Below are 56,094 nucleotides of genomic sequence, written 5' to 3'. Positions count from 1 at the left end.
CTTGCCGGCACGTGCGCCGAAGACGATGAGTTCGGGCAGGGCGTTGCCGCCGAGGCGGTTCGCACCGTGGACCGAGACACACGCCGTCTCGCCGGCCGCGTAGAGCCCGTCGATGCAGGTGAGACCGTTCTCGTCGGTCTCGATGCCGCCCATCTCGTAGTGCTGGCCGGGCTTGACCGGCATCGGCTCCTTCAGGCCGTCGACGCCCTCGAAGTCCTCCGCGAGGTGGAGGATGTTCTCCAGGCGGTCGACGATGCGCTCCTCGCCGAGGTGGCGCATGTCGAGCATGACGTACTCGTCCTCGAAGCCGCGGCCCTCGTTGACCTCGGTCAGCTCCGCGCGCGAGACCACGTCACGGGAGGCGAGCTCGCCGTCGTTGTTCGCGTAGCCGTGCTCGAACATGAACCGCTCCCCGTCGGCGTTGTAGAGGATACCACCCTCGCCGCGGACACCCTCGGAGATGAGAACGCCCGTGCTCGGCAGCGTCGTCGGATGGAACTGGACGAACTCCATGTCCTCCATCGGGACGCCCGCACGGTAGGCCATCGCGTAGCCGTCGCCGGTGCAGGCGACCGCGTTCGTCGTGTGGTCGAACGCCTGCCCCGGGCCGCCGGTCGCGAGGATGACCCCGTCGTTGGCCTTGAACCCGGAGATCTCGCCGGACTGCACGTCGTAGGCGACGATGCCGTGACAGGAGCGGTCCTCGGGCGTCTCCTCGTCGGTGACGGCGAGGTTCATCACGTACCACTCGTCGTACACCTGGATGCCCCGCTTGACGACCTGCTCGTACATCGTGTGCAGCAGGTGGTGTCCCGTCTCGGCACCGGCGTAGGTGGTGCGCGGGAACGAGAGCCCGCCGAACGGTCGCTGGGAGACGCGTCCGTCCTCCTCGCGGGAGAACGGCATCCCCCAGTGTTCGATCTGGAAGACCTCCTCGGGTGCGTCCTGCGCCAGCGTCTCGATTGCGGGGGCGTCGCCGAGGTAGTCCGACCCCTTCATCGTGTCGTAGGCGTGCAGCTCCCAGTCGTCGCCCTCGCGCAGTGCCGCGTTGATGCCACCCTCGGCAGCGCCCGTGTGGCTGCGAACTGGGTGGAGTTTCGTGACGATAGCCACGTCCGCTCCTTCTTCCTGGGCCGCGATGGCGGCGCGGAGTCCCGCGCCACCGCCACCGACCACGATGACGTCGTGTTCGTACATTGTTGATTACCAGAACTTGAGGTTGTTCTTGACCGCCTCGCGCTTGAGCTCCTGGATGTGCTCGGTGAGGGGGATGTCCTTCGGGCAGACCTCGGTGCAGGAGAACTGGGTCTGGCACCGCCAGACGCCGTGTTCCTGCTCGAGGATGCGGAGTCGATGCTCCTTCAGCTCCTCCTCGTCCTCCCGCTCGTCCATGTAGAACCGGTATGCCTTGTTGATGGCCGCCGGTCCGAGGTACTCGTTGTCGCCCGCGGCGATGTTACACGAGGACATGCAGGCCCCACACCAGATGCAGCGCGTGGACATCTTGATCTTCTCCCTGTTCTCACGGCTCTGTCGCTGTTCCTCCGTAGGTACGTCCTCCGACTGGAAATAGGGCTCGACCGCGTGCATCTGGTCGTAGAAGTGCTCCATGTCCACGACGAGGTCCTTGACCACGTCCTGGTGCGGGAGCGGCTCGATGCGGACCGGCTCTGCCATCTCGGAGAGCTGTGTCTTGCAACAGAGTCGCTGCCGACCGTTGACGAACATCGCGTCGGAGCCACAGACCGCCTGCCGGCACGAGTGCCGGAAGGTGAGCGACGAGTCGTAGTGGTCTCGCGCGTACATCAGCGCGTCGAGGACCGTCATCCCCTTCGTGTACGGGACGTAGAAGTCGTCGAAGCGGGGCTCCTGCTTGTCCTCCACCTCGGGGTCGTACCGGAACACCTTGAGGTGGACCGACTCCTCGGCCGCCCGCAGCTCCGCTTCGGCTTTCTTCTCCGACTCGCGGTACTCCCGCCTGGCGGCCTTGTCGGCCATCCGACGCTCTTGATGGGACTCGCCGGCCGGTTCCGCCTCGGTCTCTGCCTCGGTCTCGGTCTCTGGAACTTGCGTACTCATGCTAAGAACCCGTTCATGTACAGCGCGACTCGCGTGCCCTGTGCGACCAGCAGGAGGCCGGCCAGCCCGAGGATGGCCTTGACGGCCGTCTTGGGCGTGCCGGAGATTCCCTGGTTGACGAGGGCGTTGTAGACGCCGTTGACCCCGTGGAACGTCGCGGTCACGAGGAACAGCCACATCGTCGCGAAGTAGCCCACGTCCTGCATCCGCGTCTGCGTGCCCATGAGCGTGATCTCGAACGCGTGGTGGTAGAAGTGGAGCAGGAAGAAGTGGAACGCCAGCACGACGACCAGGAACGCGGCCGTCACCCGCTGGAGGAGCCACATGCGTCCGCCCCGCTCGAAGGAGGTAGGTGCGCCTGCCGACATCTCAGGCACCCCCGATTCCCGCCATGAACGTCGGCACGCTCGCGATGACGATAGCACCGGTCAGCACGAGCGACGCGTAGAACGTCTTGTCCTGCGATTCGAGCCCGATACCGAGGTCGACCAGCAGCAGGCGGATGCCGTTCAGGATGTGGAAGACGGCGACCGCGAGCAGCCCGACCTCGAGCAGTCGGACGACGAACGTGCTCTCGAGCAGCGTGAGCGTGTTGGTGTACACGTCGACCTGCTCGCCTGCGCTGTTGGTCACCATCTCTCCCTGCTGTGCCGGAATTGCCGTACTCAGGACGGCGATGTGGGTGAACAGGTAACCCACGAGGACCCATCCCGTGAACTTGTGGAAGATCCACGCCCACATGCCGGCCGAGAACTCCTTCCAGCGACCGAAGTCCTCGACGAGGCCACGATTGTAAGACTGGCTCATACTCTCTGTCCGAGGGTTGGACCGTGGGGGTATAGAAGTTACTTCTTTCGCGGCCCCTGCCGGAAGTTGCCCTGGACGGGCCGGCGCGCCAGTCGCGTCAGGACAGACCCGCGGGGGGTGACTGCTCCTGCTCGACCGCGTGCAGCGTCGTCTGGTCGAGCTCGACGAGGTGACAGAGCGGGTTCCCCGGGTAGACGACGGGGTTCTCCAGCACCCCGACGAGGACGCCCGTGAACGGTGCGTCGACGTGCGTCTGGTCGGTCTTGAACGGGCTGGTGATGGTGCAGATGCTGTCGCCCTCGTGGACGAGGGACCCGCAGTCGTAATGCATATCCACCATCCCGCCGACGTCGGCCCGGAGCCAGGTCTTCTCGTCGTTCTCCTCGATGACGGTGCGCCAGCCGGGCCAGCGGACCGCCTCGGTGTCGAGCATCCCGTACTCCGCGAGGACGCTCATCACCCCGTCGAGGGCCTCGTCGATGAACTCACGCTGGAAGCGGTGTGCCTCACCCATCTCGACGGTGATGGTCGGAACCCCGGCCTCCGTGGCCTCGGTGCGGAGCGAGCCGCTGGGGCCCTCGCTGGAGATGATGACGTTCGAGGCGAAGGCGTGGGCGACCCGGTTCGCGCCCTCGTGGCCGGTGTCGGCGCGCACGTGGAGCATGTTGGTCCGGCCGCGGGTCGAGGTGTGGAGGTCGATGCCGAAGTCACAGGGCTCCACGAAGTTCGTGAAGATGCGATGTGCCATCCGCTTCGCGCTCGTCGACTCCTCGTGCCCGGGAAACGACCGGTTCAGGTCGCGGTCGTAGATCGGGAGGTAGCGCTGCTGGGCGAGGAAGCCGGGAACGTTGAGCACGGGCATGCAGACGAGACAGCCCTTGAGGTCATCGAGCGGCCACTCGTGGGCGACCTCGCGGACGACCTCGATGCCGTTGAGCTCGTCGCCGTGGGCCGCCGCGGAGAGGAACCCGGTCGGGCCGGGCTGTTCGCCGTTGATGATGGTGACCGGGATTCGGACGGGGTCGCCGAGATACGTCTCGCTGATACCGTACCTGATGTTCGCGATCTCACCGGGGTCGACCCGCCCGCCGTTGTAGGTGAAGGGCTCGTTGTCCCCCGGGGGGACCGTGTCCGATGCCATACCTCACCTGCGACGCTCACGGCATAAGAGTGTGTGCGTCCGGGGCGGCACGGTGACGTAATATTCGGGTGTGTGGCCTCTACCTCGGAAACTGCAGACGAAGGGGCCTCCTGCGGCTCGAAAGTGGACGAACGACCACTCGATCTGCTCGTTGGCGGAGTATTATGTCAGTTCCCGCCCAAGGGGCGCGTATGCAGATCCGGGATGCAACCGCCGACGACTTCGAGGCGTTACGGGCCGTCGCAGCGGCGTCGCTCCACGACTCCTACCACCACATGCTCGACCCGAAGACGATCGACGAGGCCCTGGAGGAGTGGTACGCGGCCGACCTGCTCGCCCAGCAGCTGGCGGACGACGACGCCGTCCTCCTCGTCGCCGAGGACGACGCCGGCGTCGTCGCCTTCTCCCAGAGCGAGATCGTGGGGAGGACCCCGGCCGATGGGCGCATCCTGTGGCTCCACGTCCACCCCGACCACCGGGGGCACGGCTACGGCTCGCGGCTGCTGACCAGGACGAAGGAGGCCCTGGTCGACCACGGCGCACAGCAGATCTCCGGGGTGGTCCTCGACGGGAACCGGCACGGGAACGAGTTCTACAGGGGCCACGGCTTCGAACGTGCCGGCGACCGGACCGTCACCGTCGCCGACGAGACGCTGACGGAGAACGTGTTCGTCGCGGCCGACGAGGAACACGTCGAGTGGGAGTCGCTCGACGAGGTCACGCTCGGGGACGAGACCGCCCACGTGAACTACGCCGAGGCCCACCGCGGCACCGAGGGTCAGTTCTACGAGGCGTACGTCGACGCCGAGCGCGAACGGCGCTACGGACTGTTCTGTGGAGCCTGCAACTCCTTCGACACCGCCATGGGCCCGATGGAGGAGGTCGTCTGCAACAGCTGCGGGAACCGCCGGAAGGCGACCCGCTGGGACGCGGCGTACCTCTGACGGGCCAGAACCGTGCGCAACCGGCGCAGGGCGGCTGGGAACTGCCAACGTTTTTGATGTGGGGTCGAGTGAATTCGTTATGGGTACATCTTCTCCTGTGACCGTGGGGGTTCTCAGCCTCCACAGCAGCAAGGAATCGAAGGCGATCTGCAACGCGGTGGCGGAACTGGGCCACGACCCCGAGTGGCTCCGCACCGAGAACACCTCGGTCCGTGTCGGTCCCGAGGGGGCCACGCTCAAGCCCGACGTCGACGTCATCGCGAACCGGATGCTGCTCTCGAACACCGAACAGCCCTGTGAGGAGCTCGGGCTGGCGAACACGCTCGCGACGCTGCGGCCGATGCTGAACGAGCCGTCGGCGACGCTCCGGGCGACCCACAAGATCGCGAGCGCCGCGGCCCTCGCGGACAACGACATCCAGGTCCCCGATGCGCTGATGGCGCTCGACTCGGACGAGCTGAACGCCCACCGGGACGAGTTCGGGGAGGAGGCCGTCTACAAGACCGCCATCGGTACCCACGGCGGCGGTACCTGGAAGGTCGGGCAGGGGGACCCGGTCAACGCGAAGGTCGGGAACCGCTACGCGTTCCTGCAGAAGCTCATCGAGCGCGACGGGGAACGCCACCGCGACCTCCGCGTCTACGTCGTCGGCAACGAGGTCGTCGGTGCGATGTACCGCTACGCGCCGGACAACGACTGGCGGACGAACGTCGCCCTCGGCGGCGACGTGCAGGACGCGACGGACGACCTGCCCGCAGCGGTCGAGAACATCGCGAAGCGGGCCACCTCGGTCGTCGGACTCGACTACGCCGGCGTGGACATCGTCGAGGGTGACGACGGCTGGTTCGTCCTCGAGGTCAATCCCACGGCCGGCTTCAAGGGGCTCTACAAGGCGACCGAGCGGTCGCCCGCACCGTACATCGCGAAGCTCGCCATCGAGGCGGCCGGCGGCGAGGTCGACGACGAGCGCGTTCGCGAACTCTCCGCGACGCTGGACGACTCGATGCCGGCGTGTGCACCCATCAAGGCCAAGTCCTCGAGCGACGAGCCGGTCCTCGTCGGCTACACCGAGGAGGTCGTCGTCTCCGGGACTTCCGGCTCGAAGACGGTCATCGCGAAGTCCGACACGGGCGCGACGCGGACGAGCATCGACACCCGGCTGGCGGCCGACGTGGGTGCGGGCCCCATCAAGTCGGTGATGCGCGTGAAGTCCGGCAGCCTGAAGCAGGGCAAGTCCCGCCCCGTCGTCGACCTCGTGGTCGGCGTCGGCGGCCAGCAGCACACCGTCACCGCGAGCGTCGAGGACCGCTCGCACATGGACTACCCCATCCTCCTCGGCCGGGACATCCTCGAGAACTACCAGGTCGACGTGTCGAAGCGCGTCGACGCCGTGAGCGACGACGAGGACCGCGAGGAAGAGGAGGAGACGCTGGAGTAGCTACCCGTCGATCTCCTCGCTCGCCGGGAGCAAGCCGCGTTCTTCACCGTACGTCTCTGCGATACCGGTCAGGGTGACCGCGAGCGCGAGCGCCGCGGCGACGCCGAGCCCGGGACCGGCCGTGAGCGGGCCGACACCGGTCGCGAGAACGGCGGTGAGACAGAGGCCGGTCATGCCTATCGAGAGGTAGTACCGTCTCCAGGGCCGTGGTTCGGCATCGTCGTCGTCCGCGGTCTCGACGTCGAGGTAGACGGCCAGTCCGTCACAGCCGTCGCTGAGTCGGAGTGCTCCCTGCGATGAGTCGTACTCGACGAGTCCGAGGTCGTGGAGCTTCGGAAGGTGGGTCTGGTGGAGGGCGATGTACACCCGCTTCCGCTCGTCGGAGGTCACCTGCGCGACGGGTTTGTCGGTCTCGCGCGCGGCGATGTGGCGGGCGACCTCCCCCTTCGTTGTCCGCCCGTCGTCCTGCCGGAGCAGGTATCGCAACGTCTCGCGCCGTCGGTCGTTCGAGAGCGCTTCGAACAGCTCTCCCTTCGACGGTCCGCCCCCCTCTGGTGGTCGGTTCGTCTCGGTCGTGGTGGTCGTAGTCGTAGTTCCCATGGTTCCCCATTCCCTGACAGGTGGGAATGACACTTGACCAAGTGGTGGCCACCACACTTAATGGTGTGGCTTTATCAGGGATTCGCCCGCAACACCCGAGGCTGGCTTCTGTAAGGTCGTTAAACCGGCATAACCATTGGAGCTCGGCGAATGGTCAGAAACATTCGATGGCGGGGCGATAACTGGGCTCTCGCCGGACCCCGGCCCGGCTCAGACGACCGCGCCGACCAGCCAGAGCACCCCCATGCCGACCGCGATAGTCGCGAGCACGTTCTCGGTCCGCCACGCGACACCCGCGGCGACGACCGCCGCGATCACCTTCGGTGGCTCGGCCTCGACCGCGCCGCTGGGTTCGAGCGCGACGATGGCCGGCACCACCAGCGCGGCGAGCACCGCCGCCGGGACGAGCTCCAGGGTCCGTTCGACGCGGGCCGGAACGTCGTCGACCCGGCCGAACAGCAGGATGAACGAGAGGCGGAGCGCGAGCGTGACGAGGCCGACTGCGACGACGATGCCCCACAGGGTCGTCGCGTCGTAGCTCATGCCTCCCCCTCCGTCTCGCCGGGTCGTTCGTCCGCCGGCCAGTCGGTGAACGTGTCGACGAGCACGCCGACGGTCAGCCCGATGAGCGCCGCGGCCACGAGCCCGAGGTCGAGCGGGAGCGCGGCCGCCGGGATGGCCACGCCGCCAGCAACCACGCCGACGAGGCCGCTGAGGCGGTCCTTCAGCGACGGGACGAGCAGCGCGAGGAACGTCAGTGGCACGGCGAACTCCAGCGACAGCCCGGGTGGCACGCTCCCGCCGACGACGACGCCGACGGCCGTCGAGACGACCCAGACCGCCCACAGCGCGAGCGCCGCGCCGAGGTAGTACCAGCGCCGCCGCCCGATGCCCGGCTCGTCGCCACGGAACTCCGTGACTGCGACCGCGTAGGACTGGTCGGTCAGCGCGTACGCGGAGAGCCACTTCCACGGCGGCGAGAAGTCACGGAAGTACGGCGCGATGGACGCGCTGTACATCAGGTAGCGGAGGTTGACGACGGCGGCGGTCACCACGACGACGGCGACGGGAGCGCCGTCGCCCACGAGCTCGATGAGTGCGAGCTGGGACGCGCCGGCGAAGATGACGACCGACATCGCGACCGTCTGGAGCGCTCCGAAGCCGGCGTCGAGGGCGCTGATACCGGTGATGAGCCCGAACGGGACGACGCCGAGCATGAACGGACCGATCGCCCGAGCACCTTCGGCTGCATCGCTGCGGACGCTCACTCGCGGGTCACCTCGATACCACGACGGTCGCCTGTCATCGTCGGGGCGACGACACCGAGGCCAATAGGTCGTTGGTTCCCGGGTACCTTCGCCGTCTCTGTCCTTGCGGCCGGTCCGTCACGGAGACCCTACAGTCCCCGCCCGTCGACGACCTCGACGAGGACCCCGCTGCCGGAGTGGCTCGTCTCGTCGAACTCCTCGACGCGAACGCGGACCCGTTCGTCGACGAGCACGTCCGGGTCCTCGACGCCTGGCAGGCTGAGCCGCGAGTCGCCGATGCGGATGACCGCAGCACCGTCCTGCACGCCACTGACGAACGCGGTTACCTCCTCGCCCGGGTCGAACGCCGGGGTGCGGGTGCGGAAGCCGACGCCAGCGAGGACGGATGACAGGTAGCTCATACGCGCTCCACCTCCGCGGACTGGCGGTCGTGGACGTACTCGCGGCCGTAGCCGGTCCACGCGGCGAAGACGAACACCGCCACGAGGAACCAGCCGTGGAAGACGTAGGGCCAGACGGTCACCGGGTTGACGACCATCGACTCGGTGAACCACGGGACGCTCTCGGTCAGGCTCGTCATCGCGCCGTACCCCGCGAGGAGCCCGCCGCCCCACGGGAAGATGTACCCGAGTGCGGAGGTGTTCGCGTCGAGGATGTTCGCGCGGCGGTAGCCGTTCAGGTTGAATCGACCGCCGAGGCGTGCGATGTACGGTGCGATGGCTATCTCCGCCGCGGTGTTGATGGTGATCATCCCGTTGACCAGCGCCGTGCCGAGGACCATCGTCAGCTCCGTGCGGCGGACCGTCGTCGCGACGGAGCTGATGAGGAAGTCGAGGATGGCCTCGAAGCCGCCGCCGCGGATCATGATCTCCGCCGCCGCGACGATGAGTAGCGTCAGGACGATGAGCGGGAAGAACCCGACCGCGCCATTGTAGAGTGCGCCGCCGACGACGGCGGACTCTTCGGGGCCAGCCAGTCGGACGATGGGGAGCCACGTCAGCTCGGATGCGAGGCTCGTCTCGGCGGGCGCGACGAACACGATGATGTCGGACAGCGACGAGAGCCCGAGGGCGAGGTTCGCGACGATGGCGGTCAGCAGCCCCCAGGAGACCGCCTCGACGATGTGGCGTCCCTGTATGGCCGTCACGATGACGACGCCCATCGAGACCAGGTGGACGAGGCCGAGCGCGTTGGCCTGTTCGGCGAGGCTCGTCCCGGCGCCGGTGACCTCGATGCCGGACATCGACAGTCCGGCGAGGACGTACGCCGCGAACGCGAACACCGCCGCGACGAGCGCGTACTTCAGTCGGGAGGAGACGACACCCCCGATGTCGGCGTCCTGCGTGACCGCGCTCACGATGGTCGTGTCCGAGACCGGCGCGAGGTTGTCACCGAACACCGCCCCGGAGAGGATAGCGGCGAAGAGCAGCGTCGGGTTCGCGCCGAGCAGGATGCCCGCGGGGAACACGACCGTCGTGAACGTGATCGCCGTCCCGTAGCCGGTGCCGATACCGGTCGCGAGCAGGGCCGCGAGCACGAACGTCAGCGCCGGGAAGAGGTCGCCCGCGACGCCGGTGACGTCGGCGGCCCAGACGAGTCCGTTCACGAACTGGCCGGCCTGCAGGACGTTCGCGAACATGCCGGCCCAGAGCCAGGCGACGACCGCGGTCGCGGCCACGCGCTGGGTCATCCCGTCGAAGATCGTGTCCGCGTAGTCCTTCCACGAGCCCTTCACGAGGAACAGGCCCGCGATGAGGCCGACGAGCATGCCCACGACCAGGCCTTGCGTGTCGCCGACGCCGAGGACGCCGCTCTGGAAGATGGCCCAGGCGACGAAGACGGCGAGCGGGACCGTGCTCGCGGCACGCCCACCGTAGAACTTCAGGTCGGGTGGGTCCGATTCCTCGATAGCATCGAGCGATTCCGTCTCTTCCATGGGGAAGCCGGTGACTAGCCCACTGGATAAAACGGCACGAAATCATCCGATAGTTTCCGGGTGACTGGTGTGTGAACCGCTGACATCAGCCCAGTTCCGCCCAGATGAGCCGGTAGCAGGCCCAGAGAAACGTGGTTCGAGTGAAACGTGAGCGACTGGTTCGGTGTTCTGTGCTTCGGCGGATGTATCCCGGGGCTAATTTTACGGCACCCATCGGGAGAACTACACCTCGAGAGAAACTCCAGTGAACCGTTCACCGGTTTGTGCCGGGCCGCCGGCGATGGTCGGTCAGTCGACTGTCCGCCAGAGGTAGAGCGAGGCGTACGAGCGGTACGGGCGCCAGCGCTCGGCCGTCTCCACCATCTCGCCGCGGGTCAGGTCGTCGCCGTAGAGCGCGGACATCCCGTTCCGGATGCCGAGGTCCTCGACCGGAAACACGTCGGGCCGCGCGAGACTGAACATGAGCTGCATCTTGGCGGTCCAGACGCCGATGCCCTTGATGTCGGTGAGCTCGGCGACGACCTCCTCGTCGTCCATCCGGGCGAAGTGCTCACGCGTGTAGCCGTGCGCCTCGAACGCTTCGGCGACGTTCCGGACGTACCCGACCTTCTGGCCGGACAGCCCGGCGTCCCGGAGCGTGGCCTCGTCGGCGGCGAGGACGGCCGCCGGTTCGACATCGACCGCGTCGTACAGTCGCTCCCGGATGGCCGTCGCCGCCGAGGTCGACACCTGCTGGCTGACGATGGACCGGACCAGCCGCTCGAACGGGTCCTCGGCCGGCTCCAGTTCGAGCGCACCGTGCTCCTCGACGACGGGACCGAGTTCGCGGTCGGTCCGGAGCTGTTCGAACGCGTCTTCGCTCATCTACGTATCCGGAAGCAGGAGCCGGAGCCCGATAAGCGTACACCTCCCTCCCGAAACGACTAAGTACCCAGCGCGAGAATATGTAAGTAGACGGTAAACTAAACTATTTTGGTAATACTTATCCGGTAGCAGCTGCTATCCCCTAATCCCGGTAGGAAGCGTCTACTACCGGCTGATGCCCGCGGGGGGACAGTGCCGACGAGTGACTACCACGAGAAGCATCCGAAAACGGACGCATATTCATGACCGAGGCACACCAGCAGACCATCGACTGGGACGAGTTCTGGCGTACCGCCGACGAGGACGACCAGCAGAGCGCGACCCCGAGCGCGCACCACGTCAGGGAGGCACTCGCCGACCTCGTGGCAGAGACGGGCGGTATCGACTCCTTCGCCGACGTGGGCTGTGGCCCGGGCGTCGTCACCTTCGACGTCGCGGAGCGGAACCCCGAGGCCGACGTGGTCGGCTACGACGCCGCCGAGGCCGTCCTGGAGACGAACCGCGAGCGAGCGACGACCGATAGCATCGGCAACATCAGTTTCGAGCGCGCGGTCCTCCCGGCGTTCGAGCCCGATCGCCAGTTCGACCTCGTCCTCTGCTACGGCACCCTCGCCTACGTCACCGAGTCCGAGCAGGCCCTCCAGAACCTCTACGACGCGGTCGCCCCCGGTGGCCACCTCGTCCTCGGCTACGTCAACGAGTTCGGAGCGGCCCAGTTCCGCGCCCAGCACGCCGACCTGACGGAGAGCGACGACCCGCGACGCGACCCCGACGAGTACGGAGAACGCTTCGGCCTCGTGATGGACGAGCGGAGTACCCTGTCGTTCGACGCCATCCGCAACGCGCTCGGGACCTGGCCCCGCAGCATCTGGGAGGTCGCCGAGAAGCCCGAGAAGCGGTGGGCCTGGAGTCACGTCCCGCTGGTCTACGTGCCGAAACCGGCGTAGCAGCTCTGCGGCGAAGAACGAGCAACAACCCTGCTGAGCCGGCCCTCAATAGCAAGTCCAGAAGCGTGAGCTTTCGCAGAAATCAGACCGACCGTCCGCGCTCGCGTCAGCGAGCGCGGTTCACCGGCGACGAGCGGAGCGAGTCGCCGGCCTTTTTGGCCGAGCTTTTTCGAGGAGCGGTGCGCCTCCGGCGCACCCGACGACGAAAAAGGTCGTGGTTAGTAACCCTTGCCGAGCAGCTCGCGGGCGATGATGTTCTTCTGGATCTCGGTGGTGCCCTCGTAGATCTGGGTGATCTTCGCGTCGCGGTAGAACCGCTCGACGGGGAAGTCGTTCACGAAGCCGGCACCGCCGTGGATCTGGACGGCCTCGTTGGCGACGTCGACGGCGACGCGGGAGGCGTACTCCTTGGCCATGGAGGCGAGCTTCGTGATGTCCGCGCCCTGGTCGACGTTCCAGGCGGCCTTGTACGTCAGCATGCGGGCAGCCTCGGTGCGGGTGTGCATGTCCGAGAGCTTGTGCTGGATGGCCTGGAAGTCCGAGATGGGGCGGTCGAACTGCTCGCGTTCCTGGGCGTAGGAGAGCGCGGCCTCGTTCGCGCCCTTGGCGATACCGACACCCTGTGCGGCGACCGCGGTGCGCGTCTCGTCGAAGAACTGCATCTGCTGGAGGAAGCCCATGCCGCGCGTGCCGATGAGGTTCTCCTCGGGGACGCGCACGTCCTTGAGGATGAGCTCCGCGGTGTCGCTGGCGCGGATACCGAGCTTGCCCGTGATCTTCTCCGCCTCGAACCCGTCGCGGTCGGACTCGACGACGATCTGGCTGAAGCCGTTGTAGCGCCCCTCGGCGTCGGGGTCGGTCTCACAGAGGACGACGTAGTAGTCGCCGATGGAGCCGTTCGTGATCCACATCTTGTTCCCGTTGATGACCCACTCGTCGCCGTCCTTCTCGGCCTGCGTGGAGACCGAGGAGACGTCGGAGCCGGTATCGGGCTCGGAGATGGCCGCACCCATGATGGCGTCACCGGTCGGGATGGGCTCGAGGAACCGCTCCTTCTGGTCATCTGTCCCGAACTCCATGATAGCGTCCGCGCCGAAGCTCGTGGACGTCAGCGAGAGGCCGATGCCGGGGTCGACGGCGAACAGCTCCTCGGTGATGAGGGCGGACTCGAGGTTCCCGTAGTCCGCACCGCCGTACTCGAAGGGGATGTGCGCCCCGAGCAGTCCCGCGTCGGCGGCCTTCTCGATGATATCCCAGGGGTACTTCTCCTCGACGTCGTACTCCTGTGCGACCGGCTCGATCTCGTTCTCCGCGAAGCGTGCCACTTCTTCCTTGATCTGTTTCTGCTCGTCGGACAGCGCGAAATCCATAGTAAACCATTAACACATTGTTCGTTAAAAAGCTATGTACCCGATTATAAACGTACAAGGAGTTTCCGAATGCGCTAAGGGAAACCTTGAAACGGCTTCCAGTTGAGTTGTTCCGCATGGACCTGGAAGAAATCAACACCGTCGCAGTTCTCGGTGCGGGTAACATGGGACACGGCATCGCCGAAGTCGCATCACTCGCGGGCTACGACGTGAACATGCGGGACATCAAGGACGAGTTCGTCCAGGGGGGCTACGACAAGATCGAGTGGTCGCTCGGCAAGCTCGCAGACAGCGAGCAGATCAGCGAGGACGAGGCCGACGCCGCCCTCGACCGCGTCACGCCACTCGTCGACCTCGAGGAGACCGTCGCCGACGCCGACGTCGTCATCGAGGCCGTCCCCGAGAAGATGGACATCAAGGAGGACACCTGGACGGACGTGGAGGAGTACGCCCCCGAGCACACCGTGTTCACGACGAACACGTCCTCGCTCTCCATCACGGACCTCTCCGAGTTCACGGACCGGCCGGAGCGCTTCTGCGGGATGCACTTCTTCAACCCGCCGATCCGGATGGACCTCGTGGAGGTCATCTCCGGCGAGCACACAGACGACGCGACGCTCGACATCGTCGAGGACCTCGCCGACGACTTCGGCAAGACGCCGGTCCGCGTCCGCAAGGACGTCCCCGGCTTCATCGTCAACCGCGTCCTCGTCCCGCTGATGAACGAGGCCGCGTGGCTCGTCGACGAGGGCGTCGCCACCATCGAGGAGGTCGACGCGACGACGAAGTTCGACATCGGCCTGCCGATGGGGAGCTTCGAGCTGTCGGACTACGTCGGTATCGACGTGGGCTACCACGTCCTCGACTACATGCACGAGGTCGCCGGTGAGCGCTACGAGCCCGCGCCGATGATGGTCGAGAAGGTCGAGAACGAGGAGTTCGGCCAGAAGACCGGGCAGGGCTTCTACGACTACGAGGACGGCGACGGCGCCGACGTCTCGATGGACGACGACCTGTTCAACGAGACGGTCAAGGAGCGCCTGCTCGCCGCGCTCGCGAACGAGGTCGCGTTCCTCGTCGGCGACGACGTCGCCTCGCCCGAGGAGATCGACACCGCCGTCAAGCTCGGGGGCCGCTGGCCGAAGGGGCCGGCGAAGTTCGCCGACGAGTACGGCGTCGCGGAGCTCGCCGACGCACTGGACGAGGCGTACGAGGCGTCCGGCCACCCGCGCTACGAGGCGTTCGACTACCTCGCGACGGTCGCCGAGGAGGGCGGCTTCTACGACCAGGCCGAGGGTGACGCCGAGGGGACGCCCGACTTCGACACGCTCGAGATCAGCTACCCCGGCGACATGGTCGGGCAGATCGAGCTCTCGCGGCCCCAGCAGATGAACTCCATCAGCCTCGAACTCATCGAGGACCTGGACGCCGCCATCGACCTGTTCGAGGAGGACGACGACGTGCGCGCGGTCCTGCTCACCGGTGCGGGTTCGAAGGCGTTCTCCGCTGGCGCCGACTTCATGAGCATCGCCGGCGGCGGTGCCGACCCGTTCAACGCCGTCGAGCTCTCGAAGTACGGCCAGGAGACCTTCGGCCGTCTGGAGCAGGTCGAGATGCCCGTCGTCGCGGCAATCGACGGCTACTGTCTCGGCGGTGGCATGGAGCTCGCGACCTGTGCGGACATCCGCGTCGCGTCCTCGCGCTCCGAGTTCGGCCAGCCCGAGTTCAACCTCGGCCTCCTCCCGGGGTGGGGCGGCACGCAGCGTCTCCAGCGCATCGTCGGCATGGGCCGTGCGAAGGAGATTATCTTCACCGCCGAGCGCTTCCCCGCCGAGGAGATGGAAGAGTTCGGCTTCGTGAACGAGGTCTACGATCCCGACGAGTTCGAGGCCGCGGCCGTCGAGTACGCCGAGAAGCTCGCCGGTGGCCCGCCGCTCGCACAGCGCTTCACCAAGCGCGCGATGCTCAAGGGCTGGGACGACAGCGAGGCAGGCCTCGAGGTCGAGTCGCTCGGCTTCGGGCACGTCGTCGGCAGCGAGGACGTCCACGAGGGCATCAACGCGTTCTTCGGCGACGACGACCCCGAGTTCGAGGGGAAGTAACCACACCGACCGCGGCGGCCCCTTCCGGCTGAGACAGCGTTTTTTCGGTCCGGTTCCAAGCCGGCGGCGTGTACACGGGCAAGACCGAGCAGCCGTGCTGCCTCTGTGACGACCCCGAGACGGCGGTCCGGCTCGACCTGCCACCGCGTGCTGTCCCCGAGATGAAGCACTCCGGAGCCATCGCCTGGCAGGATATCGTCGGCGAGGTGTCCATCCACTTCTGTGCGAACGACTGGGAGCTCGTCCGCGAACTCGTCCTCGACATGGGCATGAGCCCGCTGTCGCGCTGCAACGTCGCCCGCGCCTCCTTCGACCTCCGGGAGGACTTCGAGGCGCTGCTGAACGACGTGCGCGACGAGCCGGACCACGGCCCGGTCGAGCGGCGGATGCTCGAGGAGAGCGAGGCGACGCTGTCGGCGGACGACGCGGAGGACCCGGCCCGCGTACAGGCCAGACTCGTTCAGTGGACGCTGGCGGAGGGCTGACGCCGATTCGGTCGTGGCTGCCCCGCGGGCCGGCGCGGAGGGGTAAACCTCAAATCCCCCGGCGCGCGAGTAAGGGATGTGACACTCCTCGACATCATCGACCGGGTTCGGTCGAGCGAGAAGACGCTGACGCTGTTCAATCTCCCGCCAGCGTCGTCGCTGGACACCGAACTCGCGTCCTTCTTCGAGGACATGAACGTCCGTGTCGACGTCGACGAGACGGTCGCCGACGCGCCGACGTTCGGTACGCTGACCGCGCCCGACGAGTTCTACGCCGCCGTCACCGGCGACGAGCTACGGTCGCTGCTCGACGGCCCGAATCCGGGCCCCGATGGCCTCGGAATCGACGACACCGACCACGAGCCGCTGCTGTTGCCGCTGAAAGAGACGACGTTCACGTCCTACGACAGCGGCCGGATGATGGACGTGACCCGCGAGATAGAGGACCGCGCGTTCCGCTACGGGACGGGCGAGCTACACGTCGGCTTCCAGGAGCTCTCGCGCTTTACCGACCAGACCGACGTGTACCGTCGGCTCGCGACGACCGACCTCGACATCCACATCTACGGGGCACCGGACGCGACCGTCGACGTCGACGGCCTGCAGGTCCACGCCAGCGACGACGAGGAGCTCCGGCTCACCTGGTTCGTCGCGTTCGACGGCGGTGACACGCCCGAGGAGAAGTGTGCCCTCCTCGCTCGCGAGGGCGAGGTCGAGGGGTTCTACGGCTGCTGGACGTACGACCCCGACGTCGTGGACCGGGTCGTCGAGTACCTGTCGGGACGGTACGACCGCGTCGCGCCGTAACCCGCTCGGCCGCGTTCGTCTCGGTACGATGTGACAGAGAAAACCCACCGCGGGTTGTTATCTGGCCCTCCTTATATCAGAAAGAAGAACTGTGGGCGCGGCATTTATGAACCATAGACACCATAGCCCGAACGTGGCAGAAAACGACGGTCAAGGGGCTGGCGACACATCGGGTGGCCTCGAGGTGCTCGTCGTCGACGACGAGTCGCGACTGGCGGACCTCTTCGCCGCGTGGCTCCAGACGGACTACAACGTCGAGGCGGCCTACGACGGCGAGTCGGCGCTGGAGCTGATGGAGGACACTGTCGAGATAGTGCTGCTCGACAGGCGGATGCCCGGTCTCTCCGGCGACGAGGTGCTGGACCGCATCCGCGAGCAGGGCTACGACTGTCGCGTCGTGATGGTCACCGCCGTCGACCCCGACTTCGACATCATCGAGATGGGCTTCGACGACTACCTCGTGAAGCCGGTCTCGAAGGACGAACTCCTCCAGGTAGTCGAGAGCGTCACCGGTCGCTCCGAGTACGAGACGGACATCCAGGAGTACTACGCACTCGTCTCGAAGAAGTCCCTGCTCGAGTCCGAGAAGTCCGAGCGGGAGCTCGAAGACAACGACGAGTACGCGGAACTCTGCGAGCGCGTCGACGAACTCCGCGAGCGCGTGGACCAGACCGTCTCCGGGATGCAGGACCACGACGACTTCGTCGGCGCGTTCCAGGACCTCCCCGGCGGTAGCTGATTACGGCGACTCCACGTCCGAGAACTCGAACCTGGCCCCACCAGACTCGCTCTCGACGACCCGTGTCGTCCAGCCGTGCGCACTCGCGACTTCTCTGACGACCCACAGCCCGATGCCGAGACCCTCGTCCGAGGTCGAGAAGTCCGAGTCGAACGCGTTCTCTCGTACCTCCGCCGGCATCCCTTCGCCGTCGTCCGCGACGTAGAACCCGACCATCGTCTGCGTCTCCGTCTCGACGTGTTCGACGCCGGTTCCGGCTTCCTCCGGGAACTGGAACCCACCGGTGTCGACGGTGTGCTCCGGCTCCTCGTACAACAGTCCGACCTCGACGGTGACGTCCTCGCCGCCGTGCTCGATGGCGTTGCGGAACAGGTTCTCGAACGCCCGCAGGAGCCGTGAGCGGTCGGCCTCGAACCGACCCGACCCCTCGATGTTAAGCGTCGCCGCGGGCGTCTCGACGTTCGCCCACGCCTCGCGGACCAGCGCGTCGAGCTCCATCGGCTCGGTCTCGGTGACGGTCTGGCCCTGTCTGGCGATCGCGAGCACGTCGCCGACGATGTCCTCCATCCGTTCGAGGCCGTCGGCGACGTGTTCGAGCGAGCCACGAACGTCCTCGGGCGCGCTCTCCATCGCCATCTCGAGGTAGCCCTGGGAGACGCCGAGCGGGTTCCGGAGGTCGTGGCTGACGATGCTCGCGAAGGCGTCGAGGCGCTCGTTCTGACGCTGGAGCTCGCGTTCGCGTTGCTTCCGTTCCGTGATGTCGCGCATGACGCCGACCGTCCCCCGGAACTCGTCGTCGTAGGGGAGCAGCGCCAGTTGGACCTCGCAGGGGTACCGCCGACCACCTTTCGTGTCGACGGTGACCTCCTGGGTCTCGCCCTCCATCCGGCCGTCGGCGATCATCCCCTGGATGACCCGCTCCCCCCGTTCGACGGTCTCGTCGTCGAGGATGATGGAGATGTGTTCGCCGAGCAGCCCCTCCCGGCTGTAGCCGGTCATCGAGAGCATCGCGTCGTTGACCGTCATGAAGTGGCCGTCGCTGTCGAGCGCGTACATGCCGTCGCCGACGGTCTCGACGAGACGCTCGTAGCGTTTGAGGACGCGCTCCTGCTGGTCGATGCGGCCGCGGATGGCGATGGTGTCGAGGACGTGCGAGGCGCTGCCGGCGATCTCCCAGAGCGCGCTGACCTCCATCTCGGAGAAGCCGCCGGGGTCGTCGGAGTAGACGCCGAGGACGCCGTACAGTTCGTCGTCGGAGTACAGCGGCGCGACGACGACGGCGTTGCAGCCACGTTCGGTCGCCGCGGACCGCCACGGGACGGCCGCGCGATGGGCCTCGATGTCGTTGACGACCTGGGGTTCGCGGGTCCGCAGCGCGCGCTCGATGACCGTCTGTTCACCGCCGCCGCCGCGCCCGACGGGGAAGGTCACGCTGACCGGCCAGTCGTCGGTCGCGCTCGCCGACACCCACGGGACGACCTGGCCCTCGCGCTTGTCGTACTCGCCGATCCACGCGAAGGTGTAGCGCCCGCCGAGTGTGAGCTGCTCGCAGACGGCCTGTTCGATGTCCATGGGCGACGAGGCGTCGACGAGCGCCCGTTTCACGTCGCGGACGAGGTCCTCCGGACGGCTCCCACCGGGCGGCGCGGCGTCGGTCGGGTTGCGGACGACGGAGTTGGCGACCCAGGCGGCGAACGCGTCGTCCGAGCCGGCGTCGCCGACGCCGTCGAGGAAGTCGACGACCTCCATGACGGCGGCACCGCTCCCACGGTCGGCCTCGTACTCGGTGAGCACGAGCAGCGGGATGTCGGGGTGTCGCTCGCGGGTCGCCTGGAGCACCGCCGGGGAGGCATCGATGGTCTCCATGTCGCTGACGATGCAGTCGAGGTCGCCGTCGGCGAGGTGTTCGATGACGCCGGTGAAGCCCGCGGCCGTGAGAACCTCGACGTTCGGGTAGGACCACTGCAGGGGAGCGGCGAGACTGGCGCGCAACTGCGCGTCGTTGCTGATGATGAGAACCCGTTTCGTGGCCGTCATTGTGTCAAGTCCTTTCGCGACCGGTCGACGCTCGCCACCGTCGGCCGGGCGCAGTTCGGTTACCCGTCTGTTTCGGTGTCGCGATAATGACGCTTGTGGTAGCCCACCCCGAAGCCGACTGGCACCGGGGGAACAGAACGGCTGACGCCGCCGGCTGGGTGTGTCGGTCGCGGCCTCCACCCTGTGGCGTCCACCGGCAGGCGACGTACGCCGCGTCGACCCGCTGCCCCGGTGTCGTCTGAGCCGGGTCAGGCCTGGCGGTAGATGAGGTTGCGCTGGATGGCGTTCGCGCCCTCGTAGATGACCGGGATGCGCACGTCGCGGTACACCCGGGCGATGCGCCGCTCGTCGAGCACGGAGCGGCCGCCGTGGAGCTGCATCCCCAGCTCGGCGTTCTCGGTCGCGGTCTCGGTCGCCTTCGTCTTGGCCATCGCGGCCCAGTAGCCGGGGTTCTGCCCGCTCTCGACCTTCTCGCAGGCCCGCCAGACGAGCGACCGTGCGGACTCGAACTCGAGCAGCATGTCCGCGAGGTCGTGCTGGACCGACTGGAAGTCGGAGATGGAGCGTCCGAACTGCTCGCGGTCGTGGACGAACGCCCACGCCTCCTCGATGGCGGCGGCGGCGAGGCCGAGCCCGTGGCCCGCGACGGCGACGCGGCCGTGGTTGAAGAAGTCGGCGAGCATCATGAAGCCGTTCCCCTCGTGGCCGACGAGGTTCTCCTCGGGGATGCGTGCGCCGTCGAACGTGATGTGGGCCTGCTTCGAGGCGCGAAAGCCCATCTTCTCGGGGATGTGCTCGGGCTCGTAGCCGTCGATGTCGGTCGGCACGATGAAGATGGAGTGGTTGCCGTAGCGGTTGTCCTCGTCGTCGTCGGTGCGTGCGTACACCGTTATCCAGTCGGCCTCGACGCCGTTGCCGATCCAGTACTTCTCGCCGTCGAGCACGTACTCGTCGCCGTCCTTCTCGGCGGTGGTCTCGATGCCGGCGAGGTCGCTCCCCGTCTCGGGCTCGGAGACCGCCAGTCCCGATATCTGCTCGCCCTCGGCGACGGGTCGGAGGAACGTCTCTTTCTGCTCCTCGTTGCCGTACTCGTAGGTCATCTCGCAGCCGAAGCTGGCGAGCTGGAGGGTGAGCGCGATGCCCGCGTCCGCCTTGTAGAACTCCTCCGTCATCGCCAGAATCTCGGGCAGCGAGAGCCCCCGACCGCCGTACTCCTCGGGGATGTCCTGGCCGACCAGCCCGGCCTCCTGTCCCGCCTCGAGTATCTCCCAGGGGTACTCGCCGGACTGGTAGTACTCCTGTGCGTTCGGCTCGATGTGCTCGGCGGCGAACGCCCGCGCCTCGGCCTTGATGTCGTGGGCCGCCTCCGGAACGAGACTGTCCTCTAAGAGTTCCATGCCTGCGGTTCGGTCCGGACGCCCAAATACGGTGTGGCGACGGCAGCCCGGTGTCCGGCCGACCCGGTAGCGGGTCGACCGGGGACTACCGGACCGCCCGCACGGTGTAGGTCTCGCCGCGGAAGCGGACCACGGCCCGCGACGACTCGCTACCGGGGAGCGCGACGACCGCCGGGTCGACACGGTGGTCACCGGTCAGCAGCCGGACTCGGTCCCGGTCCACGCCGTCGAGGAACGACAGCGAGTTCCGCAGTGCGGGGAACCTGAGGACCAGCTCGAGCGGTACGGAGGTGGCGTCGCCGGCCCCCGTCGCCTCGGCCGTCAGCACCCCTGGGTCCGACGGGTCGTACTCCCTCGTCCGGACCCTGAGCGTACCGTCGGGCTCCTCGGTGGTCGCCTCGACCGTGTCCGTCCGCGTCAGCTCGGGGTCGGTCCCGTCGGTCACGTGCACCGCGGCGGCCGGGTCGCTCCCGGCCTCGGCGAGCCGGAGCCGCACCGCGTAGTAGCCCGCCCGGAGTTCGTCGAGCGTCACGTCGTCGCCGTAGCGCCCGAAGCCGACCTCGACGGCCCTCGCTCCGCCGACGGGGACGAACTCCCGGTTCCCCGACAGCGTCACCGCGGACGATGCGACCGGGAGCCACGCCGTCCCGTTCGACCGGAACAGCTCGTGGCCGACGACGGTGACGGGCCGGTCGCCGTCGTTACGGAGGGTGAACGTGACCGCCTCCGCGGCGGCGGCCGTCTCGGCGGCGGGTTCGAGGTAGACCGCCGCGTCCTCGGCACGGGCGTCGTGGAACCAGCTCGTCTCGGACTCCAGCACGGGCAGCGCGACGTCGGTCAGCACCGAGGCCGGCGGGCCGCCACCCGCGCGGACCCGTCGCACGGCGAGGAAGAACCCGGCGCGGCCGTCGGCGGTCTCGAACCGGTACGTCGCCGGCGGGAGGCAGCCGTCCGTCGACGGGGGCGTCAGCAGCTCGAACACCTGTCCGACGGTGGCTCCGGGGTCGACCGTGACCGACCGCACGTAGCCGACCCCGTTCACGTCGGCACTCGCACGCCAGCAGCCGGTGTCGGGGTCGCCCGGGCGGACCGTCTCGAACGCCGGGTCGCTCGTCGGCACCAGGAACAGCCGGGGGCCGTCCGGAGCCGGTTCGAGCACCCCCTCCTCGGGCTCGTACGCGATGCCTATCGGGGCACCGAACGGGACCGCGCCGTCGAACTCGACCTCGCGCTCCGCGTCGCTCCGGTTCGTCAGGGCCACCCACAGCCGGACCGGACCGCCGTCGTCGCGGGGGAGGAGGCCAACGTCGTACGCGAACGGCTCGGCGTCGGCGCGGTCGAACACCGACAGCCGCCGTCGGACCCCGTCGACGGTGACGGCGTCGCTCGGGTCGGCCGGGGGGCCGTCGTCGTAGGCGTCGGCGTCGTTGGGGTCGTCGTGGTCCTCGGTGCGCGGTGCCACGTCGAACGCCGGCCGGTCGGTCCCACCACCGCGGTCGAGCGTGTTACACCCGGCGAGGGCGGACAGGGAACCGGTCAGGGCGGCGAGGGCTGCTCTGCGTCGCACGACCGTCGATGGTCAGCGGACCGACATCCCTCTTGCGGTGCCCGTCGGCCGGTCAGCCCGACTCGGTCCGGACGCGGTAGCCGGTGCCATCGAAGGCGAAGGCGACGCCGCCGTCCTCCCCCGTCGGGAGCCCAAGGGTCGCGGCACCGATGGCGAACCGCTCCCGGCGCACGTCGGGCGTCCGCAGCTCGACCCGGTCGACGTCGCCGTCGACGAGGTACGAGAGCGTGTCCCGGAGCGCCTGGAACTGGAGCACCTGCGGGAGTATCAGCGAGGTGTCCGGTCGCGTCGCCGTGCGTTCGACCGTCACGACGGCGTCCGACGGGCCGGAGTCGCCCGAGGCGAGCACGTCGAGGGTGTCGCCGCGCCTGGTCGTCGACTCGACCATGCCCGACGGTGCGAGTTCCGGGCCGTCCCCCACGAGTTCGACGAGCGTGGCGAACACGTCGAGCGAGCGGCGCTCGTTGCCGCGCCACACCTGCACCCGGGGGAAGACGACAGCGTACCGCCCGGGAGACAGCCCGCCGATGCTCGCGGGGTCGCCGTAGGCGAGCCGCGGCCGGCCGTCGATGTCGAACGTCGTCCGGTCCCGTTCGCCCGGCCTGACGACGGTGTCCTCGTCGCTGCTGCTCTCCCTGGCGAGCGGCGCGACCACCGCCCAGCCGTCCTCGTGCCGGGAGACGAGCGCCCACGCCCCGTCGTGGACGAGCGAGCCCGGCCCGTAGTTGTGCAGCGTCGTCCGGAGCCGGCCGTTGGCGAGGCCGACCTGCTCCGCGCTCGGTTCCAGGTAGCGTGGCGTGTCCGCGTCGGCCTCGTGGAACCAGTGGACGGTCCCGTCGATCGCGGTCAGTCCCGGCGTCGACGGGTCCGTGAACTGTGACCCACGCCAGTCGTCCGCCCGACTGGGGAACACCGAGAGCCCGAGCCGCCAGCCACCGTCGCCGACGACCGCGTACTGGCCGGTCGGGAGACACACGTCCGCACCGCGCATCACGACGACGCCGTAGCGTCCGCCGACAGTCGCGCCGGGCGGTATCGTCACCGACCGGGTCTCGTCCTCGGGCTCGACCACGTCCCGTGAACGGGTCTTCCAGCAGGCGTTCCAGAGCCGGAGGCCCTCCGTCGGGTCCCCCTGGGAGACGGGAACGACGTACAGCGGCAGGCCGCGGCCACGGAGGCGGTACGTGGAGACCGGCGGGGTCGCCCCGAACTCGAGGGTCCGGTCGGAGTCGGAGACGTTGCGGAGACCGACCCAGAGCAGCGCCGGGTGGGACTCGGTGGCCGTCCCGACGAACCCGGCATCGAGGGCGAGTCCGTCAGGAACGTCGGTCGCGCGGAGCGAGACCAGGCGGTGCTCGGGGCCGACCTCGCTGACGGTCGCCGGCGACCGCTCGACGCGTGGCTCCGCGAACGGCGAGTCGGTCGCTGTCGGCGTCGGTGTCTCGACCTCCAGCGGCCGTCGGGTCGTCCCTCCGCCGTCTGCGAGGCCGTTACAGCCGGCGATGGAGGCGGTCGCGAGCGTGGAGAGCAGGGCACGGCGGCGCATCGTTCGGCAGTTCGTGACGGAGGCCCAAAGGCGTTGAGTGCAGCGGTCGACGCAGGAACTTATTTGCCTCCCCCTGCCGAACGTGTCAATATCCAATGAGTCGTGACGGTGGTGCCGACGCGACGGTGTGTCCATCCTGTGGGACGCGTGCGGACGCCGGAGACCGGTTCTGCTCGGCCTGCGGCACGGCGCTCGCCACCGAGGAGCGTGGCGAGCAGTCCGGCCAGACCGCTGCGGCCGGTCCGGCAGATAGTTCGTCCGATGCCGACAGCAGCTCCGGCAGTGAGACAAGCGACGACCAGCACGACGAGTCCGAGGAGATAGTGCGGGCGACCGACCCTGCAGCACCCGAGGCGGCGTCGACCGGAACCGGACCCGCGGACGGGACCGAGCGCGACAGGTCGAACGGGGGCGGCGCTAGCAGCGAATCGGGCGGTACCCAGGACGCCGCCGACAGGGACCGGACGGACGCCGCCGACGCCGAGACGGCGACGCTGGAACCCTGGCAGAAGCGCTGTCCGGAGTGCAGTTCGGTGCTCGTCGCACAGGCGGTCCGCTGTACGGGCTGTGGCGCGACGCAGCCGGACGTGGCCACGGCGGACGACGGGGCAGGCAGTGACCAGGCGCAGCACGACGGGCAGCGTGACGACCGCGAGACCGGCTCGGACGGCCAGTCGCGTCCGCGCCGGCGGGACCCACCCGAGAGTCGGCCTCGGGACCGACGGCGACGCGACCGCCGGAGCGAACCGCAACAGCCCGGCCGCCGCGAGCCGAGCCGGGAGAGCAGCGGCCGGACGACCGACGCCGGCGGCGAGGTACAGTACGAACGTGACCGCCGCGCGGAGACGATCGCCTCGGAGCAGGAGCCGCGGCACGGCGCTGGCGGCGACTACCGCGAACGCTCGGCCCGCCGGCGGCAACCGCGAGAGCCACCCCGCGGACCGGCACCGGACCGCGACCGGAGCGAACGGCTGGCGGAGCGACAGGCCGCCCGGCGGGCCGACGCCGACACGCCGTACGAGCCGGCGGTGCCGAGCAGTCGGTGGTGGGCCGGCGTGCTGGTTCCCGCCGTGCTGACGTTCTTCGGTGCCGTCCTCGGGGTCGCGGCGGACCCGACCGCGGTCGCGTCCGGGACGGTACCGTGGGTCGGCGACGGTGGGGGGCTGCTCGAACTCGGCGTGGTGCTGACGCCGACGCTCGCGCCGTTCGCGCTCTACTTCGACCGACGGTACGTCGCCCACGAGACCGGCCGCAGGCCCTCGGCCGCCTACTACCTCGTCGCGGTGCCGTACCTGAACCTCGTCGTCACCGGCCTCTACCTCTGGTGGCGTCAGCAGTGGCTCGCCGACGCGTGATTCGATGAGAAGCCAACCCCGTCGGCGAGAAGAACTAAACACCGCAGTGACAAGATTGGGTGCATGGTGAGACGATGACCGCGGTCTCGACGATGGACGGCATCAAGTACGGCTTCAAGCTGATGGGCTACCAGCTGCTGGTCACGATCCTGAGTGGCGCCGTCGGGTTCGCCGGGTTCATGATACTCAGCATCGGCGGTGCCGCCTCGATGCGAAGCGGGTCGGCGGAGGCGAGCTTCCTCACCGTCCTCGTCGGCGGCGCCGTCTTCCTTGCCGCCGCCGCGATCTGGACCGCCGGGATGGCCGGGACGACGTACAAGGTCGTCGCCGACGCGGTCGAGGCCGGCACCGAGAGCGCGACCACCGGACTGGGCCGGACGACGACGTCGGGCAGCGGCGGGCGCGCGTCCGGCGCCGAGGCACGGACGGGCCGCAGCGGGGGACGTGCCCGCGACTCGTCCTCGTCGTCCGACCCGGCGCCCAGGAAGAAGGGGGGCGGCGGCGGTTCGACGGCGGACTGGTCGGCGCGGGACGGCCCGTCCGACGACGACAGCTCGGCGGAGACGTCGGTCGAGACCACGCGACGTGACGCGTCCAGCAGTCGCTCGCGTTCGTCCGGCGGCCGCGCCGGCGACCGCGGGTCGGAGCCGGAGTCCGGCAGTACCGCCAGTGGTAGCAGCCGGGACCGGTCGTCGCGACGGGACGAGAGCCGCCGCAGCGACGAGTAGGGGGACGGTCCCAGTCGCGGGTCCACCCCGCGGCTGGCCGGGAGAGCCACCTTTTTCGTCGCCGCGTACCCGTGCACCTCCATGTACCTCGCCGACCAGGCGTGGCCGGACCTCGGTTCGTACTTCGCCGAGGAGTCGCTCGCGGTCGTCCCCATCGGGTCGACGGAGCAGCACGGGCCACACCTCCCCGAGAGCACCGACCACGTGATCGCGGAACACCTCGCCCGCGAGGCGGCCGACCGCGCCGGCTACCTCTGCACACCGACGGTCAACGTGGGCGTGAGCATGCACCATCGGCAGTTCCACGGGACGATGTCGGTCGACCCGCCGGCGTTCCGCGACTACGTCGAGAGCATGACGCGGAGCCTCACCCACCACGGCATCGACCGCGTCGTCTACGTCAACGCGCACGGCGGCAACATGCAGCACCTCCGCGAGGTGGGCCGACGCCTTCGAGAGGACCGCGTCGCCTTCGCCGTCGAGTGGATGTGGGACGAGTCCATCCCCGACCTCGTCAACGAGCTGTTCGAGCACAACGGCCCCCACGGCGGCCCGAAGGAGACGGCGATGCTGCAGTACCTCGACGGCGACAACGTCCACGACGACCGCCTGGAGCAGGCACGCGACGGCGGCCGCGTGAACCTGGAAGATGGGGACCCGACGATTCACGGTGCCCGGAACTACTACGACGCCATCGACAACTCGCCCAACGGCGTCTTCGGCGACCAGACCGACGCGACCGCCGAGAAGGGCGAACAGCTGTTCGAGGCCGCGACCGAGCAGCTCGTCGCCCTGCTCGAGTGGCTCGACGGGAAACCGTTCGACGACCTCATGGCCGCGCCCCACGTCGACCCACAGCCCGGCAGCCGGCGGTAGCACGGCGGCTCCGTCCTCCTCGTCTGCCACCGACGGCCCGACAGCGCGGCCCGTGGGCGGGCAGGCCATGTTTCGAAACGAATATCAGTCGCTTGTCGTAACCCGTGGTATGGACGAACGCGTCAGGGAACAGGCCGAAGTACTCGTCGAGGACTGTGCCGAGATCGAAGCCGGTGACAACGTCACCGTCACGGGGCCGCCGGAGGCGGAGGACCTCGCCGTCGCCGTCGCCGAACTGCTCGGCGAGAAGGGGGCGCACCCACAGACACGCCTCCAGTCGAGTCGCGTGGATCGCGCGTACATGCGTGCTGCCGACCCCGAGGACTTCGACACGCCCTCGCACACGCTCGCCGCCGCAGAGGAGACGGACGCCTTCATCTCCATCCGGGGCTCGAAGAACATGTTCGAGACGAGCGACGTGCCGCCCGAGAAGAACCAGGCCCGTCGCCAGCACATGAAGCCCATCCAGGAGACGGTGATGGAGTCGAACTGGGTCGTCACGCAGTACCCCGCGCCCGGCGACGCCCAGAAGGCCGAGATGAGCACCGAGGCGTACGAGGAGTTCGTCTGGGGCGCCATCAACAAGGACTGGGACGAGCAGCGCGAGTTCCAGGCCCAGATGGTCGAGATTCTCGACCCCGCCGAGGAGGTCCGCATCGTGAGCGGCGACACGACCGACGTCACGATGTCCGTCGCCGGGAACATCACGGTCAACGACACGGCCGAGAACAACATGCCCGGCGGCGAGGTGTTCACCGCACCCATCCCGGATTCTGTCGAGGGCGAGGTGCTGTTCGACAAGCCGCTGATGGCCCAGGGGCGCGAGATAACGAACGTCTACCTGAAGTTCGAGGAGGGCGAGGTCGTCGAGCACAGCGCCGAGAAGAACGAGGAGGTGCTCTCGGCACTGCTCGACACCGACGACGGTGCCCGCCACCTCGGCGAGCTTGGCATCGGGATGAACCGCGACATCGACCGGTTCACGTACAACATGCTGTTCGACGAGAAGATGGGCGACACCATCCACCTCGCGCTCGGCCGTGCCTACGAGAAGAACGTCGGCGAAGAGAACGAGGGCAACGACTCGGTCGTCCACGAGGACATGATCGTCGACATGAGCGAGGACAGCTTCATCGAGGTCGACGGCGAGGTCGTCCAGCGCGACGGGACCTTCGTGTTCGAGGACGGGTTCGAATAGGGAGACGCGGAGCGCAGCGAAGCGTCTCCGATATGCGAGCGGGGCGCCGTGGGGAGTAGGGGGATCCACAGTCGGTCCACGGCCAGTAATGTACAGCGAGTAGAAGTGGTTTTTATTCCCATACGTTGGCGATGATATATGGGGTCGAACGCGATTCTGTCGTGGGAGAACGGTTCGCCGCGGACGATGGGACTCATGATCGTCCTGGCGCTTCTGAACGTCGTGCTCTGGGGGTCCCAGGGGTTCGGCCTGGTGGCACCGGCCTGGCTGCTCGGCATTCCGGTCTTCGGCTACCGACTGCTCGACGCGATGGACTGAGTGGCATCAGCGGGCCTCGCCGGTGGCCGACCACGATTCGACCACCGGACGGCAGCACGTCCGCCTCGAACTGGCGGTCCGAGCGCACGGTCGCCGGATTGTCCGAGATGCGCTACATGTGTTCACTCTGATAGCCCGTGTCGCCGGCCCCGACCTGTCTTCCAGTTCGCACGAGGACTTTTATGTTGCGCACCAGAGATATGGCACATGGCAACAGACGACGAATCCGGGGCGCTCCGCTCCGCGTACGAGGACCGAATCGGTACTGCCGACACCGGGGACGAGGCGTACGGCTACTGGGTGTTCGCGGTGGGGGTCGTGGTGGGCGTCGTCGGCATCGCACTGTTCATGTCGAGCGAGAGCGCGACGACGATGCGTGAGGCGAGCATCGTCCTCGCGTCGGCGGGCATCGCGCTGCTGGTCGCGGGGCCGGTCATCAGGCTCCCGCTCCAGCGGACCGCGACGTACACGACGTACCTCGGGCTGGTGATGTGTGCGGCCGCGATCGTCTGGTTCACCGTCGTCTTCCCGGTCGACTGGAGCACGACGACCGGAAACCGACCCGTGGCGCTGCTGTACGCGGCGGGGCTCGCCATCATCGGTATCGGTGGCGTGTTCGTGCCGCTGTTGAGCCCGACCGAGACACGAACGGGGGCTGCTGCGGCCGCGTCGGGCCAGCGCGTCTCCGAACTCGAATCGGAGCTGGAGTCGCTCCGCGAGGACCGGGACGAGCTGGCACAGCAGGTCGAGCGGGACACGGCAGCCAGCGAGCAGGCCGGGACAGATGCAGCGGCGGCCCAGACCGAGCTGGAGGCCGAGGTCGAGGCGCTGTCCGCGGAGCTCGACTCGCTCCGGACGAGCAGCGCGCAGTTCGAGCTGTACCCGGACAGGGCCGGCGAGTACCGCTGGCGGCTGCGACACCGGAACGGAAACGTCATCGCCTCCAGCGGTGAGGGGTACACCCGGAAGCACAACGCCCAGAATGGGCTCCAGAGCGTCCGTCGAAACGCGCTCGGGGCGACCGTCGTCCAGCCGCCGGCGGCCGCGGCCGAGGAGCCCGCGGAGACCGGCGAGGACGCACTCGACGACGTGCCGTTGCTCCCGGCGGTGACCGAGACCGAGTCGCAGGCGACCTTCGAGCTGTTCGAGGACAGGGGCGGCGACTGGCGCTGGCGGCTCAGACACGACAACGGCAACGTCATCGCCGACTCGGGCGAGGGCTACTCGAACCGAAGCGGCGTGACCCGCGCACTGAAGAGCGTCCGGGGCAACGTCGGGCCGGCCGACTACCTGCGGTTCGACCCGGTGTCGTTCGAGGTGTTCCGCGACAACGCCCGAGAGTGGCGCTGGCGGCTCGTCCACAAGAACGGGAACATCCTCGGCGACTCCGGTGAGGGGTACACGCGTCGGCGAGACGCCAAGCGTGCGGTCGACACCGTCCGGTCCGGTGTCGCGGACGGCAGCCTCGCCTTCGAGACGTTCGAGGACAGGGGCGGCGACTGGCGCTGGCGGCTCCGGGCCGGCAACGACGAACTCGTCGCCGACTCCGGCGAGGGCTACGCGTCAGAGTCCGGCGTCGAGGAGGCCGTCGAGCGCATCGGGCGGTACGCGCCCGACGCCGACGCGCTGGACGTCGGTCGAGCGGCATTCGAGGTGTACGAGGACAGGGGAGGGAAGTGGCGCTGGCGGCTCCGCCACCGGAACGGGAACATCATCGCCGACTGCGGCCAGGGCTACAGCGAGCGGACCGCGGTCTACGACGCCATCGAGGGCGTCAAGCGGAACGCGCCCGCCGCGGACGCACACGAGGCGAGCGACGACGACGAGGAGTGACTCAGCCCAGTCGGTAGCTGACCGCGATTCCTTCCCCCACCGGCAGCACGTTCGTCTCGAACTCGGGGTCCGAGCGCACGGTCGCCAGGTAGTCAGCGATGCCCTGCGTGTGTTCGTTCACCTCGCCGGGGTCGTCGCCCTCGACGATGGCGAGCAGCTTCTCGAACTCGATGATGCCGGCGGTCATCGCGTTGTCCGCGACGACGATACCGCCGGGGGCGACCTTCTCGCGGACGGCGTCGAACGCCTCGGCGTAGCGGTGTTTCTGGTGGTCGACGAGCACGCAGTCGAACGGGCCGTCGTACCGCTCGATGGCGTCGAGGGCGTCGCCGTGCTCGTAGTACGCGATGGCGTCGAGGCCGGCGCTGGTCATGAACTCGCGGGCCATCTCCAGTTCGTCCCTGTCGAACTCGGTGAGGACGAGGTCGCCGTCGGCCGGGAGAGCCTGTCCCCACCAGTAGGCGGAGTAGCCGAAGCCGGAGCCGAACTCGAAGACGCGCTCGGCGTCGACCATCCGCGCGAAGCTCCGTAGCAGCCCTCCGACCTCGGGCCCGACGTGTGGGAAGTCCTCTTCTTCGGCGTAGGCGTCCATCTCGGCGGCGAGGTCGTCCCCCTCGGGGGCTGTCGCGCGGACGAACCGTGCGGTCTCGTCTGGCAGGAGGTCCATGCGAGGCACTGGGACCGACGGCCACCTAAGCGTTTCCGGCGCGGTGGTTCAGGGGGCCCGTATCGCCGCCCGGTCGACCGCGAACCCGCCGACCGGCAGGGGCGTCTCGCCGTCGAGCGCCAGGTCGGCGAGCGCCTCCCCGACCGCACTGGCGAACTTGAAGCCGTGGCCCGAGAAGCCCGCCGCGACGACGACGTTCTCCTGCTCGGGCAGCGTGTCGACGACGAAGTCCATGTCCGGCGAGTTGGTGAACAGGCACGTCGACAGCCCCATCGTCGGCCCGTCGGCGGCGGGGAAGTGGTCCTGGAGGAGGCCGCGGAGCGCGTCCTCGTCCTCGGGTGTCGGTGCGGCCACGTCGTCGGGGTCGACGGTCTCGTGCAGGTGGTGGTAGAGGCCGACCTTCACACCGGGGCGGTCGTAGCGCGGGAAGCCGTAGTACTCGTCGCCGTCGTCGCTCTCCGTGACGAAGACGGGGAACCGCTCGGGGGCGAAGTCGTCCGGGCGTTCGGGCGGCTGGAACCAGCCGAGCACCTGCCGCTCCGGGACGACCGTCCCCCCGAGCTCGGGCAGCAGGTCGCCGGTCCACGCGCCGGCCGCGAGGACGAGCGCGTCCGCGGCGTACGCACCGCGGTCCGTCTCGACGGTGACGCCGTCCGCGTCGGCCGTCCAGTCCGTGACCGTCTCGCGGGCGTGGACGGTTCCGCCCTCGGCCATCGCCCGTTCCACGTGGGCGCTGACGGCGCGCTCGCAGTCGAGGAACCCGCCGTCGGGCTGGTAGAGCGCGTCGTAGTCGCCGGGGACGCCGTAGCCCGGGAACCGCTCGTTCAGCGCCGCGCCCGTCATCGTCTCGTGGTCGAGGCCGTGGTCCTCGCAGGCCAGCCGCGCGCCGTCGACGAGGTCGCCGTCCGGCGGCGCGGCACAGACCGACCCCGTGACGTGGAGCAGGTCCCGCCCGGTCGCGTCCTCGAGGTCGCGCCAGTTCTCGTAGGCGCGCTCGACCAGCGGCACGTAGTCGGGGTGCTCGTGGTACGCCGTCCGGATGATGCGCGTTGAGCCGTGCGAGGACCCGTTGCTGTGCGGGACGTCGAACCGCTCGATGCCAAGCACGTCGACGCCGCGGTCGGCGAGGTGGGCACACGCCGAACTGCCCATGCCACCGACGCCGACGATGATGACGTCGTACTCGTCCGTCATGCGGGGGCGGACGGCCCGGACCGAGAAATACGTCGGGCTACCGGAACCGACCGGCCGGGAACGCGACCTTGTCGGGGTTCGCCTGGAACCGCGCGAGTATCTCGTCGTACAGCGCGTTCTTCGTCCGCTGTATCCGCCGGGGACGGGTCAGGAAACGCAGCCGGAGCTCGACCCACGTCTCCTTCTGGACGACGTTCACGGACGGCCCGTCCTGCACCTCGAGGTCGACCGGCGTCGCCGCCAGCTGCTCCCGGTACGTCTCGACCTGTCCCCGCATCTCCTCGCCGAGTTGCTCCTCGGCCACCGCCCGCATGGTCTCCTTCGCGAAGTCGAGGTCCGTCTCGTACGACACCTGCATCGACACCTCGCTCCAGACGAACGGGAAGTCGTCCCGCGTGTAGTTGAACACCTCCGAGGTGAGGATGAGGCTGTTGGGCACCGTCACGGTCCGCCCCGACGGCTGATGCGAGGAGACCAGGTCGCCCTCGACCTCCCACAGCGTCGTCACGAGGAAGTCGACGTCGATGACGTCGCCCTTCGCGTCCTCGATACGGACCCGGTCGCCCACCTGGTACGGCCGCATCGAGAGGATGTACACCCAGCCGAGCAGCGACGTGAGGGGCTGTTGCAGCGCGACCGTCACCCCGAAGCCGACGATGCCGAGCGAGAACAGCACCCCGAGCCACTGGTCGGTCAGCACGCCGGCGACGGCGACGATCGCCGCGACGACCATGACGAAGCGGACGACGTTGCGCATGTCGTGCCGACGCCGCTTGTCGTGGACCAGCCGGCTCATCCCCGCCGAGAGCAGGAGGTAGACACCGTACGTCCCGCTCGCGATGGCGAGCGCGAGCAGTCCCTTCAGTACCCATGGCTTCGCGGACTGCTGCGATTCGGGGGGCACCCACGCCGTCTCGAGGACGCTCACCGCGAGGATAGCCGACAGCGCGACGACGAACGCGAGGTAGCCGAGACGTCGCTTCACACCATCGTCGGTCGGAAGCTGCCGTCAAAACCGTTGTGTTGTCGGTGGTCGGCCCGCGGCCGACTCCCGCGGGGAACCAGCCGGTCTTTTTGAGGATGGCACTCCAACCCCCGGCCATGCAGGAGGTACTCGACCGCGTGGAGAACCTCGTCCACCCGGAGACCCAGGTTCGAGAGCACGGCATCGACCTGACAGTCGGCGCCATCCACGAGGTGGCCGGCTCGGGACGCATCGACTTCGGCGGGGACGAACTCGATGAGGCCGCCCTCGAACCACACGACCTGACCCGTCGAAACCCCGACGACGAGTACCAGTGGTGGCACCTCGACGCGGGGACGTACGTGCTCCAGTACAACGAGCTGGTGACCGGCGACGAGCACGCGCGGCTGCTGCTCCAGCCACGGAACAAGCTGATGGCCCGCGGCGTCTCGCACCCGACGGTGACCGTCGGCAGCCACCTCCCGCTCGTGCCGCTGACGGTCGGCGGTGCCGGCATCGATATCAAGGAGAACGCCCGCGTCTCGACGGTCGTACCGGTCGAGGCGGGTCCCACGGTGGGCGACGGTGGAGACGACGACACCGTCGACGCGGACCTCGTGGAGTAAGTCGGCGACGGGGCTCAAGCGTTAAGCCCGTCGCGGGCGTAGTTCTCGGCGGTGTACTCCACCATGTCAGGTAAGAACATCCTGCTGCTGGCTGGCGACTTCGTCGAGGACTACGAGATCATGGTGCCGTTCCAGGCGCTCCAGGCCGTCGGCCACGAGGTGCACGCCGTCTGTCCGGAGCGGACGGCCGACGACACGGTCAAGACGGCGGTCCACGACTTCCGGGGCGACCAGACCTATCTGGAGACGCGGGGCCACGACTTCGCACTGAACGCGACGTTCGACGACATCGACCCCGCGGACTACGACGCGCTGGTCGTTCCCGGCGGGCGCGCCCCGGAGTACCTGCGCAACTACGACCAGGTCATCGACGCCGTCCAGCACTTCTTCGAGGCGGACAAGCCGGTCGCCTGCATCTGCCACGGCATGCAGATTCTCGCGGCCGCGGACGTCGTCGAGGGCTACGGCTGCACGGCGTATCCGGCGCTCGAGTACGACGTCGAGGAGGCGGGCGGCACGTGGCACGACGGCGTGACGACCGACCGGAACCTGGTCACGGCCCAGGCCTGGCCGGACCACCCCGAGTGGCTCTCGCAGTTCCTCGAGGTGCTCGGCACCGAGGTCAGCCACGGCGAACCCGTCCCGGCCGACGACTGACCGCTTCGGCTTTTATCGACTTCGGGCCGCCTCGACGACCGAACGGACCCGCGTCTCGTCGACGAGGTTCGTCGTCTCGCCACCGTCCTTCAGCGCCGTGCCGACGACGACGCCGTCGGCCAGTTCGAGCGTCTCGCCGACCGTCTCAGCCGTCACGCCGCTCCCGACGAACAGCGGGGTCCCCGGCACCGCGTCGTCGATGGTCTCGCGGGCGGTCTGGAGGACGCTCCGGTCGGTCGGGTCGCCGGTCCCGGAGCCCGACACCAGGATGCCGTCGGCGAGCCCGCGCTCGACGGCGTCGACCAGCTCCTCGCGCATCGGGCGGTCTGCCAGGGGCGCGGCGTGCTTGACGCCCACGTCGGCGAGCACGGCCACGTCGGCGTCCAGCCGGTCGCGCAACCGCATCGTCTCGTGTGCCGTGCCCTCGATGAGTCCCTGGTCGGTGACGGTCGCGCCGACGTGGGCGTTCACCCGGACGTAGTCGGCGCCGACGGCGGCCGCGACGGAGAGCGCCGCCTCGGCGTCGTTCCGGAGGACGTTGATGCCGACCGGCACCGAAACCTCGTCGACGAGTTCGGTGCCGAGCGACGCCATCTCGGCGACGACGTGCTTCGGCACGTCCTCGGGGTAGAACGGCGCGTCACCGAAGTTCTCGACCATGATGCCGTCGACACCGCCCGATTCGAGCGCGCGGGCGTCGGCCAGCATCCGCTCGCGGAGCGCCTGGCGGTCGCCGTCGAACCGTGGTGCGCCCGGCAGCGGTGGCAGGTGGACCATGCCGACGACCGGCGCGTCGGTCCCGAACGTCTCCTGTAGGTTCATGCGAGCGGATTGTCCGGCGAGTGCGATAAGCCCCGTCCTTCGCTGTTGGCGGGTCGCGGCGCCGCCGGCGTCAGTCATAGCGGCAAGGGGTGCGGCCACCGTGGGCTTGACCCCCGACGGCGCGCTACGGCCCTCGATGAGCGACCTCTTCGCGGACCTGACGATACGCGAGACGACAGTGCCGAACCGCGTGATGGTCTCCCCGATGTGCCAGTACTCCTGTGCGGGCGACGGCCTGGCGACGGACTGGCACCAGCAGCACCTCGGCAGCCGGGCGGTCGGCGGCGCGGGCATCGTCATGACCGAGGCGACCGCGGTCTCGCCCGCGGGCCGCATCTCCACCGACGACCTCGGCATCTGGAGCGACGCCCACGTCGACGCGCTCGCACCCATCGCCGCGTTCATCGCGGGGCAGGGCTCGGTGCCGGCCATCCAGCTCGCCCACGCCGGCCACAAGGGCTCGAAGACGCCGCCGTGGGACGGCTCGACCCCCGTCCAGCCCGACGGCGAGGGCTGGGTCGCCCCCTCGCCGTCGGCCGAGGCGTACCCCTACGACGACGACAAGACCGTCGCGACGATGACGACCGAGGCGGTCGAGGGCCTCGTCGAGGACTTCCGCGCCGCGGCCGAGCGCGCGCTCGACGCCGGCTTCGAAGTCGCGGAGGTCCACGCCGCTCACGGCTACCTGCTCCACGAGTTCCTGTCGCCGGTCACCAACCGTCGCGACGACCGCTACGGCGGCGACTTCGAGGCCCGGACGCGCATCGTCCGCGAGACCACGGCCGCCGTCCGCGAGGTCTGGCCCGACGGGAAGCCCGTGTTCGTCCGCGTCTCCGCGACGGACTGGCTCCCCGACCGCGAGTCGTGGACCGTCGACGACACCGCGCGGCTCGCGGGCGACCTCGCCGACGAGGGGGCCGACCTCGTCGACGTGTCCGCGGGCGGACTCCATCCCGACCAGCAGGTTCCGAACGCCGGCCCGGGCTACCAGGTGCCCTACGCCGAACGCGTGAACGGGGCGACGGAGGCGCTCGTCGGTGCGGTCGGCGGGATAACGACGCCCGAGCAGGCCGACGAACTCGTCCGGAACGGGCGCGCCGACCTCGCCATCGTCGGCCGCGAGCACCTGCGCGACCCGTACTTCACGCTGCACGCGGCCGAGGAGCTGGACAGGGAGGACGCGGTCGAGTGGCCCATCCAGTACCGGCGGGCAGTGTAGCGGAGCCGGTCACGGACAGCCGCGGCCACGACATCTCGGTACGTTGGGTATCCAGGCAAACCATCATTAGCGCCCCACGTGAACGGTGAACACGCATGCAGGAGCACGACCACAACCTCACGGACTACGACGCACTGCGCGAGACCTTCTCCTGGGACGACATCTACGGCGAGGCCGACTGGGACGCCCCCGACCAGCTGAACATCGCTCACGAGGTCTGTGACCGCCACGCCACGGACCGGTCGCGGGTCGCCCTCTACTACGTCGGCACCGACGGCGAGACCGAGACGCTCCCGTTCTGGGAGCTGCGGGACCGCTCGAACCGGTTCGCGAACGTCCTCGACGGGCTGGTCGACGAGGGCGACCGCGTGTTCTCGTACATGCCCCGGGTGCCGGAGCACTACGTCGCGCTGGTCGGCACGCTCAAGACCGGCGCAGTGTGGGGGTCGGTGAACGAGCGGTTCGGCCCCGACGGCATCGCCTACCGACTCGACGACTGCGACGCCAAGGTGGTCGTCACGACCGCCGAGAACCGCGACACCATCGACCGCGCGCTCGAAGACGCGCCCTCCGTCGAGCACGTCATCGTGCTCTCCGAGGACGGCCGCGGCATCCGTCGGGGCGACATCAGCTTCCGGGCCGCGGTCGAGGACGCCAGCCGGGAGTACGAGGTGGCCGAGACCGGCGGTGAGGACGACGCGCTGCTGTACTACACCAGCGGGACGACCGGGCTGGCCAAGGGCGTCCAGCACAAGCACCGCTGGGTCGCCGGGGTCGCGGCCACACAGCGCTACGCCGTCGACCTGCAGCCCGGCGACTGCTACTGGTCGACCGGCGACCTCGGCTGGCTCACCGGCCCCATCAACACGCTCGGCGCGTGGTTCTGGGGCGCGACCCTGTTCACCTACGAGGGCGAGTTCGACCCCGAGACGTGGGCGACGCTGCTCGACGAGTACCCCATCTCGGTGCTGTTCTCGGTCCCGACGGCCTACCGGATGCTCCGGGCGAACGAGGCGGTCCTCGACGGCGCGTCGCTTGACCTGCGCCACGCCCTCTCCATCGGCGAACCCCTCTCCGGCGGGGTCGTCGAGTGGGCCGAGGACCGCCTCGGCGTGACCGTCCACGACACCTACGGCCAGACCGAGACGGGCAACATGATAATCAACAACTACCCGACGATGGCGGTGAAGCCGGGCAGCATGGGCCGGCCGCTGCCGGGTGTCGAGGCCGCGATCGTGGACCCCGAGACCGGCGAGGAACTGCCTCCCGGCGAGACCGGTGAGATCGCCCAGCGCGGGGACTACCCCTGCTTCTTCGCGGGCTACTGGGAGAAGCCAGAACAGACCGAGGACTGCTTCGTCGGGGACTGGTACCTCTCCGGGGACCTCGCCCACGTCGACGAGGACGGGTACTTCTGGTTCGAGGGGCGCGCCGACGACGTCATCCTCTCCTCGGGCTACCGCATCGGCCCCTTCGAGGTCGAGTCCTCGCTCGGCGAGCATCCGGCCGTCGCCGAGGCGGCCGTCGTCCCCAAACCCCACGAGGAGCGGGGGAACATCGTGAAGGCGTACGTCGTCCCCACCGACGAGTACGAGGGCTCGGACGCGCTGGTCTCGGAGCTGCAGACCCACGTCAAAGACGAGCTCTCGGCCCACGAGTACCCGCGCGAGATCGAGTTCGTCGACGAACTCCCGAAGACCGTCACCGGGAAGATCCGGCGGACGGAGCTCCGCGACCGCACCGAGGACCCGACGGCCTGAGAACCAGTGGTCGGGCGCTACCGCCGCGTCAGTCCTCTTTCCACTTGATGGAGCAGCCCCGGGAGGGCTCCCAGTCGAGGTCGACCTCCTCGCCGGCGAGGACGGCCTCGATTGCCTCGCGGATGTGGAACCGCGTCGGCTCGTCCTCCGGGTTCAGGGCGTCGTCGAGCCGGCCCTGGTACACGAGTCTGAACTCGCCGTCCTCTTTCGCGAACAGGAACGGGTCCGGCGTACAGACGGCGCCGTACTCGGCCGCGATGTCCTGGGACTCGTCGCGGAGGTAGGCGTCGTACTGCACCCGTCCGTCCGCGGTCCACTCCCGCATCGCCTCGAAGGAGTCGTCGGGGTACTCCTCGGCGTCGTTCGGGTTGACGCCGACGACCGCCACGTCCTCGTACTCGGCCGCGAGCTCGTTCAGCAGGCCGAACTTCGCCTGCGCGTAGGGACAGTGATTGCAGGTGAACACCAGCAGCAGCGCCTCGTCGTCGGCGAAGCTGTCGAGCGTGTACGTCTCGCCGTCGACGCCGGGCAGCTCGAAGTCGGGCGCGAGGTCGCCGGCCGCGAGGTTCGAGTCTGACTCCATCTGGACCATATCGTCCAGACCTTGGCGTTCGCGGGCTTAAGAACTGGCGTTCCCGGTGCCGGGCGGCCCGCGGCGGGCTGTCGGGCCGCCTCGACGGACGAGAGCGTCCACGCTTATTACGGACGCCTTCGAGAGTGGAACCATGCCAGAGATGACCATCTCCGACGCGCAGGCGGAGTTCCTCGAATCGCTGCGGACGGAGATACAGGCCGAGACGCGCTACGGCTACGTGCGAAAGCGAGACGCGCTCCAGTACCTCATCGACAACGTCGATGCGGACGACATCGACGCCGACGCCGACGTCGCGCCGCCCTCGGAGACCGACGACGAGGCCGGCGACGAGTCGACGGAGGAGCAGGCGGCGGAGGCCGTCGAACATCAGGACGAGGCGGAGGCGACGGCCGACGGCGGGGCCGGCGCGGACGGGAGCACACAGGCCGAGGCGGCGGACGGTGGGACGACGAGCGCGAGTTCGTCGCCGATGCCCGACCCGAGCGACGGGGGCGAGGAGGGTGACGACCGGCTGAACGCGATGATGAACCTGCTCGACACGCACGAGGACAAGTGGCGCGAGGCCTCGAAGGAGGACGCCCGGTACGAGGTCGACATGCCCGACGGGACGACGCAGTACGTCCAGACGAAGGACGACGTGCGGGCGCACCTGTTCAAGAACTACTGAGCGGAACCACGGCGCTTTTATCCGGCTGTTCTGTTGGCGACACTATGGGCTTCCTCACGAGACTCAAGACCGGCTGGGCGCTCACGAAGGACAGCCTCCGCGTGCTCCGCGGCGACCCCGAGCTGGCCGTGTTCCCGCTCGTCGGCGGCGTCGCCGGGCTGGCGTACATGGCGCTGCTGTTCGGTGGCTCCAGCCTCGCGGGCGTGTTCGCGACGGACGTGGGGCTGTACGCGACCCTGTTCCTGCTCTACCTCGGGACGACGTTCGTCGCGTCGTTCACGACGGCGGCGCTGGTGCACGAGACGCGGACCGCCTTCGAAGGTGGCGACCCGTCGTTCCGGAGCGGGATGGCGGCGGCGTGGCGGAACAAGGGGACCCTGCTGGCGTGGTCGGTCGTCTCCGCGACCGTCGGCGTCATCATCCAGCTCATCGACAGCCAGGACAACCTCGTGGCGGAGATACTGGCGAGCATCGTCAGCGTCGCGTGGTCGATCCTCACCTACTTCGTCGTCCCCGTCATCGCCTTCGAGGACGTGTCCGTCGTCGAGGCGATACGCCGGAGCGGCGACACGTTCAAGCAGACCTGGGGCGAGACCGCCGGCGCGCACTTCGGCGTCGGCATCGTGACGTTCCTGCTCATGCTGCCGGTCGTGCTCGTCGCTGCACTGCTCGTCGTCGGTGGCGTCGCCTCCGGCAGCGGCGTCGGTGTCGGCCTCACCCTGGCGGTCGTCGCCGGACTGTTCGTCTGCATGTACCTCTTCAGCACGACCCTGTCGAGCATCGCGAAGACCGCACTCTACGTCTACGCGACGGAGGGTCGCCGCCCGGGTGCGTTCGAGGACGTCGACTTCGGGCACGTCCCGGAGTGAGTCGACCGGCCGATTCGTTCGCGGCGAACCCCGACGCGGAAGAAACGCTTTTGACTCCCTCACCGACTTGTAGGGGTATGACGGCACGGGACGACCTGCTCGACCTGCTGGTCGAGGACGCACGTCACACGACGGCGGACCTCGCACGCATGACCGACCTGTCCGAGGACGAGGTCGAGGCAGCACTCGCGGACCTCGAGGCCGAGGGCGTCGTCGCTGGCTACCAGGCCATCGTCGACTGGGAGAAGACCGACCGCGAGGTGGTCCGTGCGACCGTCGAGCTCAACGTCACGCTCGACCGCGAGACGGGCTACGGCGACATCGCCGAGCGGATCGCCCGGTTCCCGCAGGTGAAGACGCTGCGCCTCGTCAGCGGCGACTACGACTTCCTCATGGAGGTCGAGGGGTCGTCGATGCACGACGTCTCCATCTTCATCAGCGAGAAGGTCGCGCCGGTCCCGGAGGTGACCCAGACGGTCACGCACTACGTCATGACGACGTACAAGGACCGCGGGGTCGCGCTGAACGACGACGACGACGACGACAGACTCTCGGTGTCACCCTGACCATGGGACTGGACATCTCCGAACGCGTGCGGTCGGTGCCACCGTCGGGCATCCGCAAGTTCTTCGAGCTGGCGGAGGAGCGCGACGACGTCATCTCGCTGGGCGTCGGCGAGCCCGACTTCTCCGCGCCGTGGGCGGCCCGCGACGCGGCCATCGACTCGCTGGAACGCGGCCGGACGAGCTACACGTCGAACCGGGGGCTGCTGGAGCTACGGCGGGCCATCTCGGGGCACGTCGACGACCGCTACGACCTCGACTACGACGCCGACGAGGAGATACTGGTGACGACGGGCGTGAGCGAGGCCGTCGACGCGACGCTCCGGGCGCTCGTCGACCCCGGCGACACCGTCGCCGTCGTCGAGCCGGCGTACATCTCGTACGTGCCCGGCGTCGTGTTCGCCGGCGGCGAGCCCCTGCGCGTGCCGACCCGCGAAGCGGACGAGTTCAAGCTCACGTACGAGGCCCTGGAGCGGGCGGGTGCGGCCGACGCCGACCTGCTGATGCTCTGCTACCCGAACAACCCGACCGGCGCCGTGATGACCGGCGAGGAGCTCGGACCCGTCGCCGAGTTCTGCCGGGAGCACGACGTCGGTGTCCTCTCGGACGAGATATACGCCGAGCTCCAGTACGAGAACGACCACACGTCCATCGCGACGCTGCCGGGGATGCGCGAGCGCACGGTCGTCTTCAACGGCTTCTCGAAGGCGTACGCGATGACGGGCCTCCGGCTGGGCTACGCGATGGCCCCGCCCGAGGTGACGACGGCCATCAACCGGGTCCACCAGTACGGCATGCTGTCGGCCCCGACGACCGCGCAGTACGCCGCGCTCGAGGCGCTGCGCTCCTGCGACGACGAGGTCGGGACGATGGTCGACGAGTACGACCGACGGCGGCGGTTCGTCCTCTCCCGGTTCGACGAGATGGGGGTCGACTGCTTCCGGGCGAGAGGCGCGTTCTACGTCTTCCCCGAGGTGCCGACCGACGAGTCGGCGGAGGCGTTCGCCGAGGGGCTCCTGCGCGAGGAGGGCGTGGCGATGGTCCCGGGCGACGCGTTCGGTGACGGCGGTGAGGGCCACCTCCGGGTCTCCTACGCCACCGGGCTCGACGACCTGCGCGAGGCGATGCGCCGGTTCGAGGCGTACATCTCGGACTGAGCCACCCCGCGGAGCGTGGGACCGCCAACCACGGGACAGCAACCTTCTTGCCCCGCGGCGTCGCCGACTCGACCATGACCGAGTACCGCCCACTCACGGACGACGAGGCGGCGACCTTCCACGAGTTCGTCACCTACGCCTTCCGTCCACAGGCAGGTCCCGAGAGCATGGAGTACGACCCCGAGGAGGCAGACGAGCGCGACCGCCTCGGCGTGAAACGCGGGCTGTTCGCCGACGACGGCGAGCCGCTCGCCGTCTGTCGGCACTACTGGTTCGAGACGTCGCTCCGGGGTGCGACCGTGGAGATGCCGGGACTCTCCGCGGTGGCGTCACCGCCCGAGCACCGCCGCGGTGGAAACGTCCGGCGGATGCTCGAAGCGTCGGTCGAGGAGTACCACGAGCGGGGCGCACCAATCTGTACCCTGTGGCCGTTCGAGTACGGCTTCTACCGGCAGTACGGCTGGGAGACGGCGAACCGGTACGTCGACATCTCCTGCCCGCCGGCGGCCCTCGCGTTCGCCGCCGAGGCTGCCGACGCGGCCGCCGAGCGAGCGGGCCGGACCGCCGAGGACACGCGCTGGCGGCGGCTCGACGCCGACGACTGGGCGGAAGCCGACGCCGTCTACCGCGCCGACACCGCGGGGATGGACCTGACCGTCGACCGCGACGAGGACTGGTGGCGACACCGACGGTTCACCGGCTGGGAGGACGACCCGTTCGTCTACGGCTGGGGCACGGACGACGAGCTGCGGGCGTACGTCATCTACGAGGTGAACGAGGGCGAGGACGGCCGCGAGCTGGATGTCTGGGAGCACCGGGCGCGCGACCACGAGGCGTACCTGCGGTGTCTCGCGTTCTGCCGCGACCACGACTCGCAGGTGTCGACGGTGACGCTGCACGAGCAGCGCGGCACCGACCTGCCCGACCTTGTCGACGACCGGGACGACCTCGACGTGGAGTTACAGGGCGGGCCGATGGTCCGCATCGTGGACGTGGCCGACGCGCTGGAGACGGTCGCCTACGGGGCCGACGGCACGGTCACCGTCGACGTGTCCGACGGGCTCGCCCCGTGGAACGACGACACCTTCAGCGTCGACGTGAGCGCCGGGTCGGGGACGGTGCACCGCGTCGAGGGTGACGCCGACGCAGAGCTTGACGTCGGCGCGCTCACCCAGCTGCTCGTCGGCTACGCGCCGGCGGGGTCGCTGGCGAAGACCACCGACCTGACCGCGGACGACGAGACCCTCGCGACGCTCGACCGGCTGTTCCCCGAGAACGACGCCGCGGTCCTCGACTTCTTCTGAACTGGCCGCTCCCGACGACGGCACGGTCCTCGCCGCTCAGGCGACGTTCCGCTCGTCGTGGGTCTCCCCGCGCTCGAACCGGTCGGCCGAGAGCGCGTCGAGGGGCACCAGGTCGGTCTCGCCGTCGACCACCAGGTCCGCGACGAGGCGCCCCGTGGCGGGGGCGTGCTGGAAACCGTGGCCCGAGAAGCCGATGGCGACGAGGTAGCCCGGCGCGACCTCCTCGACGATGGGATGGTGGTCGGGCGTGACCGCGTACAGCCCCGCCCAGCCGTTCTTGATGCGGGTCTCGGGGCCGAAGTAGGAGGCGTAGGCGGCGGCGTGCTCGACGGCCTCGACCGTCCAGTCGGTGTCGGCCGACGCCGAGAAGCGGTCCGGGTCCACCTCGGGGTCGTCGCCGCCGAAGTGGCCGCCGACGAGCGCCGCGCCCTCCCGCTCGGGCCGGAAGTACGAACCGGTGTCGAGGTCGATGGTCAGCGGGGTGGACTCGGGCACCGGCGTCTCCGGGTCGACGACGGCGACCTGCCGGCGCTTCGGCGCGACGGGCAGGTCCACGCCCGCCAGCTCGTTCAGCCCGCCCGCCCAGGGCCCGGCGGCGTTGACGACGTAGTCGGCGTCGATGGCGCCGTCGGGGGTCTCGACGCCGGTCACCCGCCCGTCGCCGTCGCGGTGGACGTCGGTGACGGGCGTCTTCGTGCGCACCTCGACGCCGGCCTCGGCGGCCGCCTGCGAGTAGCCCTGCAGTGCGAGGTGGGGGTCGGCGAAGCCGTCCGTCGGGCAGTACGTCGCCGCACGGAAGGGCGACGGATCGAGCTCTGGACAGTGCTCCCGTGCCTCTTCCGGGGTGAGCAGCTCGCTGTCGACACCCTCCTCCTGCTGCATGGCCACGTTGGCCGCGAAGTCCTCGACGGTCGCCTCCTCGCGGGCCAGGAAGAGGTAGCCGGAGCGCCGGTACTCGATGTCGACCCCGAACTCCGCCTCGAAGGACTCCCAGACCGCGATGCTCGCCAGTGAGAGCCTGACGTTCACCCGCGTGGAGAACTGCGTTCGGATGCCGCCGGCCGAGCGCTCGGTGCTCCCCGACCCGAGCGAGCCCTTCTCGCAGCAGACGACCTCGCGGCCCCGCTCGGCGAGGCTGTACGCGGCCGCCATCCCGACGATGCCACCGCCCACGACGACGACTGTCATACCGGAGCCAGGGCGAGAACCGAGTTAACTCTTGTCTGCGGCCCCTGTTCGGGGTGCCCTGCAGGCCGCTCACGGAGTCCCCGGGGTCGGTCGTGCCGTCTCGAAGGCGGCGTCAGCGGCTACGAACGTGGCGACAGACGGACAGCTCCGCCGGCGACCAGTCCAACACTGGATGGCAGTCATGCCGACCCCGTCGTTCCGGGGGGACAGCGGCGGCGTCCGAAGCTGTCTGCACACTGTGAGGAGTGCGGCCGTCGACCGGGCGGAGTGGGGGACTCCGCTCCGATGGCGGCGGCGAGCCTGGCCACGAAACGTAAGTAGGGGAATCACGTACCCCCGTACGACCCCGCAGCCATGCATTCTCGCCTCACCATCTCGCGCCCTCCACGACAGTCCCAAGCCGACGAGGTGGACGGAGGGTGAGCAACGGGCCACACGCGACGGACCGCTCGGTCCCGATCCTCGACCGCGTCGGAGACGCGTTCTTCGCCCTCGACGGCGACTGGCGCTTTACGTACATCAACGACCGCGCCGAGTCGATGCTCAAGCGGTCGCGCCGCCAGCTCATCGGCCGGGTGATGTGGGACGAGTTCCCGGAGACGGTCGAGACGCAGTTCCCCGAGGGCTTCCACCAGGCGATGGAGGCCCAGGAGCCGGTCTCCTTCGAGGTGTACCACAACCCGCTCGACACCTGGTTCGAGGCCAACGCCTACCCCTCCGAGTCGGGGCTCTCGGTGTACCTCCGCGACATCACCGACCGGAAGGAGCGCGAGAACGAGCTCGCACAGCACGCCCGGGTCGTCGAGGCGGTCCACGACGGCGTGCTCACCGTCGACGACGACGACCGCATCGCCAGCGTGAACGAGGCCATCGAGGAGACCCTCGGCGCGACGCGGGACGAGCTCGTCGGCCAGCCGATCCGGCGGCTCCCCGAGCTCGCGAACATCGACTCCGAGGGCGCGATGGCCATCGGCGAGGCGATCGGCACGCTGCAGTCCGGCGAGACAAGCTACCAGCGCTTCGAGCTCTCGTTCACCAACGCCGACGGCGAGGAACGCATCGGCGAGATGCGGATGGTCCCGCTCGGCGAGGGCCTCGCGAGCGTCGCGGGCGTCATCCGCGACGTGACCGAGCAGCGGGAGTACGAGGAGACCGTCGACTCCCTGCACGAGGTCACGCGCTGGCTGTTCGGGGCGGAGGACGCCGCCGAGATCTGTTCCGTCGCCGTCCACGCCGCCGACGAACTGCTCGACCTGCCCATCTCGGGTGTCTGGCTCATCGACGACGAGCGCGGCTGCCTCGACCCGATGGCGGCGACGATGGGCGCGCACACCGAGCTCGGCGGCCTCCCGCAGTTCTACGAGGGCGAGGGCCTCATCTGGGACGTCTACCGCGAGGGCGAGCCGAAGATGTTCGACGACCTCACCCAGGAGTCGGACATCTACAACGAGGACACGCCGCTTCGCTCGGAGATCATCGTCCCCATCGGGACCCACGGTGTCATCATGACCGGCTCGACGCGCGTCGAGGGGTTCGACGACACCGACCTCGAGCTGGTCTCGCTGCTCGCGTCGAACACCGAGGCGGCCCTCGACCGGTCCGACCGCGAGAAGCTGCTCCAGGACCGCAAACAGTCCCTCGCCCGCCAGTCCGAACGGCTGCGTGCCGTCGCTGACATCCTCTCGGAGGACCTGCAGCAGCACCTCGACGACGTCGCCAGCGAGTTCGACGAGGAGAGCCACGACCCCGCGGTGACGGAGACGCTCACCCGCGCCGAGGAGCTCGTCGACGACGTGCTGGAGTTCGCTCGCGACCAGAGCGCGATGGGGTCGCGCTCCTCGGTCGACTTCGAGAGCGCCCTCTCGGACGCGCTCGACGCGTCGATCGCCGAGGACATGACCGTCTACCTCGAGTTCGAGGGCAGCGTGCGCGCCGAGCGCGCCCGCTTCGTCCACATGCTCGAGACGGTGTTCAACGACGTGACCACCCGCGCGAAGGGCGACGCGACGGTCCGCATCGGCCCGGTCGAGGACGACGCCACGGGCAAGCCGACCGGGTTCTACATCCTCGACGACGCCGCCGCCATCCCCGAGACCGAGTTCGACCGTGTGTTCGAGCCCGAGACGACGACGGGCAGCGAGCGCTCCGGGCTCGGGCTGGCGGTCGCCCGCGAGATTGCCGAGGCCCACGGCTGGGAGGTCGACGTGTCGACGGGCCAGGCCAGCGGGACGCAGTTCTCCGTGACCGGGATGGTCACGTTCGAGGTCTCGCAGAAGTAGGTCCGACGCGAGCGCTCTCCTCAGTCGGTTCTGGAGAGGTCCTGACAGACCCGACGGTACGCGTCGTGGTTCGACAGCTCGGTGATGGTCTCGTCGATCTGGGCGCGCATCACGTTCAGCCGGTCCTCCAGCCGGGCGTACTTCTCGGAGGCCCGGAGCTCCGCCTCGGTCTTCTGGGAGTCGAGCAGCGCCTTCTTCGAGGCGAGCGCGAAGAACTGCTGTATCTGCTCGTCGTAGGTCGAGCGGAGGAGGAGCTGGTCGATGGTCGAGAGCAGGTCCGCCTTCGACACCGGCTTGACGAGGTAGTCGTCGAACCCCATCTGGATGATGTCGAAGTCGGGCTCGACCGCGGTCACCATCGCGACGCGGGTGTCGAGCTCGCGCTCGCGGATGGTCGAGAGCACCTGGTCGCCGGAGAGCCCGGGCATCCGGCGGTCGAGCAGGACGATGTCGCGCGATTCGTCCATCGCCTCCAGCGCCTGGCTGCCGTTGTACGCCGTCTTCACGCTGCAGGCGTCCCTGAGCCACGCCGCGTACAGGTTCGCCAGGTCGGGTTCGTCCTCGACGATGAGGACCGCGGGTGAGTCCGCCACGGCTCACCGACCCCCGGTGTCCGAAGACATTGTACTCGTGTTGCTACTTGGAGTATATGAAGATGACGGGGGCGACGGGCTGTAGCAGCCGTCGCTGTGGCCGAGTCAGGCGGGTATCGGCGTCCGGGACGGCCCGGTCACTCCATCGTGTCGGCGATGACCGACCGCAGGTCCGCGATTTCGGCGGCGTCGTACGTCAGTTCCGTCCAGAACGTCGTCAGCTCGAGACGGCCGTCGTTGGTCCCCTCGCCGATGCTGGCGACGGGTGCGACACCGACGAACGCCTCGCGTACGGCGTCGGGGTCGGTCGTCTGGACCAGCACGCGGCCGGGCTGCTCGTTGAACAGGAGGCCGGTCTGCTCGCGCTGGGAGCCGAGACCACCCTGCTCGGGCAGGGCGACGCGCAGCCCGGCGTCCTCGTGGACCATCTCGGCGAGCGCGACGGCGAGGCCGCCGTGGCTCACGTCGTGGGTCGCCTGTACGTGGTCGGCGTCGGCGACCGCGGCGAGCGCCGCGACGAAGCTCTCGGGGTCCGCCGGGAGCGCGGGGAACTCGTCCGAGCCGCCGTTGCGGGCGAGGTACTCCGAGCCGCCGAGTGGCTGTGCGCCGTCGTCGCCGCCCAGCGACCGGTCGCCGACGAGCAGGAGCTCGCCCTCCTCTGCGGCGGCCATCGGCGGCGCGTCGTAGCCGGCCTTCGTCCCGACCATCGCGACCGTGGGCGTCGGCGGGATGGGACCGGAGGGCGAGTCGTTGTACAGCGAGACGTTGCCGCCGACGACCGGGACCGAGAGGTCGGCACACATGTCGGCGAGCCCGTCGACGATACCCTTGAACCCGCCGTACACGTCGGGCTTCTCCGGGTTGCCGCCGTTCAGGCAGTCCACCGCGGCGAGCGGCGTCGCACCCTTCGCGGCGAGGTTGGTCGCGTTCTCCAGCGCGACGGCGCGAGCCCCGTCGTAGGGCGCGCACTCGGTCCAGAGCGGGTCCGCGCCGGCCGAGATGGCGAGTCCGGTGCCGACGCCGTCCTCGTCCTCGGTCTCGCGGATGGCGACGAGTGCCGCGTCGTCACCCGGGAGCACGCTGGTCCGGACGCCGACCTCGTGGTCGTACTGCCGGTACACCCAGCGCTTGGAGGCGGTCGTCGGGCTGCCGACGACCGATTCGTACGCCTCGCGGAGCGGGACATCGGGGCGGTCGACCGCGGGCTCGGGCGGCTCCTCGGCCGGGAGGTCGTTCATCGGCGCGCCGTCGCCCAGGAACTCGGCGGGGGCGTCGACGACCGTCTCGCGCTCGCCGTCCTCGCCCTCGAAGGTGCAGACGTAGTTGCCGTCGGTCACCTCGCCGATGACCGAGCAGCCGAGGTCGAAGCGCTCGGCGATCTCCTGGACCCTGTCCACGTCCCCGGGCCGGACCTCGTAGCACATCCGCTCCTGGGACTCGGCGAGCAGGATCTCCAGTGCGTTCATGTTGGGTTCGCGCTGGTGGACCCGGTCGAGTTCGATCTCCGCACCCAGCCCGCCCTTCGCGACGAGTTCGGACGACGCGCCACCCAGGCCGGCCGCGCCGAGGTCGCGGGCCGACTGGACGAGCCGCTCCTCGACGAGCACCTCGTTGGCCTCGACGAGCAGTTTCTCCGAGTACGGGTCGCCGACCTGCACCGCGGGGCGGTCCTCGGTCTCTGCGTCCTCGCTCAGGTCCTCGCTGGCGAAGGACGCGCCGCCGAGGCCGTCGCGCCCCGTCGCGTTGCCGACGAGGACGAGCTTGTTGCCCGGTTCCTGTGCCTCGGCGGTGACCATCCGGTCCGCGTCGGTGAGGCCGACGCAGGCGACGTTGACGAGCGGGTTGCCCTCGTAGTCGGGGTGGAAGTCGACGCTGCCGGCGACCGTGGGGACGCCGATGCAGTTGCCGTAGTGGCTGATGCCCTCGACGACGCCCTCGAAGAGGTACCGGGAGTGCTCGCGGTCGACATCGTCGGACTTCGTCCGACGGGCCGCCGAACGTGGTTCGGCGAACTCCCCGAAGTACAGCGAGTCCGCGAGCGCGATGGGGTACGCGCCCATCGACATCGTGTCGCGGACGATGCCGCCGACGCCCGTCGCCGCGCCGTCGAACGGGTCGACGTAGGAGGGGTGGTTGTGGCTCTCGACGCCCAGCGTGATGTACGTGTCCGAGTAGCCGTCGCCCGAGGGGTCGGGGAGGGCGACGACGGCGGCGTCGTCGCCGGGACCGACGACGACCTGGTCACCCTCGGAGTCGAACGCACCGAGCAGGGGCCGGGAGGAGCGGTACGCGCAGTGTTCGCTCCAGAGGTTCTCGAAGAGCGCGGCCTCCGCCCGTGTGGGGTCGCGCCCGAGTTCGTCCACGACGAGTTCGCGGTCGGAGTCGGCGAGGCTCATTCATCCTCATGTCGATACCCGGGCGGTTTATGCGTTTCTATGCGCACGTTCGTGAACACTCAACCGCTCTCGGTCACCGCCAGCCCCTCGACCACCCAGGCAGCGCCCCACAGCAGCCAGCCACCGACGAAGACGACGACGGCCCCGATCTCGCCGACGCCGAGCACCGTCTCCCAGCCGAGGGCGTCGGCGACGGAGTACGAGTCGTAGCCGTACCCCTCGCGACCGCCGAGCTCGGCGTGTAGCAGCATCGTCAGCGTTCCGTGGGCGAGCACGGCCGTCGCGACCGCCTCGAACACGACGAGTATCGGGCCGGACTCCGCGGCCCGGCCGGGGTGGAGGACCCGGCCCAGGTCCGCGACCGCTCCGAGGAACAGGTGGCGGTACCGGGCGACCAGAATCGGCGTGAGGACGGCACACAGCAGCAGCCAGGTGTCGGCGATGCCGACCGCACTGGCCACGGGTGTCGCCCCGGCCGCGACCAGGATTCCGAGGGAGAGGGCCGACGCCGCCGAGAGCCCGAGGAACCCGAGGAACAGCTTGCCGACCGAGAGCGAGTCGTTGCGACGCACGTGCACCACCTCGGCCGGAGGTGTCTTGTCGGTTCGGGCCACGGAGACGACGACGAGGACCAATGAAGAACTCGTTTTCCGACCGTTCGACGCGTTCAGACGCCGTCCGTCTCCGGCGAACTCGATAGCGTGCGGACGTACCGAGGCGCTTTTAGCCCTCCCGCCGGTAGCTCAGCGCGTGCTATCGGTCGAGTTGCACTGCCACTCGTCGCTCTCGTACGACGGCCGTGACCCTGTCGAGTTGCTCCTCGGACAGGCCGAGGCCGTCGGGCTCGACGCGCTGGCGGTGACCGACCACGACGAGATCGACGCCAGTCTCGACGCCGCCGAGAAGGCCGCCGAGTACGGCCTGCTCGGCATCCCCGGCATGGAGGTGACGAGCGCGGACGGCCACGTCCTCGCGCTCGGCGTCGAGGAGCTCGTTCCGGAGGGCCGGCCGTTCGCCGAGACCCTCGACATCATCAGGGACCTCGGCGGTATCGCCGTCGTCCCCCACCCGTTCCAGGAGTCCAGAAGCGGCGTCATGGAGAACATCACCCGCGCCGAGCTGGCGACCGCCGACGCCATCGAGGTCTACAACTCGCGGCTCCTCACGGGGCGCTCGAACCGCCAGGCGGAGCGCTTCGCCCGCGAGTACCAGCTGCCGATGACCGCCGGCAGCGACGCCCACATCAGCGAGATGGTCGGCCAGGCCGTCACCCGCGTCGACACGGACGAGCCCACGGTCGAGGAGGTGCTCGACGCAATCCGCGAGGGCCGGACGACCGTCGAGGGTCGCCGGACGCCGTGGCGGATCAGCTTCCGGCAGGCCGCCGGCGGGGCGAAGCGGCGCGTGAAGAACCGGATGCACGAGTTCCTGCCGTGACCCTCGACGGTGCCGACCCCGCGACGGTCCGTCACGCCGTCGAGACCGGCGACCCGCTCCCCGGGACGACGGGCTTCGCTGGGGAGCTCGACGGTGCCCTCGTGCGTGACGTCCTCGGTCGGCGACCCGTCTTCGTCGACGACTACGACGACGGGAGCGACGCCAGCAACGACGGCCCGCGGTGGTCGTTCGACCCGACGGCCCTCGACGCGCCCCGGAGCCTGCCCGCCGGCGTGCGACGCACCGCCGACGGACGGGAGACGCAGGCGTGGTCACTCCCCGACCCAGAACCGACGACCGGCACCGACGCGGCCGTCGCCGACCTCCGCGACGCCATCCGCGAGAGCGCGGCGTCGCTCCCGGACGCGCCGGTCGCGGTCGCGTTCTCCGGCGGCGTCGACTCCGCGCTCGTCGCCGCGCTCGTCGACGGTCCCTGCTACGTCGCGGGCTTCCCCGACAGCCACGACGTCGAGGCCGCACGCTCGGCCGCCGACGCGATGGGTGTCGACCTCACCGTCGTCGAACTCACCCACGACGCAATCGAGCGTGCGGTGCCCGAAATCGTCGCATCGACGGGCCGCACGAACGCGATGGACGTGCAGATATCGCTCCCCCTCTACCTCGTCGCCGAGCGCGTCGCCGCCGACGGTTACGACCACCTCGCGGTCGGCCAGGGCGCGGACGAGCTGTTCGGCGGCTACGCCAAGGTCGCGAAGGCCCCGGAGGACCCCCGCGTCGAGGCCGAGACGGTCCGCGGCGCGGTGCGAGAGATGGTCCGGAGCCTGCCCGGTCAGCTCGAACGGGACGTGCTCTCGTTGCGAGGGGCCGGCGTGGAGCCGGTCGCGCCCCTGCTGCACGACGCCGTCGTCGAGGCCGCACTCCCCCTGGCCGGCGAGTTGCTCGTGGACGACGACGGAACGCGGAAGCGTGCGCTCCGGCTCGCCGCGCGGGAGTGGGTTCCGGAAGCCGTCGCCAGCCGGGAGAAGAAGGCAGTGCAGTACGGGAGTCTGGCGTCCCGCGAGCTCGACCGGCTGGCTCGACAGGCCGGCTACAAGCGCCGGATGGACGACCACGTGACGAAGTACGTCGAGTCGCTGGTCCCCGGGGAGTGACTCCGGGCCTCCCGTGCGCCAGCGGGCGAGGGTCACAATCAGTTGGAGCTTCGGAGGCGGCGGCCCGTCCCTGCCGCGGCCTCCCCGGCCGGGTCGACAGGCTCGAAGGCGTCGAACCACCACCGCCGCTTCCGCGGACCGAACGTCTTTACTCGCGTGGGCCGCCAGTTCGAACGACGGATGGCAGGAGAGACAGCCGACCGTGACCCGGGGCGCACTATCGGACTGGGAGCGGTCGCAATCGCCGTCGCGCTGGTCGTGTTCCTGCTCGGTGCCGGCGTCGCGGCGGCCGGCACGTTCCTCGTCTCGGACAACTGCGAGACGCAGATCGGGGTCTCGCTGACGAAGGTGAACGAGACGGACCGGCCGGTCGTCGAGGCGGGGAACCTCTCGCACGAGGTGCAGGAACCCGTGGGAACCGCTGTCAGGGAGAACCGGACGATGTTCCTGGAGCCGACGCAGTACCGCAGCGAGCTGGCGGAACGGACCGTCCAGTTCGAGGGCACCCTGTACGAGGTCGAGGGGCGGGAGTTCGAGGACTGTGCGGGCGGGACCGACGACGTGTTGCAGTTCGGCGGGTTCTGGCTGGCGGTGCTCGGGCTGACCGCGGCGGCGCTGCTCGCGGTGGTCCAGTACGGCTCGAAGTGGTTCCCGTCCGACGAGGAGTACCGTCGCCAGAAGTAGCGGTCAGGCCGGGTGCCCGGCCTCGAGCAGTTCGTGGTAGCGGTTCCGGATGGTGACCTCGGAGATGTTCGCGACCTCGCTGACCTCGCTCTGGGTGACCTTCTCGTTGGCGAGCAGCGAGGCGGCGTAGACCGCGGCGGCGGCGAGACCGACCGGGGACTTCCCCGAGTGGAGGCCCTCGCGCTTGGCGGTCTCGAGCAGCTGGCGCGCCCGTCGTTCGCCCTCGTCGCTCACGCCGAGCTCGCTCGCGAAGCGTGGGACGTAGCTCACCGGGTCGGCCGGCTGGATTTCGAGGTTCAGCTCGCGGACGACGTAGCGGTACGTGCGGGCGATCTCGTCGCGTTCGACGCGGCTGACGTTGGTCACCTCGTCGAGGCTGCGCGGGGTCCCGGCCTGTCGGGCCGCGGCGTACAGCGACGCCGTCGCGACACCCTCGATGGAGCGTCCAGGGAGGAGGTCCTCGGCGAGCGCGCGGCGGTAGATGACCGACGCCGTCTCGCGGACGTTCTTCGGGAGGCCGAGCGCGCTGGCCATGCGGTCGATCTCGCCGAGGGCCTGCTTGAGGTTACGCTCCTTGCTGTCGCGGGTGCGGAAGCGCTCGTTCCAGGTGCGCAGGCGCTGCATCTTCTTGCGCTGGTTCGAGCTGAGCTGCCGGCCGTAGGCGTCCTTGTTCTGCCAGCCGATGTTCGTCGACAGGCCGTCGTCGTGCATCATCTTCGTCGTCGGCGCGCCGACGCGGGACTTCGAGTCCTTCTCGGCGGCGTCGAACGCGCGCCACTCGGGCCCGCGGTCGACGGAGTCCTCGTCGACGACGAGGCCGCAGTCCGCACAGACCGTCTCGCCGTGTTCTTCGTCGTCGACCAGCTGTCCGGTGCACTCCGGGCAGGTCCGCAGGTTCTCGGTCGTTTCTGTCTCGGTCGTTCGCGCCTCCCGACTCTCGTCGGTCTGCTGGCGTCGGATACTCGTGTCAGTCATTGTGGGGTGTCTGAACGCGTGTTCAGAACGGGGGTCGTACGCAAACTGTTGCAGCGAGCAGGACTTAAACGCTTGGGCTAACTATCGTTGGTGTTTCGGGCTATCAAGTCACTGTTCGAACAGGATTTTTTGTCGATTAGGTAACCCCAGGGTAACCACCCCACCGGACAGCCGTCGACGACTCCTGCCCTGGCCAACCCCGTATCGAAACGCTTACTCTGCGGAACCGACTTCGTTGGCGCATGAGCGACACCGAGGCGACGCCCGACGACGTGCGCCACGTCGCAGAGCTGGCGCGGGTCGACCTCGACGAGGACGAGGTCGACGAGTTCGCGGACCAGTTCGCCGACATCCTCGACTACTTCCACGCCCTCGACGAGGTGCCGACGGTCGAGCGCGACGCCGACCTCGTCAACGTGATGCGGCCCGACGAGGTGCGCGAGGGGCTGAGTCAGGCGGAGGCGCTGTCGAACGCCGACGAGACAGAGGACGGCTACTTCAGGGGGCCGAACGTCTCATGAGCATCTTCATCAGCGAGGAGACGGTCGAGGGTGCCGACGACGGCCCGCTGGCCGGCACCACCGTCGCCGTCAAGGACAACATCTCCACCGAGGGCGTCCGGACGACCTGCGGCTCCGCGATGCTGGAGGACTACGTGCCGCCGTACGACGCGACGGTCGTCGAGCGGCTGAAGGACGCCGGCGCGGACATCGTCGGCAAGACGAACATGGACGAGTTCGGGATGGGCACGACGACCGAGACGAGCGCGTTCGGCGCGACGGAGAACCCGGTCGCGGACGGGCGTGTTCCGGGCGGCTCCTCCGGCGGGTCCGCGGCGGCGGTCGCCGCGGGCGAGGCCGACCTCGCGCTCGGCAGCGACACCGGCGGCTCGGTGCGCTGTCCCGCCGCGTTCTGTGGGGTCGTCGGCATCAAGCCGACGTACGGACTGGTCTCTCGCTACGGCCTCGTCGCCTACGCGAACTCGCTGGAGCAGATCGGTCCCTTCGGCTCGACCGTCGAGGAGGCCGCCGCGCTGCTCGACGTCATCGCCGGCCCGGACGAGCGCGACGCGACCACCCGGAAGGAGGGTGCGGACTCGGACTACGCCGCTGCCGCCGACGGCGACGTCGACGGCCTCTCCATCGGCGTCCCGACCGAACTGGTCGAGGGGGCCGACGAGGGCGTCGTGGAGACGTTCTACGACGCGCTCGACCAGCTCGAAGCGCAGGGCGCGACCACTCACGAGGTGAGCCTGGAGTCCGTCGAGTACGCGGTGCAGGCGTACTACGTCATCGCGATGTCCGAGGCGTCCTCGAACCTCGCACGGTTCGACGGCGTGCGGTACGGCCACTCCGGCGGCTACGACGGGAACTGGAACGAGGTGTTCGGCCGGGCCCGAGAGGAGGGATTCGGTGCCGAGGTCAAGCGCCGGGTCCTGCTCGGGACGTACGCCCTCTCCGCCGGCTACCACGACAAGTACTACAAGCAGGCACAGGACGCCCGCGCCTGGGTCAAGCAGGACTTCGACGAGGCGCTCTCGGAGGCGGACGTGCTCGCGTCGCCGACGATGCCCGTCCCGCCGATGGAGCTCGGCGAGAGCCTCTCGGACCCGCTGAAGATGTACCTCGCCGACGCCAACACGGTGCCGGTCAACCTCGCGGACCTCCCCGCCATCTCGGTGCCGGCGGGCGAGACCGACGGGCTCCCCGTCGGCCTGCAGCTCGTCGGCCCGGCGTTCGGCGAGGAGACCATCATCCGCGCCGCCAGCGCGCTCGACTGACGGGCTCCCCCGGCCCGAGACGCTGCTTGAACGTTCCGGCCACCGCTGGTTCGACCCCGCCCGCGTCCCGCGTATCGAGTCGTGAGTCGTCCACAATAGTTATAGTTGGCAGAGGGTGTCATAGAACGATTACCACACCAAGGAGCAGGGTGAACGCTGAGGTGGAATGAGTTCAGCGACCCTGCAAGATGCTCCTTCGGTAGA

General features: G+C 69.1%; 54 protein-coding genes (1 of these 54 only partly in view). 28 read left to right on the top strand and 26 right to left on the bottom strand.

Annotated features, from left to right (window positions below):
- The 5 genes from BLT27_RS08635 to BLT27_RS08615 form a co-directional block, all read right to left on the bottom strand.
- Positions 1-1,197 carry the 5' portion of an FAD-binding protein gene (locus tag BLT27_RS08635; RefSeq protein WP_089732908.1) on the bottom strand. Its footprint begins 645 nt before the window's first position, so the window shows 1,197 of its 1,842 coding nt (coding positions 1-1,197); it begins with the start codon at positions 1,195-1,197; the stop codon falls past the left edge of the window.
- 6 nt (positions 1,198-1,203) lie between these two features.
- Positions 1,204-2,079: a succinate dehydrogenase/fumarate reductase iron-sulfur subunit gene (locus BLT27_RS08630; RefSeq protein ID WP_089732905.1), complete on the bottom strand. Its 876-nt coding sequence runs from the start codon at positions 2,077-2,079 to the stop codon at positions 1,204-1,206.
- A complete protein-coding gene (locus BLT27_RS08625) occupies positions 2,076-2,447 on the bottom strand; it encodes a succinate dehydrogenase/fumarate reductase transmembrane subunit (RefSeq protein WP_089732903.1) in 372 nt (123 codons plus the stop codon). The genes BLT27_RS08630 and BLT27_RS08625 overlap by 4 nt, the downstream gene beginning before the upstream one ends.
- Before the next feature lies 1 nt (position 2,448).
- Positions 2,449-2,886 carry a succinate dehydrogenase, cytochrome b556 subunit gene (sdhC, locus tag BLT27_RS08620; RefSeq protein ID WP_089732900.1) on the bottom strand — a complete coding sequence of 146 codons (438 nt, stop codon included), beginning with the start codon at positions 2,884-2,886 and terminating at the stop codon, positions 2,449-2,451.
- 97 nt (positions 2,887-2,983) lie between these two features.
- A complete protein-coding gene (locus BLT27_RS08615; RefSeq protein WP_089732899.1) occupies positions 2,984-4,027 on the bottom strand; it encodes a succinylglutamate desuccinylase/aspartoacylase family protein in 1,044 nt (347 codons plus the stop codon).
- A gap of 191 nt (positions 4,028-4,218) precedes the next feature.
- Between BLT27_RS08615 and BLT27_RS08610 the strand changes: the two genes are divergently transcribed.
- Positions 4,219-4,971 (top strand): GNAT family N-acetyltransferase, encoded by a 753-nt coding sequence (locus tag BLT27_RS08610; RefSeq protein ID WP_089732897.1) that lies wholly within the window; start codon positions 4,219-4,221, stop codon positions 4,969-4,971.
- Positions 4,972-5,050: 79 nt separating this feature from the next.
- Complete coding sequence (locus BLT27_RS08605; protein WP_089732896.1) at positions 5,051-6,409, top strand: RimK family alpha-L-glutamate ligase; 1,359 nt, start codon at positions 5,051-5,053, stop codon at positions 6,407-6,409.
- Here BLT27_RS08605 and BLT27_RS08600 read toward each other — a convergent pair whose 3' ends face one another.
- The 6 genes from BLT27_RS08600 to BLT27_RS08575 form a co-directional block, all read right to left on the bottom strand.
- The gene (locus tag BLT27_RS08600; protein ID WP_089732894.1) at positions 6,410-7,009 is read right to left on the bottom strand and encodes a DUF7344 domain-containing protein; all 600 of its coding nucleotides are present in this window, start codon (positions 7,007-7,009) and stop codon (positions 6,410-6,412) included.
- A gap of 210 nt (positions 7,010-7,219) precedes the next feature.
- Positions 7,220-7,552 carry an AzlD domain-containing protein gene (locus BLT27_RS08595; protein WP_089732893.1) on the bottom strand — a complete coding sequence of 111 codons (333 nt, stop codon included), beginning with the start codon at positions 7,550-7,552 and terminating at the stop codon, positions 7,220-7,222.
- Positions 7,549-8,226, bottom strand: coding sequence for an AzlC family ABC transporter permease (locus BLT27_RS08590; protein WP_089733155.1), 678 nt, complete (start codon positions 8,224-8,226; stop codon positions 7,549-7,551). Before BLT27_RS08590 ends, BLT27_RS08595 begins: the two co-directional genes overlap by 4 nt.
- 179 nt (positions 8,227-8,405) lie before the next feature.
- Positions 8,406-8,678, bottom strand: a complete 273-nt coding sequence (locus tag BLT27_RS08585; protein ID WP_089732891.1) for a DUF7513 family protein — start codon at positions 8,676-8,678, stop codon at positions 8,406-8,408.
- Positions 8,675-10,213, bottom strand: coding sequence for a Na+/H+ antiporter NhaC family protein (locus tag BLT27_RS08580; protein WP_089732889.1), 1,539 nt, complete (start codon positions 10,211-10,213; stop codon positions 8,675-8,677). Before BLT27_RS08580 ends, BLT27_RS08585 begins: the two co-directional genes overlap by 4 nt.
- A gap of 288 nt (positions 10,214-10,501) precedes the next feature.
- Positions 10,502-11,077: a DNA-3-methyladenine glycosylase family protein gene (locus BLT27_RS08575; protein ID WP_089732887.1), complete on the bottom strand. Its 576-nt coding sequence runs from the start codon at positions 11,075-11,077 to the stop codon at positions 10,502-10,504.
- A gap of 242 nt (positions 11,078-11,319) precedes the next feature.
- Between BLT27_RS08575 and BLT27_RS08570 the strand changes: the two genes are divergently transcribed.
- Positions 11,320-12,024, top strand: a complete 705-nt coding sequence (locus tag BLT27_RS08570; RefSeq protein ID WP_089732885.1) for a class I SAM-dependent methyltransferase — start codon at positions 11,320-11,322, stop codon at positions 12,022-12,024.
- Positions 12,025-12,242: 218 nt separating this feature from the next.
- On the opposite strand, the gene BLT27_RS08565 is transcribed toward BLT27_RS08570, so the two are convergent.
- Positions 12,243-13,394 carry an acyl-CoA dehydrogenase family protein gene (locus BLT27_RS08565; protein ID WP_089732883.1) on the bottom strand — a complete coding sequence of 384 codons (1,152 nt, stop codon included), beginning with the start codon at positions 13,392-13,394 and terminating at the stop codon, positions 12,243-12,245.
- Positions 13,395-13,510: 116 nt separating this feature from the next.
- On the opposite strand from BLT27_RS08565, the gene BLT27_RS08560 reads away from it, so the two are divergent.
- The 4 genes from BLT27_RS08560 to BLT27_RS08545 all read left to right on the top strand — a co-directional run bounded on the left by BLT27_RS08560 (position 13,511) and on the right by BLT27_RS08545 (position 17,527).
- Positions 13,511-15,496: a 3-hydroxyacyl-CoA dehydrogenase/enoyl-CoA hydratase family protein gene (locus tag BLT27_RS08560; protein WP_089732881.1), complete on the top strand. Its 1,986-nt coding sequence runs from the start codon at positions 13,511-13,513 to the stop codon at positions 15,494-15,496.
- 68 nt (positions 15,497-15,564) lie between these two features.
- Positions 15,565-15,981 carry a DUF7960 family protein gene (locus BLT27_RS08555; RefSeq protein ID WP_089732879.1) on the top strand — a complete coding sequence of 139 codons (417 nt, stop codon included), beginning with the start codon at positions 15,565-15,567 and terminating at the stop codon, positions 15,979-15,981.
- Positions 15,982-16,059: 78 nt separating this feature from the next.
- A complete protein-coding gene (locus tag BLT27_RS08550) occupies positions 16,060-16,788 on the top strand; it encodes a DICT sensory domain-containing protein (protein ID WP_089732877.1) in 729 nt (242 codons plus the stop codon).
- A gap of 133 nt (positions 16,789-16,921) precedes the next feature.
- Positions 16,922-17,527 (top strand): HalX domain-containing protein, encoded by a 606-nt coding sequence (locus tag BLT27_RS08545; RefSeq protein ID WP_245707685.1) that lies wholly within the window; start codon positions 16,922-16,924, stop codon positions 17,525-17,527.
- Here BLT27_RS08545 and BLT27_RS08540 read toward each other — a convergent pair whose 3' ends face one another.
- From BLT27_RS08540 to BLT27_RS08525, 4 genes are all read right to left on the bottom strand, one after another.
- Positions 17,528-19,564: a hybrid sensor histidine kinase/response regulator gene (locus tag BLT27_RS08540; protein ID WP_089732872.1), complete on the bottom strand. Its 2,037-nt coding sequence runs from the start codon at positions 19,562-19,564 to the stop codon at positions 17,528-17,530.
- Positions 19,565-19,812: 248 nt separating this feature from the next.
- Positions 19,813-20,961, bottom strand: a complete 1,149-nt coding sequence (locus tag BLT27_RS08535) for an acyl-CoA dehydrogenase family protein (protein ID WP_089732870.1) — start codon at positions 20,959-20,961, stop codon at positions 19,813-19,815.
- Positions 20,962-21,046: 85 nt separating this feature from the next.
- Positions 21,047-22,528 (bottom strand): hypothetical protein, encoded by a 1,482-nt coding sequence (locus BLT27_RS08530; protein WP_089732868.1) that lies wholly within the window; start codon positions 22,526-22,528, stop codon positions 21,047-21,049.
- 52 nt (positions 22,529-22,580) lie between these two features.
- Entirely contained in the window at positions 22,581-24,074 is a 1,494-nt protein-coding gene (locus BLT27_RS08525; protein ID WP_089732866.1) for a hypothetical protein, read from the bottom strand.
- Positions 24,075-24,169: 95 nt separating this feature from the next.
- Between BLT27_RS08525 and BLT27_RS08520 the strand changes: the two genes are divergently transcribed.
- The 6 genes from BLT27_RS08520 to BLT27_RS08495 all read left to right on the top strand — a co-directional run bounded on the left by BLT27_RS08520 (position 24,170) and on the right by BLT27_RS08495 (position 30,382).
- The gene (locus BLT27_RS08520; protein WP_089732864.1) at positions 24,170-25,429 is read left to right on the top strand and encodes a zinc-ribbon domain-containing protein; all 1,260 of its coding nucleotides are present in this window, start codon (positions 24,170-24,172) and stop codon (positions 25,427-25,429) included.
- A 74-nt stretch (positions 25,430-25,503) separates the two neighbouring features.
- Positions 25,504-26,157, top strand: coding sequence for a hypothetical protein (locus BLT27_RS08515; protein ID WP_089732863.1), 654 nt, complete (start codon positions 25,504-25,506; stop codon positions 26,155-26,157).
- 81 nt (positions 26,158-26,238) lie between these two features.
- Positions 26,239-27,033, top strand: coding sequence for a creatininase family protein (locus BLT27_RS08510; RefSeq protein WP_089732861.1), 795 nt, complete (start codon positions 26,239-26,241; stop codon positions 27,031-27,033).
- 109 nt (positions 27,034-27,142) lie between these two features.
- A complete protein-coding gene (locus tag BLT27_RS08505) occupies positions 27,143-28,231 on the top strand; it encodes an aminopeptidase (RefSeq protein ID WP_089732859.1) in 1,089 nt (362 codons plus the stop codon).
- 186 nt (positions 28,232-28,417) lie between these two features.
- Positions 28,418-28,549, top strand: coding sequence for a hypothetical protein (locus BLT27_RS20400; RefSeq protein ID WP_281241455.1), 132 nt, complete (start codon positions 28,418-28,420; stop codon positions 28,547-28,549).
- A 207-nt stretch (positions 28,550-28,756) separates the two neighbouring features.
- Entirely contained in the window at positions 28,757-30,382 is a 1,626-nt protein-coding gene (locus tag BLT27_RS08495) for an HVO_2922 family protein (protein ID WP_089732855.1), read from the top strand.
- A 1-nt stretch (position 30,383) separates the two neighbouring features.
- Here the strand turns inward: BLT27_RS08495 and BLT27_RS08490 are convergent, their stop codons facing one another.
- Genes BLT27_RS08490 through BLT27_RS08480 form a run of 3 tightly spaced genes read right to left on the bottom strand, consistent with a single transcriptional unit; the run spans position 30,384 to position 33,228 of the window.
- Positions 30,384-31,049: an O-methyltransferase gene (locus tag BLT27_RS08490; protein ID WP_089732852.1), complete on the bottom strand. Its 666-nt coding sequence runs from the start codon at positions 31,047-31,049 to the stop codon at positions 30,384-30,386.
- A gap of 48 nt (positions 31,050-31,097) precedes the next feature.
- Positions 31,098-32,243 (bottom strand): N-methyl-L-tryptophan oxidase, encoded by a 1,146-nt coding sequence (solA, locus tag BLT27_RS08485; protein ID WP_089732850.1) that lies wholly within the window; start codon positions 32,241-32,243, stop codon positions 31,098-31,100.
- Positions 32,244-32,280: 37 nt separating this feature from the next.
- Positions 32,281-33,228 (bottom strand): mechanosensitive ion channel family protein, encoded by a 948-nt coding sequence (locus BLT27_RS08480; RefSeq protein ID WP_089732848.1) that lies wholly within the window; start codon positions 33,226-33,228, stop codon positions 32,281-32,283.
- Positions 33,229-33,344: 116 nt separating this feature from the next.
- On the opposite strand from BLT27_RS08480, the gene BLT27_RS08475 reads away from it, so the two are divergent.
- Positions 33,345-33,833, top strand: coding sequence for a dCTP deaminase/dUTPase family protein (locus BLT27_RS08475; RefSeq protein WP_245707684.1), 489 nt, complete (start codon positions 33,345-33,347; stop codon positions 33,831-33,833).
- A 63-nt stretch (positions 33,834-33,896) separates the two neighbouring features.
- Positions 33,897-34,490 (top strand): DJ-1/PfpI family protein, encoded by a 594-nt coding sequence (locus BLT27_RS08470; protein WP_089733153.1) that lies wholly within the window; start codon positions 33,897-33,899, stop codon positions 34,488-34,490.
- Between the two features lie 12 nt (positions 34,491-34,502).
- Here BLT27_RS08470 and BLT27_RS08465 read toward each other — a convergent pair whose 3' ends face one another.
- On the bottom strand, positions 34,503-35,312 hold the full coding sequence (locus tag BLT27_RS08465) for a BtpA/SgcQ family protein (protein WP_089732844.1): 810 nt from the start codon (positions 35,310-35,312) through the stop codon (positions 34,503-34,505).
- Positions 35,313-35,448: 136 nt separating this feature from the next.
- On the opposite strand from BLT27_RS08465, the gene BLT27_RS08460 reads away from it, so the two are divergent.
- Positions 35,449-36,531 (top strand): NADH:flavin oxidoreductase/NADH oxidase, encoded by a 1,083-nt coding sequence (locus tag BLT27_RS08460; RefSeq protein WP_089732842.1) that lies wholly within the window; start codon positions 35,449-35,451, stop codon positions 36,529-36,531.
- Between the two features lie 95 nt (positions 36,532-36,626).
- Positions 36,627-38,291, top strand: a complete 1,665-nt coding sequence (locus BLT27_RS08455) for an acetate--CoA ligase (RefSeq protein ID WP_089732840.1) — start codon at positions 36,627-36,629, stop codon at positions 38,289-38,291.
- Between the two features lie 28 nt (positions 38,292-38,319).
- Here BLT27_RS08455 and BLT27_RS08450 read toward each other — a convergent pair whose 3' ends face one another.
- Entirely contained in the window at positions 38,320-38,883 is a 564-nt protein-coding gene (locus BLT27_RS08450) for a thioredoxin family protein (RefSeq protein ID WP_089732839.1), read from the bottom strand.
- A gap of 133 nt (positions 38,884-39,016) precedes the next feature.
- On the opposite strand from BLT27_RS08450, the gene BLT27_RS19715 reads away from it, so the two are divergent.
- From BLT27_RS19715 to BLT27_RS08425, 5 genes are all read left to right on the top strand, one after another.
- Complete coding sequence (locus BLT27_RS19715) at positions 39,017-39,553, top strand: hypothetical protein (protein ID WP_089732837.1); 537 nt, start codon at positions 39,017-39,019, stop codon at positions 39,551-39,553.
- Positions 39,554-39,597: 44 nt separating this feature from the next.
- Positions 39,598-40,422, top strand: coding sequence for a DUF6159 family protein (locus BLT27_RS08440; protein WP_089732835.1), 825 nt, complete (start codon positions 39,598-39,600; stop codon positions 40,420-40,422).
- A 77-nt stretch (positions 40,423-40,499) separates the two neighbouring features.
- Positions 40,500-40,988 (top strand): Lrp/AsnC family transcriptional regulator, encoded by a 489-nt coding sequence (locus BLT27_RS08435; protein WP_089732834.1) that lies wholly within the window; start codon positions 40,500-40,502, stop codon positions 40,986-40,988.
- 2 nt (positions 40,989-40,990) lie between these two features.
- Positions 40,991-42,142: a pyridoxal phosphate-dependent aminotransferase gene (locus BLT27_RS08430; RefSeq protein WP_089732832.1), complete on the top strand. Its 1,152-nt coding sequence runs from the start codon at positions 40,991-40,993 to the stop codon at positions 42,140-42,142.
- Between the two features lie 74 nt (positions 42,143-42,216).
- Positions 42,217-43,446 carry a GNAT family N-acetyltransferase gene (locus tag BLT27_RS08425; protein WP_089732830.1) on the top strand — a complete coding sequence of 410 codons (1,230 nt, stop codon included), beginning with the start codon at positions 42,217-42,219 and terminating at the stop codon, positions 43,444-43,446.
- 36 nt (positions 43,447-43,482) lie between these two features.
- Here BLT27_RS08425 and BLT27_RS08420 read toward each other — a convergent pair whose 3' ends face one another.
- Positions 43,483-44,634 carry an NAD(P)/FAD-dependent oxidoreductase gene (locus BLT27_RS08420; RefSeq protein WP_089732828.1) on the bottom strand — a complete coding sequence of 384 codons (1,152 nt, stop codon included), beginning with the start codon at positions 44,632-44,634 and terminating at the stop codon, positions 43,483-43,485.
- A gap of 419 nt (positions 44,635-45,053) precedes the next feature.
- Between BLT27_RS08420 and BLT27_RS08415 the strand changes: the two genes are divergently transcribed.
- Positions 45,054-46,913, top strand: a complete 1,860-nt coding sequence (locus tag BLT27_RS08415) for a PAS domain-containing protein (protein ID WP_089732827.1) — start codon at positions 45,054-45,056, stop codon at positions 46,911-46,913.
- A 20-nt stretch (positions 46,914-46,933) separates the two neighbouring features.
- Here the strand turns inward: BLT27_RS08415 and BLT27_RS08410 are convergent, their stop codons facing one another.
- The 3 genes from BLT27_RS08410 to BLT27_RS08400 form a co-directional block, all read right to left on the bottom strand.
- A complete protein-coding gene (locus BLT27_RS08410; protein WP_089732825.1) occupies positions 46,934-47,506 on the bottom strand; it encodes a HalX domain-containing protein in 573 nt (190 codons plus the stop codon).
- Positions 47,507-47,643: 137 nt separating this feature from the next.
- On the bottom strand, positions 47,644-49,902 hold the full coding sequence (gene purL, locus BLT27_RS08405) for a phosphoribosylformylglycinamidine synthase subunit PurL (protein WP_089732824.1): 2,259 nt from the start codon (positions 49,900-49,902) through the stop codon (positions 47,644-47,646).
- Positions 49,903-49,961: 59 nt separating this feature from the next.
- Positions 49,962-50,474 (bottom strand): hypothetical protein, encoded by a 513-nt coding sequence (locus BLT27_RS08400; RefSeq protein WP_139172282.1) that lies wholly within the window; start codon positions 50,472-50,474, stop codon positions 49,962-49,964.
- 178 nt (positions 50,475-50,652) lie between these two features.
- On the opposite strand from BLT27_RS08400, the gene BLT27_RS08395 reads away from it, so the two are divergent.
- The 3 genes from BLT27_RS08395 (at position 50,653) to BLT27_RS08385 (ending at position 53,135) form a co-directional block, all read left to right on the top strand.
- The gene (locus BLT27_RS08395) at positions 50,653-51,339 is read left to right on the top strand and encodes a PHP domain-containing protein (RefSeq protein WP_089732821.1); all 687 of its coding nucleotides are present in this window, start codon (positions 50,653-50,655) and stop codon (positions 51,337-51,339) included.
- Complete coding sequence (locus BLT27_RS08390) at positions 51,336-52,451, top strand: asparagine synthetase B family protein (RefSeq protein WP_089732819.1); 1,116 nt, start codon at positions 51,336-51,338, stop codon at positions 52,449-52,451. The genes BLT27_RS08395 and BLT27_RS08390 overlap by 4 nt, the downstream gene beginning before the upstream one ends.
- A gap of 180 nt (positions 52,452-52,631) precedes the next feature.
- Positions 52,632-53,135, top strand: a complete 504-nt coding sequence (locus BLT27_RS08385; protein ID WP_089732817.1) for a DUF7979 domain-containing protein — start codon at positions 52,632-52,634, stop codon at positions 53,133-53,135.
- 3 nt (positions 53,136-53,138) lie between these two features.
- On the opposite strand, the gene BLT27_RS08380 is transcribed toward BLT27_RS08385, so the two are convergent.
- Positions 53,139-54,110, bottom strand: coding sequence for a transcription initiation factor IIB (locus BLT27_RS08380; RefSeq protein WP_089732816.1), 972 nt, complete (start codon positions 54,108-54,110; stop codon positions 53,139-53,141).
- Between the two features lie 242 nt (positions 54,111-54,352).
- On the opposite strand from BLT27_RS08380, the gene gatC reads away from it, so the two are divergent.
- A complete protein-coding gene (gene gatC / locus BLT27_RS08375) occupies positions 54,353-54,631 on the top strand; it encodes an Asp-tRNA(Asn)/Glu-tRNA(Gln) amidotransferase subunit GatC (protein ID WP_089732814.1) in 279 nt (92 codons plus the stop codon).
- Positions 54,628-55,890, top strand: coding sequence for an Asp-tRNA(Asn)/Glu-tRNA(Gln) amidotransferase subunit GatA (gatA, locus tag BLT27_RS08370; protein WP_089732812.1), 1,263 nt, complete (start codon positions 54,628-54,630; stop codon positions 55,888-55,890). Before gatC ends, gatA begins: the two co-directional genes overlap by 4 nt.
- Positions 55,891-56,094: the final 204 nt, after the last annotated feature.

This window comes from Haloarchaeobius iranensis (genome assembly GCF_900103505.1).
Classification (GTDB): Archaea; Halobacteriota; Halobacteria; order Halobacteriales; family Natrialbaceae; genus Haloarchaeobius; species Haloarchaeobius iranensis.
The sequence above is the reverse complement of the archived record's forward strand: the minus strand, read 5'-3'. Positions and strand labels throughout refer to the sequence as shown.

Excerpts from the sequence above, each read along its gene's own strand:
- BLT27_RS08380 (WP_089732816.1), bottom strand. The coding sequence starts at position 54,110 with ATGACTGACACGAGTATCCGACGCCAGCAGACCGACGAGAGTCGGGAG.
- BLT27_RS08525 (WP_089732866.1), bottom strand. The coding sequence starts at position 24,074 with ATGCGCCGCCGTGCCCTGCTCTCCACGCTCGCGACCGCCTCCATCGCC.
- BLT27_RS08420 (WP_089732828.1), bottom strand. The coding sequence starts at position 44,634 with ATGACAGTCGTCGTCGTGGGCGGTGGCATCGTCGGGATGGCGGCCGCG.
- BLT27_RS08625 (WP_089732903.1), bottom strand. The coding sequence starts at position 2,447 with ATGTCGGCAGGCGCACCTACCTCCTTCGAGCGGGGCGGACGCATGTGG.
- BLT27_RS08435 (WP_089732834.1), top strand. The coding sequence starts at position 40,500 with ATGACGGCACGGGACGACCTGCTCGACCTGCTGGTCGAGGACGCACGT.
- BLT27_RS08520 (WP_089732864.1), top strand. The coding sequence starts at position 24,170 with ATGAGTCGTGACGGTGGTGCCGACGCGACGGTGTGTCCATCCTGTGGG.
- BLT27_RS08610 (WP_089732897.1), top strand. The coding sequence starts at position 4,219 with ATGCAGATCCGGGATGCAACCGCCGACGACTTCGAGGCGTTACGGGCC.
- BLT27_RS08465 (WP_089732844.1), bottom strand. The coding sequence starts at position 35,312 with ATGAACCTACAGGAGACGTTCGGGACCGACGCGCCGGTCGTCGGCATG.
- BLT27_RS08595 (WP_089732893.1), bottom strand. The coding sequence starts at position 7,552 with ATGAGCTACGACGCGACGACCCTGTGGGGCATCGTCGTCGCAGTCGGC.
- BLT27_RS08505 (WP_089732859.1), top strand. The coding sequence starts at position 27,143 with ATGGACGAACGCGTCAGGGAACAGGCCGAAGTACTCGTCGAGGACTGT.
- BLT27_RS08455 (WP_089732840.1), top strand. The coding sequence starts at position 36,627 with ATGCAGGAGCACGACCACAACCTCACGGACTACGACGCACTGCGCGAG.
- BLT27_RS08475 (WP_245707684.1), top strand. The coding sequence starts at position 33,345 with ATGCAGGAGGTACTCGACCGCGTGGAGAACCTCGTCCACCCGGAGACC.
- BLT27_RS19715 (WP_089732837.1), top strand. The coding sequence starts at position 39,017 with ATGCCAGAGATGACCATCTCCGACGCGCAGGCGGAGTTCCTCGAATCG.
- BLT27_RS08570 (WP_089732885.1), top strand. The coding sequence starts at position 11,320 with ATGACCGAGGCACACCAGCAGACCATCGACTGGGACGAGTTCTGGCGT.
- BLT27_RS08510 (WP_089732861.1), top strand. The coding sequence starts at position 26,239 with ATGTACCTCGCCGACCAGGCGTGGCCGGACCTCGGTTCGTACTTCGCC.
- BLT27_RS08425 (WP_089732830.1), top strand. The coding sequence starts at position 42,217 with ATGACCGAGTACCGCCCACTCACGGACGACGAGGCGGCGACCTTCCAC.
- BLT27_RS08535 (WP_089732870.1), bottom strand. The coding sequence starts at position 20,961 with ATGGAACTCTTAGAGGACAGTCTCGTTCCGGAGGCGGCCCACGACATC.
- solA (WP_089732850.1), bottom strand. The coding sequence starts at position 32,243 with ATGACGGACGAGTACGACGTCATCATCGTCGGCGTCGGTGGCATGGGC.
- BLT27_RS08540 (WP_089732872.1), bottom strand. The coding sequence starts at position 19,564 with ATGACGGCCACGAAACGGGTTCTCATCATCAGCAACGACGCGCAGTTG.
- BLT27_RS08575 (WP_089732887.1), bottom strand. The coding sequence starts at position 11,077 with ATGAGCGAAGACGCGTTCGAACAGCTCCGGACCGACCGCGAACTCGGT.
- BLT27_RS08490 (WP_089732852.1), bottom strand. The coding sequence starts at position 31,049 with ATGGACCTCCTGCCAGACGAGACCGCACGGTTCGTCCGCGCGACAGCC.
- BLT27_RS08440 (WP_089732835.1), top strand. The coding sequence starts at position 39,598 with ATGGGCTTCCTCACGAGACTCAAGACCGGCTGGGCGCTCACGAAGGAC.
- BLT27_RS08495 (WP_089732855.1), top strand. The coding sequence starts at position 28,757 with ATGGCAACAGACGACGAATCCGGGGCGCTCCGCTCCGCGTACGAGGAC.
- sdhC (WP_089732900.1), bottom strand. The coding sequence starts at position 2,886 with ATGAGCCAGTCTTACAATCGTGGCCTCGTCGAGGACTTCGGTCGCTGG.
- BLT27_RS08630 (WP_089732905.1), bottom strand. The coding sequence starts at position 2,079 with ATGAGTACGCAAGTTCCAGAGACCGAGACCGAGGCAGAGACCGAGGCG.
- BLT27_RS08615 (WP_089732899.1), bottom strand. The coding sequence starts at position 4,027 with ATGGCATCGGACACGGTCCCCCCGGGGGACAACGAGCCCTTCACCTAC.
- BLT27_RS08605 (WP_089732896.1), top strand. The coding sequence starts at position 5,051 with ATGGGTACATCTTCTCCTGTGACCGTGGGGGTTCTCAGCCTCCACAGC.
- BLT27_RS08600 (WP_089732894.1), bottom strand. The coding sequence starts at position 7,009 with ATGGGAACTACGACTACGACCACCACGACCGAGACGAACCGACCACCA.
- BLT27_RS08565 (WP_089732883.1), bottom strand. The coding sequence starts at position 13,394 with ATGGATTTCGCGCTGTCCGACGAGCAGAAACAGATCAAGGAAGAAGTG.
- BLT27_RS08560 (WP_089732881.1), top strand. The coding sequence starts at position 13,511 with ATGGACCTGGAAGAAATCAACACCGTCGCAGTTCTCGGTGCGGGTAAC.
- BLT27_RS08585 (WP_089732891.1), bottom strand. The coding sequence starts at position 8,678 with ATGAGCTACCTGTCATCCGTCCTCGCTGGCGTCGGCTTCCGCACCCGC.
- BLT27_RS08515 (WP_089732863.1), top strand. The coding sequence starts at position 25,504 with ATGACCGCGGTCTCGACGATGGACGGCATCAAGTACGGCTTCAAGCTG.
- BLT27_RS08385 (WP_089732817.1), top strand. The coding sequence starts at position 52,632 with ATGGCAGGAGAGACAGCCGACCGTGACCCGGGGCGCACTATCGGACTG.
- purL (WP_089732824.1), bottom strand. The coding sequence starts at position 49,902 with ATGAGCCTCGCCGACTCCGACCGCGAACTCGTCGTGGACGAACTCGGG.
- gatC (WP_089732814.1), top strand. The coding sequence starts at position 54,353 with ATGAGCGACACCGAGGCGACGCCCGACGACGTGCGCCACGTCGCAGAG.
- BLT27_RS08430 (WP_089732832.1), top strand. The coding sequence starts at position 40,991 with ATGGGACTGGACATCTCCGAACGCGTGCGGTCGGTGCCACCGTCGGGC.
- BLT27_RS08580 (WP_089732889.1), bottom strand. The coding sequence starts at position 10,213 with ATGGAAGAGACGGAATCGCTCGATGCTATCGAGGAATCGGACCCACCC.
- BLT27_RS08450 (WP_089732839.1), bottom strand. The coding sequence starts at position 38,883 with ATGGTCCAGATGGAGTCAGACTCGAACCTCGCGGCCGGCGACCTCGCG.
- BLT27_RS20400 (WP_281241455.1), top strand. The coding sequence starts at position 28,418 with ATGGGACTCATGATCGTCCTGGCGCTTCTGAACGTCGTGCTCTGGGGG.
- BLT27_RS08590 (WP_089733155.1), bottom strand. The coding sequence starts at position 8,226 with ATGCTCGGCGTCGTCCCGTTCGGGCTCATCACCGGTATCAGCGCCCTC.
- BLT27_RS08470 (WP_089733153.1), top strand. The coding sequence starts at position 33,897 with ATGTCAGGTAAGAACATCCTGCTGCTGGCTGGCGACTTCGTCGAGGAC.
- gatA (WP_089732812.1), top strand. The coding sequence starts at position 54,628 with ATGAGCATCTTCATCAGCGAGGAGACGGTCGAGGGTGCCGACGACGGC.
- BLT27_RS08460 (WP_089732842.1), top strand. The coding sequence starts at position 35,449 with ATGAGCGACCTCTTCGCGGACCTGACGATACGCGAGACGACAGTGCCG.